Genomic DNA, 55096 nt, shown 5'->3' on the forward strand with positions numbered 1-55096 from the left:
GACCGACCCCAAGGTCATCATCATGGGCGAGGACGTCGGCAAGCTCGGCGGCGTCTTCCGGATCACCGACGGGCTCCAGAAGGACTTCGGCGACCAGCGGGTGATCGACACCCCGCTGGCCGAGTCCGGCATCATCGGCACCGCCGTCGGCCTGGCCATCCGTGGCTACCGGCCGGTCTGCGAGATCCAGTTCGACGGCTTCGTCTACCCCGCGTACGACCAGATCGTGTCGCAGGTGGCGAAGATGCACTACCGCTCGGGTGGCCGGCTCAGCATCCCCATGGTCATCCGGATCCCGTACGGCGGTGGCATCGGCGCGGTCGAGCACCACTCCGAGTCGCCGGAGGCGTACTTCGCCCACACCGCCGGCCTGAAGGTGGTGACCTGCGCCAACCCGCAGGACGCCTACGTGATGATCCAGCAGGCCATCGCCTCGGACGACCCGATCGTCTTCCTGGAGCCCAAGCGGCGGTACTGGGAGAAGGGCCAGGTCGACCTGGACGCGCCGCTGTCCGGCGCGTACCCCCTGCACTCGGCACGGGTGGTGCGGCCCGGCACCGACGTGACCCTGCTGGCGTACGGGCCGATGGTGCGGACCTGCCTGGAGGCCGCGACGGCCGCCGCCGAGGACGGCCGGGAGCTGGAGGTCATCGACCTGCGCTCGCTGTCCCCGCTGGACCTCGCCGCCGCGTACGAGTCGGTGAAGCGCACCGGCCGCGCGGTCGTGGTGCACGAGGCGCCGTCCAACATCGGCCTCGGCGCCGAGCTGGCCGCCCGGATCACCGAGGAGTGCTTCTACTCCCTGGAGTCGCCGGTGCTGCGGGTCACGGGCTTCGACACCCCCTACCCGGCCGCCCGGGTGGAGGAGGAGTACCTGCCCGACCTCGACCGGGTGCTCGACGCCGTCGACCGCACCTTCGGCTGGTGAGCGACATGTCCCGGATCAAGACGTTCAACCTGCCCGACCTGGGCGAGGGGCTGACCGAGGGCGAGATCCTGACCTGGCTGGTCAAGGTCGGCGACACCATCGAGCTGAACCAGCCGATCGTCGAGGTCGAGACGGCCAAGGCGGCGGTGGAGATCCCGGCGAAGTGGGCCGGGCAGGTGCAGGCGATCCACCACCCGGAGGGCACCACGGTCGAGGTCGGTACGCCGATCATCGCGATCGACACCGACCCGGGCGCGGGCCCGCTGGACACCACCGCGTCGACCACGGCCACGCCCATCGGCGACCTGCCGACCCCGTCGGCGGCCTCGCTGGCGGCCGTGGAGCTGGCCCCGGCCGAGGGCATGATCGAGCCGGGCCTGATCGGCGGTGCCGCCCCGGGCGGGCGGACGGCGGTGCTCGTCGGCTACGGCCCGCGTACCACCGCCGCGAAGCGCCGGCCCCGCAAGGGTGCCGTCCCGGCGCAGGCCGAGGCGCCGGTCGCGCCGGCACCGGTCGCACCGCAGCCGGTCACGCCGGAGCCGGTCACGCCGGAGCCGGTCACGCCGGAGCCGGTCCGTAACGGGAACGGCGGTCCGGTGCCGGGCGGGCTCGTGTTGGCCAAGCCGCCGGTACGCAAGCTCGCCAAGGACCTCGGCGTCGACCTGAGCACGCTGACCGGGTCGGGCCCGCTGGGCTCGATCACCCGGGAGGACGTACAGCAGGCGGTGAGCGGTTCCGTGGCGGCGGCCGAGCCGGTCGCGGTCACCCGGGCCGCGACGAGCGTCGCGAGCTTCGGCGCCGACCGTGAGCAGCGCATCCCGGTCAAGGGCGTCCGCAAGCTCACCGCCGAGAACATGTCCCGCTCGGCGTTCACCGCTCCGCACGTGACGGAGTTCCTGACCGTCGACGTGACCCGGGCGATGAAGGCGCTGGAGCGCCTGCGGGGCCGGCGGGAGTGGCGCGACGTCCGAGTCTCGCCGCTGCTGCTGGTGGCGAAGGCCGTGCTGCTGGCGGTCAAGCGGCACCCGATGGTCAACTCGACCTGGGCCGGCGACGAGATCGTGGTCAAGGAGTACGTCAACCTCGGCATCGCGGCGGCCACCGAGCGCGGCCTGATCGTGCCGAACGTGAAGGACGCCGGCCGGCTCTCGCTGCGGGAGTTGGCCGACGCGCTGAACGGCCTGGTGCAGACGGCGAAGTCCGGCCGCACCTCGCCCGCGGACATGTCCGGCGGCACCCTGACCATCACCAACGTCGGGGTGTTCGGGGTGGACACCGGCACGCCGATCCTGCCGCCGGGCGAGTCGGCGATCCTCGCCTTCGGCGCGGTGCGGGAGATGCCGTGGGTGCACAAGGGCAAGGTCAAGGCGCGGCAGGTCACCACGCTGGGTCTGAGTTTCGACCACCGGATCATCGACGGTGAGCTGGGCTCGAAGTTCCTGCGCGACATCGGCGACTTCCTCGCCGACCCCGAGGCGGCGCTGCTCGCCTGGACCTGACCGGTCCGAAACGCCAGCCACGGCCGGTGTGCCACGGGTTAACGCCCGGCACACCGGCCGTGTCCGTTGAGCGACGAAACCGTCGGCCACAAGCCCCCTTGACCTTTGATTGTTAGGCAGGTGTCCCATCTCACCTAATAATCGATGGAAGTTGGCCGAGTTCTGCGGTTGAATAGATGCATCAGGGGCCGACAACCGAATAGCCAGGAGGACCCACCAAATGAGCATGATCGAGCGAATCCGCAACCACCGCGACGCCAACCGCCGCGCCCGTGCCATCGAGCACGCGCTGCGCTCGGCCAACTCGCCGGCCGTTCGCGAGGAACTCCTCGTCATCGCCCAGCGTCACATGAGCTGACGCTCCACGACATTCCTCACCTCCTCCAGATCGATGGCCCATCCGGCTCACCGGATGGGCCATCGGCGTTGCGCCAGCACCTGACACCGGGATTCCGTGCTGCCGCAGCGCCCGGTACGGTGGGCTTCGGTCGCCGCCCGCCGGCCCGGCCGACGCCGAGCCGATAGAAGCTGCTCGACACCACCCGGCGACGGGGAGTGACGACCGGTGCTCCTTGGACGCCTCGTGCGGCCACCGGATACGGTGCGGGGAGCCGGCACGGCGGTACGCCGGTGACGCCGGCAGCCATGCCGAGGAGACCGATCGGCACCGGCGGCCGACATGTGATGGAGGAGGCGCACCCATGACGTCCGAGGGCCCGCACCGCCCCGGCCAGGAGCCGGACGAGGTGTCACCGGGCGCCGGCGGACCGGCGCCGTACGGCGACCGCCCGGCGCAGCCGGACAACGGCTACAACGCCACCGGCCCCGAAATGGGCTGGGCGCCCCCGCCACCCGCGCGGCCGAACCCGTCCGCCCCGGCCTGGGCGACCCAGTCCGAGCAGCAGCCGAACCCCGCCTGGGGTGCCGCCGCCGCACCGCAGTCCAGCGACCCGGCGCAGCCCGCGTGGGCCACCGGCGGTGCCGCGCCGGAGCAGGGGCAGCCCGCCGCATGGACTCCCCCGCAGCAGGGCTGGACGCCGCCCGAGCCGGCCGCGCCCGCCTGGGCCGCCGGTTCCGCGGAGCAGCCCGACTGGGCACCGGCCCAGCCGGCCGCCCGGGGCGCCGCGCAGGTGCCCCCGGCCACCGCCGCGTGGCCCGCCGCCCAGGACGACCCGTCCCGCTCCGGCGGATGGGCTGGGTCGGGGCAGACCAGCCCGCCCGCCGGTGAGTGGCACGCCGATCCGGCGCAGCCCGCCGGCCGATCCGGCGCAGCCGGCCCGCAGGACGACCCGTCCGGGTCCGGTGGCTGGGCCGTCGGCGCCGCCGCCGCGCGGGACGACCAGCCCGTCTGGACGCCAGCCGAGCAGGCCCCGCAGACCTGGGGCCAGCCCGCCGGGCAGGCCGAGCAGCCGTCCCCCGGCTGGGGGCAGGCCGAGTCGGCCGGCTCCCGTGGCGCGGCCCAGGTCCCGGCGGCGAACTGGCCCGCGCAGGAAGAGGCCCCGCAGCCCGCCGCCTGGGGTGCCGCCGAGGGCCGCCCGCAGCAGCCGGACTGGGTGCTCGCACCCCAGGACCAGCCGGCCGAGCGTCCGGAACCGACCGCCTGGCCCCAGGCCGAGCAGGCCGGCCCTGCGGCCGCCCGGGCCAGCGTCAGCGTGCCCGGCAGCGACGCGACGCCCGGCTGGGCCGCCGCCGGCCCGGACAACCCGGTGCAGGCCAACCCCGGCGTCGCGGAGGTTCAGCCGTGGGCGCCGGGCGAGGTGTGGGGCCGCGCCGAGGCGGAAGCCCAGTCGCGAGGCGGCTGGGACGCCGACCGGGCCGACGAGCCGCCGGCCTACCAGCCGGCGCCCGCGCCCGGCATCTCACCCGCCAACGCGGTGCCGCTACCGCCGCAGGAGCAGCGCGTGCCGGGCGCCAGCCTCGCCGCCGCCCCGCCGGCCGACTACGCGCCGTCGACGCAGTACCCCCCGATCCCCGAGCAGCCGGCGTATGCCGACCGGGACGCCCCGGAAGCGGCGGCACAGTACGAGGCCGAGCCGGCCGGCTGGGGCCGGGCCGAGGAGGCGTCGGCGAGCGCCGCCGCGGTGCCCGCTCCGCGTACCTCCCCGGAGTCGGGGGCGGGCCGCGCGGTCGTACCGGTCTCGGACGCCGAGTCGGCCGCCAGCGCGGCGAGCCGCGCGTCGGCGAGCGCCTCGGTGCCGCTGGCCAGCCGGGTGATGCCCCCGGCCGACCAGGCCATGCGGCCGACCAGCGCCGCCACGCCACAACCCCGGGTGTACGGCCGCCCGGCCCGACCCGAGTCGGACAACGAGCCGGAGCAGGCAGCCCCGGAGGCGTTCCAGGCCGACCCGGCTCCCGAGCGTCCGGGCATGCCTGACTGGCAGCAGGACGCCGGCCGCCAGGGCGCGCCCGACTGGCAGCAGGACGCTGGTCGCCCGGCCATGCCCGACTGGCAGCAGGCGCCTGAGCGCCCGGCCGCACCGGACTGGCAGCAGGCGCCGGAGCGCCAGGGCCCGCCGGACTGGCAGAACGGGCCGGATCGGCAGCAGGGCTTCCCCGGTTGGGGCGACGACTCGCCGTCCGAGCCGCAGTTCGACGACCGGGAACGGTCGTCGGCGCCCAACGGGTTCGGCGAGCCCCCCTCGGCCGCTGCCGCGCCGCCGGCGTTCCCACCCGGTGTGCCGTCCTTCGTCGACGCGCCGGGCAACAACCGGCCGGTGAACGGCGTTCGACCGCAGTCCGGCGGTGAGCGCCCAGCCGACCGCTTCGGGGCGCCGGCCGCCGGCACCGCCGCGGTGAACGGCGCGCCGGGCTTCGGTGCGCCGGCCATCGAGCAGGCGCCGGGTGGTCAGTTCCCGGCCTTCCCGCCGCCCCAGCAGCCAGGGCCGTCCTGGGGCCAGGAGGCCACCGAATCGGACCAGGGCCGGTTCGACTCGTTCAAGCCGGACGCGGAGGAGCCCAAGGCGGAGCCTCCGGTGCCGAAGGTGCGCAACGGTCGGGTCCTGGCCGCGGTGTTGATCGCCGCCGTGCTGATCCTGGCGGTGCCGCTCGGCCTGCTGATGCTGCTCGGCAAGTTCGGCGGTGGGGACGACTCGCCGGCCTTCGACCCGGCGGTCGGCACCTGCGTGAAGCAGGCCGGCCAGGGCGCCTCGGCGGTGGACTGCGGCGAGGCGGGCGCGTTCACGATCGTTTCCAAGGTGGACGCCAAGGACAAGTGCGCCGACCCCGCTCAGCCCCACGTGGTGCTGCCCGGCGAGGGCACCAACCGGGTGCTCTGCCTCAAGCCGGCCACCAAGTAGAACGCATCGACGGCGGAGCCACGGGCAACCGTGGCTCCGCCGTCGTCGTTCCCGCCCGCTTCACCAAACTCAAACTCGGGCACAATCCGCTTGTGGAACGCGAACTGGCGGCGGCGCTGGAGCTGATTCTGTCCGATCTCGAGACGCACGGCGGGGTGCAGCCTGACCTTCGTGACGAACCGTGGCGAGACGACCCCCATACCGCCAGCGCCTTTCTCTACGCTGCCGATGGTTCTGGCCAGGGAGTCTCGGTCGACCTTGGCCAACCGACCGTTACCCAGCTCGTCACGCTCGCCGCCCAGGTTCAGGAGTGGGCGATTGAGGCGCTGTGGTCTCTGGGCCGCGCCACCAATTGGCCACCCTGTCCCGAGCATCCGGTGAGTCACCCTCTGACGGCGGTGGTACGCACCGGCCGAGCGATCTGGGTCTGTCCAACCCTCGCCACCGAGATCAGCGAGGTCGGCGCGCTCGGCCGCTGACCCACCCGGTCTGGCCTTCGGGTGGTCAACAGATGCCTGCGCAGGCTCGTCGTCGCATTATGACGAGTCACGTAGGCCGCCACCTCGACGGCGACTTCGGCGGGCACTCGGCCCTGCGCCACCGCCTCTTCGCGCGCGTAGGGGCACGGATAGCAGAAACCGTGCGTACAGGTCGACCACCGGCACCGTCGGAAGGTCGTTCACGGCAGCCACGAACTGACTCGCGAGGTAGGTCGCCGCCGCCCAGGGGTCACCGACCGCGAACATGGCCCGAGCCTCAGGACAGGGGTACGGCTGTCCACACGCCTCGCAGTCCCACGACGGGCGCTGCGGCCAGTGCGCGTTCACCGGCGCCACCCCACGTTGGTCCGATTCGCCGGAGGGCGCAGCAGACACGGCGCTCGGACCGGCTGGGCGTCGGTCCGTGTCGGCTCGCTCGCCCAACCGCGGGAGCGGCGGACCAGATCGGACGTTATCGGCTCCATTGCGCGGGGCAGAGGCATACGCTCACCTTGACTGACCTGTTGACAGGTAGTCAACCCCTCCGGTGACAAGTTGCCTACCCGTGTCGCCGGAGGGTCCGCCCATGCGCGTGATGGCCCTTGCGGAGGTTGCCGACTACCTCGGCGTTTCCCGCCAGCGCGCCGCGATCCTGGTCGATCGACCAGACTTCCCGGCGCCGATGGAGACACTGACCGTCGGCCGCATCTGGGACGCCTCCGAGGTCCGCGCGTACGCAGCGAAGCGCCGGGAACGCAACGAGGGCGGCCGCGGCTAGGCCCTGTCGGATTCCTCGGCCGACCGGACCCGAAATCCAGATGGCGGTCGATGTCGGGACCCGTTTCCTTGATCGATGGCGGCTGAGCAACTAGACACGCCGAGCATCGCCTTGCTGAGCTGCCACCGATCGCCTGGCTGACAGCTCTGTCGCCCGGGTCACGGCGGGCGGGCCCGCGAGGCGTGGCAGGCTGACAGGCATGGGAACGACAGCGCGCGTACGGGCACCCGAACTACGGGGCCGGCAGTGGCTCAACACCGGCGGCAAGGACCTGACCTTGCAGGATCTGCGCGGCAAGATCGTCCTCGCCGATTTTTGGACCTTCTGCTGCATCAACTGCCTGCACGTGCTGGACGAGCTGCGGCCGCTGGAGGAGAAGTACGGCGACGTACTCGTCGTGATCGGCGTGCACTCGCCGAAGTTCGAGCACGAGAAGGACCCCGACGCGCTGGCCGCCGCCGTCGAGCGGTACGGCGTGCACCACCCCGTACTCGATGACCCCGAGCTGGACATGTGGCAGCAGTACGCGGCCCGGGCCTGGCCGACCCTGTCGGTGATCGACCCGGAGGGTTACGTGGTGGCCACCATGGCCGGCGAGGGCCACGCCGAAGGGCTGGGTCGGCTGATCGACGAGCTGATCGCCACCCACGAGGCGAAGGGCACGCTGCACCGGGGCACCGGTCCGTACGTCCCTCCGCCGGCCCCGGAGACCGCGCTGCGCTTCCCGGGCAAGGCGGTGCTGCTGCCGGACGGCAACCTGCTGGTCTCGGACTCGGCCCGGCACTCCCTGGTCGAGGTGGCTCCGGACGGCGAGACGCCGGTTCGCCGCATCGGCTCGGGCGAGCGGGGTCGGGCCGACGGGCCGGCCGAGGCGGCGACCTTCTCCGAGCCGCAGGGCCTCTGCCTGCTGCCCACGCACGTCGCCGAGGTGGCCGGCTACGACCTGGTGGTCGCCGACACCGTCAACCACCTGCTGCGCGGCGTACGGCTGGAGTCCGGCGAGGTGGTCACCGTGGCCGGCAGCGGCCGGCAGTGGCGTGCCTCGGTCGACGACCACGCGCACGACGCGCTCTCCGTGGACCTGTCGTCCCCGTGGGACCTGGCCTGGTACGACGACAAGCTGATCATCGCGATGGCGGGCATCCACCAGCTCTGGTGGTTCGACCCGATCAAGCGGACCGCCGGCATGTACGCGGGCACCACCGTGGAGGCGCTGCGCGACGGCCCGCTGGCCGAGGCGTGGATGGCGCAGCCGTCGGGGCTTTCCGTCTCCGCCGACGGCGCCCGGCTCTGGATCGCCGACAGCGAGACCAGTTCCGTCCGGTACGTCGAGAACGGGGTGCTGGGCACCGCCGTCGGGCAGGGGCTCTTCGACTTCGGGCACGTGGACGGGCCGGCCGAGTCGGCGCTGCTCCAGCACCCGCTGGGGGTGTGCGCGCTGCCGGACGGCTCGGTGCTGATCGCGGACACCTACAACGGCGCGGTGCGCCGCTTCGACCCCGCCACCGGCCAGGTGTCCACGGTCGCGGACGGGCTGGCCGAGCCGAGTGACCTGGTGCTCACCCCGGCCGGTGAGGTGCTGGTGGTGGAGTCCGCCGCGCACCGCCTGACCCGGCTGGCGCCCGGCGCGTTGTCGGCGGCCGGTGCGAGCACCGTGGACGGCCCCCGGCACCGCACCGAGCGCAAGCCGACCGACGTGGCGACGGGCGAGGTCATCCTGGACATCGTCTTCACGCCCGCGCCGGGGCAGAAGCTGGACGAGACGTTCGGGCCGTCGACCCGGCTGGTGGTGTCCGCCTCCCCACCGGAGCTGCTGGTGGAGGGCGCCGGCACCGGCACCGAGCTGTCCCGTCGGCTGGTGCTCAACAGCGAGGCGACCGGCGGGGTGCTCCAGGTGACCGCCCAGGCGGCGACCTGCGACGCGGACGTCGAGCACGCGGCCTGCCACCTGACCCGGCAGGACTGGGGCGTCCCGGTGCGGGTGGTCGACGGCGCGGCGTCCCGGCTTCCGCTGGTCCTGCGCGGCCTGGACGCCTAAGCGGCGAACGGGGCGAGCGGGACGTCGGCGTCGATCAGGGAGGCGCGGACCAGCTCGGTGGCGGAGACCGCCCCCGGTGTGTCCCCGTGTACGCAGATCGACTCCACCGGGCAGGGGATCACGGTGCCGTCCACCGCCACGACGGTCCGTTCGGTGGCCATCCGTACCGCCCGGGTGGCCACCTCCTCCGGATCGATGATCAGCGCGCCGGGTGCGCCGCGCGGCACCAGCGACCCGTTGGGCAGGTAGCCGCGGTCGGCGAAGGCCTCGGCGACCACGGGTAGGCCCGCGCCGACGGCGAGCTGGGCGAGCGTCGAGCCGGGTAGGCAGAGCACGGGCAGTTCGGGGTCGTGGCCGCCGACGGCGGCGACCACCGCCGCCGCCTGGGACTCGTCGGTGGCGGCCGCGTGGTAGAGCGCCCCGTGCGGCTTGAGGTAGCGGACCCGGGTGCCGAACAGCCGGCAGAAGGCGTCCAGCGCGCCCAACTGGTAGGTGATCTCGTCGCGCAGCTCGGTGAAGTCGTACGCGATGTGCCGCCGGCCGAAGCCGGCCAGGTCCCGGTAGCCGACCTGCGCGCCCACCGCGACGCCGCGCTTCGCCGCGCCCTCGCAGACCCGCCGCATGGTGGACGGGTCACCGCCGTGGAAGCCACAGGCCACGTTGGCGGAGGTCACCAGGCCCAGCAGCGCGTCGTCGTCACCGAGCCGCCAGATGCCGAATCCTTCGCCCAGGTCAGCGTTGAGGTCCATGAAACCTGACGGTAGTACCTGGCCGGGCCTGCGCGAGCGGGGTCACGTCGGTGACCACCCCGATGACCGGGTAACCGCCGGTGGTCGGATGGTCGGCGAGGAAGATCAGGGGTTGGCCGTCCGCCGGCACCTGTACCGCGCCGAGCACGATGCCCTCGCTGGGCAGTTCGCCGGCGACCGCGCGGGGCAGGGCCGCGCCGGCGAGCCGCGCTCCAACCCGGTTGCTGACCGGGCTGACGGTGTACGCGGTGCCGAACAGCAGGTCGAGCGCGCTCGGGGTGAACCAGTCGTCGCGGGGGCCGAGGCGCACGCTCAGGTGCAGTTCGGGCGCGGGTGCCGGGCCGATGGTCACGTCCACCGGCGCGGGTTCGGCCGGCGGCACGCCCAGCGGCAGCCGGTCGCCGTCGCGCAGCACGGGCGGGCCGAGCCCGGCGAGGGTGTCGGTGGCGCGGCTGCCGAGCACCGGCGGCACGTCGATCCCGCCGGCCACGGCGAGCCAGTTCCGTACGCCCCGACGGGCGGGGCCGACGCGCAGCACGGTCCCGGCCGGCACGGTGAGCGGGCGGCCGATGTCGCCCGGCCGGTCCCCGGCGCGGACCGCCACCTCGGCGCCGGTGATCGCCACGGTGGCGGCGTGGGTCAGCCGCAGTGTGCAGCCGGTCAGGGTGATTTCCAGGCCGGCGGCCTGTTCGGTGTTGCCGACCAGCCGGTTGGCGAGCCGCAGGGCGGTCGGGTCGAGAGCGCCGGAGCGGGGTACGCCGAGGTGCGCCCAGCCGGGTCGGCCCAGATCCTGCACGGTGGTGAGGGCGCCCGCGCGGAGCACCTCGATCTCGGCGGGCCGGGTCACGTCGTCGCCACCATGCGGACGCGGGTGCCGGGACCGAGCCGGGCGGGCGGGTCGCCGTCGACGTCGAAGAGGGGCAGGTCGGTCCGGCCGACCAGCAGCCAGCCGCCGGGGGACGCGCTGGGGTAGATGCCGGCGTACGGGCCGGCGAGGGCGACCGAGCCGGCCGGCACCCGGGGGCGGGGAGTGGGCAGCCGGGGCAGCGCCAGGTCGGCGGGGAGCCCGGTCAGGTAGGGAAAACCGGGGGCGAACCCGCAGAACGCCACCCGGAACCGGGTGCTGGTCAGGCGGCGCAGCACGGCCGACACGTCGACGCCCCAGTGGCCGGCGACGACCGGCAGGTCCGGCCCGTCGAACTCGACCGGAACGACGACCTCCGCGCCGTGGCCGCCGCCGATTGTCGTGTCGCCGCCTCCGGCGCCGGCCGCGACGCCGTCGTCCTCAGTGGCGCCGGCCGCGACGCCGTCGCGCTCAGTGGCGCCGGCCGCGACGCCGGCGCGCTCGGTGGCGGCAGCCGCGGCGGTGACCGCCGGTGCCCAGCGAGACAGCAGGTCGGCGGTGGCGCTGGGGTCGGGCAGGCCGTCGAGCAGGACGGTGCGGGCCGCCGGCACGATCTCGACCGCGTTCAGGTCACCCTGCTCGCGGCGGCGCCACAACTCGGCCCGCCACGCTTCGACCAGGGCCGCCTCGGGAATGTCGGCCGGGGCGGTGCAGTCGAGCAGCAGGGCGTGCGCACCGGCGGGTCGGATCCGCATCCGCTCATCCTCGCCGATGCCGTGCCGACCCGGTGTTCACGGTGACGGTGCTCGGTGTCACCGGCCTGACTACTTGAAAGTAACCTACGGTGCCGTAACCTGATGTCGTGACCACCTCCGCCCCGCTTCGCCTGAAGCCGGTCGACATCGGTAAGCCCCGGATGCGCGGCTGGCTGCACACGTACGCCTTCTTCGTCGCCGTGGTCGGCGGGATCGTGCTCTGCTCGATCGCCGCCACCCGACCGGGCTGGGCACCCCTGGTGAGCTGTGTCATCTACAGCCTGACGGTCTGCGGGCTGTTCGGCACGAGCGCCCTGTACCACCGTCGGGTGTGGTCGGAGCGCGGCTACCAGGTGATGCGCCGGCTGGACCACTGCATGATCTTCGTGTTCATCGCCGGCACGTACACCCCGCTCTGCGTCATGCTGCTCTCGACCCGGCAGGCCACCATCATGCTGGCCCTGGTCTGGGGTGGGGCCCTGGGCGGTGTGGCGCTGAAGCTGGTCTGGCCGCACGCGCCGCGCTGGGTCTCCGCGCCGCTCTACCTGGCGCTCGGCTGGGTCGCGGTCGCCATGCTGCCGGACATCCTGCACGGCGGCGGCGTCACGGCGTTGGTCCTGCTGATCGTCGGTGGTGCCATCTACAGCGTCGGCGCGGTGTTCTACGCGCTGCGCCGCCCCAACCCGTGGCCCACCGTCTTCGGCCACCACGAGTTCTTCCACGCGTGCACGCTGCTGGCGGCGCTGTGCCACCACATCGCGATCTACTTCGCACTGTTCGCCTGAGGCAGCCCCCCACACACGCGAGCCGGGGCCCCGCCACGCTGCGGGACCCCGGAGTGTGCGAGCGAGGGATCAGACGGGGCGACCCGGCCGACGCACCTCGCGGTACTCCCGCATGACCTGGTCGTCCTGGACCGGCACCACCCGGTCGGCCACCACGCGCTCCTCGCGGACCGGGGCGGCGACCACGGTGCGGCGGCGGTTGTTCCAGAAGTAGAGGGTGGCGAGCAGGCCGGCGACACCGGCGAGCATCAACACCCAACCGACCACGGCCAGGTTCAGCCAACCCAGGTCGGCCTCCACGGCGAATGCGAAGATCGCGCCCAGCGCGATCAGGAAGATGCTGCCACCAATGCCCATGTCTCGCTCCTCGGCTCTAACCTGGCGTACGGTCCGCCGCGGCCGTTGGTAGGGGTGCGGCATCCCTGGACTTACCCCGGCAGGAAGATCGCCAATCGGGCAAGCTGGTGGTATGACGGACAGCCACGCCGAGACGCGGACACTGGTGTTGCTCCGGCACGCGAAGGCCGAGCAGGGCAGCGAGGGTACGGACGACGCCGAGCGCCCGCTCAGCGCCCGCGGGGAGGCCGACGCGGCGGCGGCCGGCGCGTGGCTGGCCCACCACGATCTGCTGCCCGACGTGGTGATCTGCTCGACCGCCCGGCGCACCCGCCAGACCTGGCACGGGGTGGCGATGGGGATGGCCGGTTCGCCGCCGGAGGGAGGGCCGACCGGTCCCCGCCCGACCGTCCGTTACGAGCCCGGCGCGTACGACGCCCACCCCGAGGAACTGTTGGCGCTGGTCCGTACCGCCGACTCGGCAGCTCGGGTCGTGCTGCTGATCGCCCACAACCCGGGCGTCTCGCTGCTGTCCGCGTTTCTCGACCCGGAGACGGTGGACGAGGAGGGTTTACGGACCGCCGAGCTGGCGGTGCACCGCGGCGTGTCCGCCTGGACGGAGTGGGGCCGAGGCGGGGCGCCGGTCGCGCAGCGGCACACCGCACGCGGCTGAGCCACCCGTCGGGCGCGACGGGTGGCTCAGGCGTACGTGCTCAGGCGGGCGTGGGTCAGGACGGCGGCGCGGTCGGCGGCGGGGGGTCCGGCGGCGGTGGCATCATCGCCGTCGGATGGGACAGCCGGTTCTCCTCCACGATGAGGGTCCGGGCCCGCTTGCGCCGGTCCTGCCAGAACCAGAGGGTGGTCAGCAGCACGGCCAGCCCGGCCAGGATGAACACCCAGCCGACCGCGCGCAGGTCTATCCACCAGACGTTGGCCCTGATCGCGAAGGTCATGATCGCGCCGAGCGCGATGAGAAAGATGCCGCTTCCTACACCCATGTGCGCTGCACTCCCCCGTGCGGTGGCTCTGGGCGTTCCCTTTCGTGGTCACGGCGGGTTACCCGCCACGGCACCGGCTTATCCGACCGGGCTCAGCCAATGTCTCGGCCGCGAAGCCAGCGACGGCCGGCGGGGCGGTTGCCCCACCGGCCGTCGACGTCAGCGCCGGGTGGTGCGACCCGGAACCGCTCAGGCGTGCCGTGGCACGGTCAGAAGGCCTCCTCCGGGAGGTCCATGATGTCGAGGTCGGCGCCCTCGATGATCCGCCGGTCGGCGCCGATGCGCGGCAGCACCTCGCGGGCGAAGAACCGGGCGGCGGCCACCTTGCCGGTGTAGAACGCCTTGTCGGTGGCGGAGACCTCGCCGGCCAGCGCCTTGAGCGCGACGTCGGCCTGCTTCTGCAGCAGCCAGCCGACGACCAGGTCGCCGATGGCCAGCAGGAACCGCCGGCTGCTCAGGCCGACCTTGTAGAGCGCACGGGTGTCGCCGCCCTGCGCCTCGCCCAGCCAGCCGGTCAGCGTGCCGAGGATGTTCTGGATCTCAGCGAGCGCCTTGCCGAGCGCCTGCCGCTCCTCCTTGAGCTGGCCGTTGCCCGCCTCGGAGGAGATGAACTCCTGGATCTCGCCGGCGACCGCCATCAGCGCCTTGCCGTTGTCCCGGACGATCTTGCGGAAGATCAGGTCCAGGCTCTGGATGGCCGTGGTGCCCTCGTACAGGGTGTCGATCTTGGCGTCCCGGACGTACTGCTCCAGGGGGTAGTCCTGCAGGAAGCCGGAGCCGCCGAAGGTCTGCAGGGCCTCGTGGCCGAGCAGCTCGTACGCCCGCTCCGAACCGACGCCCTTGACCAGCGGCAGCAGCAGGTCGTTGACCCGCTTGGCCAGCTTGATGGCCTTCTCGTCGCCGGACGCCTCGGCGATGGCGACCTTGTCCTGCCAGGTGGCGGTGTAGAGGACCAGGGCGCGCAGACCCTCGGCGTACGACTTCTGCAGCAGCAGCGAGCGGCGGACGTCCGGGTGGTGGGTGATGGTGACCCGCGGGGCGGTCTTGTCCGCCTGCTGGACCAGGTCGGCGCCCTGCACCCGGTTCTTCGCGTACTCCAGGGCGTTGAGGTAGCCGGTCGAGAGGGTGGCGATCGCCTTGGTGCCGACCATCATCCGGGCGTACTCGATGATCATGAACATCTGCCGGATGCCGTCGTGCTTGTCGCCGAGCAGCCAGCCCTTGGCGGGTACGCCGTGCTCGCCGAAGGTCACCTCGCAGGTGTTGGAGACCTTCAGGCCCATCTTGTGCTCGACGTTGGTCGCGTAGACGCCGTTGCGCTCGCCCAGCTCACCGGTGGTCTCGTCGAAGTGGAACTTGGGCACCACGAAGAGGGACAGGCCCTTGGTGCCGGGGCCACCGACGCCCTCCACGCCCACCGGGCGGGCCAGCACGTAGTGGACGATGTTGTCGCTCAGGTCGTGCTCACCCGAGGTGATGAACCGCTTGACGCCCTCGATGTGCCAGGTGCCGTCCGGCTGCTGGATGGCGCGGGTGCGGCCGGCGCCCACGTCCGAACCGGCGTCCGGCTCGGTGAGCACCATCGTGGAGCCCCACTGCTTGTCGATGAAGAGCTTGGCCCAGGCCTTCTGCCGCTCGGTGCCCTCGACGTGCAGCACGTGCGCGAAGGACGGACCGGAGGCGTACATCCAGACCGGCGCGTTCGAGCCGAGCACCAGCTCGGCGAGGGCCCACCAGAGGGCCCGCGGGGCGTTGGTGCCACCCAGCGCGGGCGGCAGGTCCAGCCGCCAGAACTCGGAGTCCATGAACGCCTGGTAGGACTTCTTGAACGACTCCGGCAGCGGCGCGGTGTGCGTGGCCGGGTCGAAGACGGGCGGGTTGCGGTCGCTGTCCGTGTAGCTGGCGGCCAGGTCCTCGCGGGCGAGGCGGTCCACCTCGGCGAGGAAGCTCCGGGCGGTGTCGGTGTCGAGGTCCGAGTACGGCTCCTGGCCGAACGCCCGGTCCGCCCCGAAGACCTCGAACAGGTTGAACTCGAGGTCCCGAAGGTTGCTCTTGTAGTGGGTCATGCTCGCTGGCCCCGCTTCCGGACAGGTGTTACCGATCAGTAACCCCGACTGTATTACTCGCGGGTAGGCAGCGACAAGCCGATCACGTAAGTGACGGCGATTACACAGTTGCGCGCCGGACGCCCCGCTCAGCTCTCGGCGGCGCCGACCTCCCAGCTCGGCACGGCCGACGTCGCGCCCGTGCGGGCACCGACGTACTCCATCAGGACCAGGGCGATGTCGTCGTCCAGGTGCCCGTGCACCCACTCGACGAGGGCCGTCTCCAGCGACGCGAGCCCGTCGGCGACCGTGCCGTGCCCGAGCAGCCGCCACGCCCGGTCGGCGGTGGGGAAGAACTCACCGTCCCGCCGGGCCTCGCCGAGACCGTCGGTGAACAGGAGCAGGCGGTCGCCGGGCTCCAGGCGTTCCACGCGGGGGCGCACCACCGGCATGAACCCGAGGGGCGGCGCCGGCGCCGGCGGCTCCAGCGGGATCACCGCGCCCCGGCGCAGCAGCAGCGGCGACGGGTGCCCGCAGTTGACGATCGTGAGCGTCCCACCCCGCTCCTCGACCAGCGCGGCGGTCACGAAGTCCTCGTCGCCGACGTTGCGGGCCACCGCGCGGTCCAGGTCGGCGACGACGGCGCGCAGGTCGGCCCGCTCGTAGGCCACGTGCCGGTACGAGCCGAGGACGATGCTGGCCAGCCGAACCGCATCCAGGCCCTTGCCGCGCACGTCACCGATGATCATGCGGACGCCGTACGGGGTGTCGATCGCCTCGTACAGGTCGCCGCCGATCTCGGCCGTGGCGGTGGAGGAGATGTAGCGACCGGCCACCGAGAGCATGCCGACCTGCGGCCCGAGCGGGCGCAGCACCGCCTGCTGGGCCACCGAGGCCAGCTTGGTCAGCTCGGCGATCTGCTCCGCCTGCCGCTGGCGTATCGAGGCCACCGCCACGGCCAGCCCGCTCGCGACCGCGACGCCGACCACGTTGACCGAGGTCACCAGCATCATCCTCGGGTCGAACAGGGCGAAGCCCACCCCGATCAGGGTCGCCACGGCACCCACACCCAGCACCACCCGCCAGGCCGCCAGGGCGGCGGCCAGGACCGGGGCGGCCACCAGAAGCGCGACGTAGTGCGCCCGACGGCCGTCGGCCAACTCCAGCCCCGAGACGATCGCGAGCAGGGCGAGGGCCGCGCCGAGGCCGGCGCGGGATCCGGGGCTCAGCGGGCTACGGCCCGACTGGAGGAGTCGCGTGGGTACGAGGGACAGCATGCCTGATCCACGTGAACCGGTGAATGAACCTGGCCCCTCGTCCGAGGATGTTCTGTCCGGCCGGCCCAGGCTGGCGGCCGGATCGGCGGCCCCGGCTGCGCTCAGCCCAGCACCTCGTAGCGGACGGTCAGCGCGCCCACGTCGGTCGAGGCGATGGTCGCGAACGCGGCGCGGGACAGGTCCAGGCAGCGACCGTCGATGAACGGGCCACGGTCGTTGATGCGCACGACGACCGACTTGCCGCTGCTCGGGTTGGTCACCCGGACCTTGGTGTTGAACGGCAGCGTCTTGTGCGCCGCGGTCAACTCGTTCGGGTTGAACGACTCGCCGTTGGCGGTGAGCTGCCCGTCGGAGTAGAAGGAGGCGCCACACGAGCCGCTCTCCAGCGCCTTCGCCGCCGCTGTGGTCTTCTTCGCGGTCGGGCGCGGCTTCGGCGACTCGGTGCGGGCCTTAGCCCGGGAGGCGGCCTGCGGCGACCGGCTGGCGGACGGGCTGGCCGTCACGCTCGGCGAGGCGCTGGCGCTCGGTGACGCGGTCGGGGAACTGGGGGCGAGGCTGGCGGGGGCCGTGGTCGGGGTGAGGTCGAGAGTCGCCTGACCCGACTGCCCGGAGCCCGAGGTCAGCTGGACGGCGCCGACGGTGCCCCCGACGGCGAGAGCGACGCCGACCGCAGCGGTGGCCGCGATGCCCGCCGGGGAGGAGAAGATGCGGGTACGGGAGTGCCTGCCTGCCACCGGCCCGGTCCTTTCGTCGACTGAACAAACCGGTTCGGACCGTAACGAGAGAAGCACTTCCGAAGTCAACGTGATCATGGTGATCTGCCCGTATTTGGCATAGTACGTGTAGCCGATCATCCGAGCCGGGGTGGGTCGACCGGCCCGGGTGCGGACGCGCCGAGCGCCCGTGCCGCACGATGGACGGATGCCCGCTGAGCTGACCGAACGCCTGGCCGCCCTGTTCCGGTGGATCGACCCCGGCCCGGACGCCAGCCACCTGGTCAGCGACATCTCCGGTTGGTGGCGCGACCCCACCGTGCTGGCCGAACTGGGACCGGCCCTGGTGGCGCCGTACCGGGCCGCCCGGCCGACCGTGGTGCTCGCCCCGGCGGTCACCGGCCTGCTGCTCGGGCCACTGGCCGCCACCGCCCTCGGGGTCGGCTTCGTGGCCGCCCACAAGCCCGGCGACGGAAGGTTGCCGGCCGGCCCGCTCACCTGGGCGCAGAGCCCGCCGGACTACCGGGGCCGGCAGGTCGACCTGGCCGTCCGGGACCGGCACCTCGGCCCCGGCGACCGCGTTCTGGTCGTGGACGACTGGGTCCGCACGGGCGCGCAGCTGCACGCCCTCTACGACATCTGCGCCAAGCGCGGCGCGCAGGTGCTCGGCACCGCAGTGGTGGCCGTCGACTGCCCGCCCGAGACTGCCACCGCACTGCGGATCACCGGCCTGATCGCCGGCGCGGATCTGCCGGGTTGACCTGAAGTCCACTTCACCTTCGACGATCGACGCATGAGCGACGGAATTCTCGACGAGGCGTACGACCGGCTGCACCGCAACGGACCCGAATACGAGGGCTGGCTCTCCAACCACGGCCCGATGGCCGTCGAGGCGCTGGCCCGGCACGGGCACGAGCAACGGGTGCACCGCTGGCTGGACGACTACCTCACCCGGCTCGACGAGCTGCCCCGCGGGCTGCGCCCGATCGACGACTGGCGGGCGGCGCTGGGCGACGCGAAGCGGGCCGGTGACTGGCTGGCGTACTTCGACCGGCACCTGCGCGAGCAGCCGTGGCGGGACGTGCTCGGCACCTGGTGGCCCCGACTGCTGCCCGGCATCGCCGCCGGCGCCACGCACGGGGTGATCCGGGTCGGGCACGCCGTACGCGCCCTGCACCTGCACGACGCGAACCCGCAGCGGCTCACCGAGCTGGGTCAGGCCCTCGGCTACTGGGCGGCCCGCTGGCAGCCGGTGCCCGGCGCCGAGCGGCTGCTCGCCTCGGTCACGTCGAACCCACCCGAGGCCCACCCGGACGCCGCCGGGCCGGACGTGGCCGCCGCGCTGGCCGGGGTGCCCCGGATCGACGACCAGACCGGGGGCATCCGGGATCGACTGGGTCGGCTGGTGGGCGTACCCCGATGGGAACCTGCGCTCGCGGCGCTGCGCCCCGCGCGGACGCCGACCGAGGCGGAGCGCGGGCTCGTCACGCTCGTGCACCGTGCCGGCCTCGACTACCTGCGCTTCGGGCACGCGGAGCCGGTCATGCTGGTGCACGCGGTCACCGCGCCGACCGCCGTGCTGCGTACCCTGCCGGCTCTCGACCGGGCGCTGTGGGCGCCGAGCCTCGCCGCGGCCTGGGCCGCGACGGCGGCCGTGACCTCGGTGTACGCCCCGACCGACGGGATCGCCCCGCCGTCGGTGACCGTCGCGACCCCGGCGGAGGTCTTTGCTCGCGCGGCCCGACACGGCGACGCGCACGTGGTCAAGCTCGCCGACGCGGTCCTCGACGCCCACGCGGCCAGCGGTGACCAGCGGCTGCTCGACGCCGCGGGCTACGCCGGGCAGCTGATCTGAGCAGCGCCGGACGAATTGCGGCGGCGGTGCCGGCCGCGCTGGCCTAGCCTCGGCAGGATGTGGCCTCGGATCGGTGACCTGCGCACGCTCACCCTCGGCACCCCCGGCGAGCTGCGGGCGAGCCTGAACACCCTGGTGCTGGCCGGCGTGAAGACCGCGACGGCCGGCCGGCTCGCCGAGTACGCGGAAGAGGGCGAGGAGTTGGAGCAGGTCGGCGAACGGCTCGCGCTGGTCGACGACGACGACGCGCTGGCCGGCGTCGTGGAGATCACCGGCGTCGAGGTGGTGCGCTTCGGCGACGTGCCCTGGGAGTTCGCCCGCGCCGAGGGCGAGGGTGATCGCTCGATCGAGGAGTGGCGGGCCGGGCACTCGGCCTACTGGGCGCGGCTCGGCACCCCCGTCGACGACGACACTCCGATCGTCTGCCTGCGCCTGCGACTGGTCTCCGGCGGCGAGGGCGGCGTGGCCACCGGAGACCTGGGCACCTGAGCCCTCGCTATCCGCGCAGCTCGGGCAGCAGTCGCGTCGCCACGTCGCCCAGGACGGCCTCGTCGCCGGCGTACCAACTGCTCGCTCGCGGCCAGTGCGTCACCACGTCGGTGAAACCGAGTTCGGCGGCCCGACCGACCTGGTCGGCGAAGAACTGCGCGCTGCTGAGCGAGAACACCGGCGCGGCGTCCATCGACAGGTAGCGGTCCAGCGTCGCCGGGTCGCGGCCGGCCTCGTCCAGCGTCCGGTCCATCCGCGCCGACAGGGCCGACACGGTGCCCCACCAGCCCTCCACGTCATCGGCGTCGGTGCCGGTGGTCACCCAACCCTGACCGAACCGGGCCACCAGCCGCATCGATCGCGGGCCGTTCGCGGCGACGACGAACGGCACCCGCGGCTGCTGGACACAGCCGGGGTTGTTGCGGGCGTCCACCGCGGCGAACCAGTCACCACGCCAGGTGGTGCCGTCCTCCCGAAGGACCAGGTCCAGCAGTTCGGTGAACTCGGCGAACCGGTCGACGCGCTGGCGCGGCGGCAGCGTCTCACCGCCCAGCACCGCCGAGTCGAAGCCGATGCCGCCCGCGCCCAGGCCGAGCAGCAGCCGGCCGTCCGAGACGTCGTCCACCGTGGTGATCTGCCGGGCGAAGGCGGCCGGGTGCCGGAAGTTCGGCGACGCCACGAGCGTGCCCAGCCGGATCCGGGACGTCACCGTGGCGGCGGCGGTCAGCGTGGTCATCGAGTCGAACCACGGGCCGTCGACCAGGTCCCGCCAGCCCAGGTGGTCGTACGTCCAGGCGTGGTCGAAGCCCCACTCGTCGGCCTGCCGCCAGCGACGCTGCGCCTGGGCCCAACGCTGGTCCGGGAGGATCACGATGCCAATCCGCATGATCGCCAGCCTAGCCGCGTCCGATGCACCTGCTTTAGCATCCCGATGATGCGGAGGACCGGGACGATGGTGCGACCGGCGACCCGGTCAGATGTGCCGGCGCTGGTGGAGCTGCGCCGGGCCAACGCCGAGGCGCACCTCGCGCTGGACCCCGACGTCTACCGGCTGCCGGAGCGCGAGGCGGTCGTCCGTCACTTCACCACGGTGCTGGGCGACCGGGCCGGCGGGGACGCCATTCTCGTCGCGGAACACGACGGGCAGGTCGTCGGAATGGTCGAGGTGCTGCGCCTGGCCGAACCGCCCGCACACCAGATCCTGCGCCCGCAACCGTCGGCGCAGATCCACACGGTGGTGTCGAGCACCGCCCGGGGACTCGGGATCGGCTCGGCGCTGCTCGACGCGGCGGCCCGGTGGGCGACCGAGAACGGAATCACGAGCCTGTCGGCGGGCATCCACCACCGCAACGACGGCGCGGTGCGCTTCTACCGCCGCCACGGCTACGCACCCTCGGGCACCTTGCTCAACAGGCAACTCGAGGGCTAAGCCCCACCCGCCCGTGGCGGGGCGCCACGGACGCCGGGCTTTCGCTACGGTTCGGCCGTGGACCTACGGTCACGGCGGGCCGACACGGTACGAGCCTTCGGCACCCTGTCGCTGGTTGCCGGCTTCATGACGGCGCTGCTCACCCTGCCGTCCAGCACCGGCGGGCTCCAACCGCAGATCCTGGCCGCCTTTCTCATCCTGACCGGCATCGGTCTGCGGATCGAGGCGGCGATCATCGACCGCAGGCCATAACCCTCCCCCTGTGTGTCCCACGTCACAGTTGGTCGTGGTAGGGGCGTCCCGATCGGCTCCGACCTCGTTGCGAGCAGGCACCCGGTGGGCGCCGCCCGAGGAGAGGGAAGAAGCGACATGACGAAGGTGACCGCACAGCTGTCGGTGTCGGTGGACGGCTTCTACGCCGGCCCGCTGTTCGACGGCGACGGCGACTGGATCGACTCGGCCGAGAGCGCCGGCTTCTTTCGGATCACCCGCTGGGCGACCGACGCGATGGCGTGGCGCGAGCGGCAGGGCTTCGCCGGCGGCGAGCAGGACGCCAACTCCGACGTGATGGCCGAGACGTTCGACGCGGCCGGCGCGTACGTCATGGGCCGGCGGATGGCCGACGGCGGTGAGGTGCCCTGGGGCGAGGAGCCGCCGTTCCGCGCGCCGGTCTTCGTCGTCACGCACCGACCCCGCGAGACCCTGCTGCGCGGTGGCGGCACCAGCTTCACCTACGTCACCGACGGCGTGGCCAGCGCCGTCGAGCAGGCGCGCGCAGTGGCCGGTGGCCGGAACGTCGCCGTGGCCGGAGGCGGCAGCCTGGTCCGGCAGGTGCTCAAGGCCGGCCTGCTCGACGAGTTGGAACTGCACGTCGTACCGGTCGTGCTCGGCACCGGCCTGCGGCTGTTCGACGCGGACCTCGACCTCGGCGACAAGGAGGCCATCGAGCTGACGCCAACCCGGGTCATCCCCACCCCGCAGGTCACCCACATCCGGTACGAGGTGAGCGGTCGCGCCCCGCTCGTGCTCGACGACCGGGGCCGCGGCGGCGGCCCGACGGCGACCACGAACTGACCCGCGCATTCATCAACCTCACGAGGAGCTTTTCATGCCACAACTGTTGCGGGTGCAGTGCTTCAACGTTTCGCAGGACGGGTTCGGCACCGGCGAGGGGCAGAGCCTGGAACGGCCCTTCGGCCACGCCGACCCCACCCCGCTGTTCTCCTGGCGTTCCGCCACCGCCAGCTTCGTGTACCGCACGGAGCCGGGCGGCACGCGCGGCCTGGACGACTACCTGACCCGCGACGCCGAGTGCAACATCGGCGCGGAGATCATGGGCCGCAACAAGTTCGGCCCCCAGCGTGGCCCCTGGGAGAACCACGATTGGCAGGGCTGGTGGGGGGACAACCCGCCGTTCCACACGCCGGTCTTCGTGCTCACCCATCACGTACGGCCGTCGTTCACCCTGTCCGACACCACGTTCCACTTCCTCGACGCCAGCCCCGCCGAGGCCCTGGCCCAGGCCAAGGAGGCAGCGGACGGTCGGGACGTACGCCTCGGTGGCGGGGTGGCCGTCATCCGCGAGTTCCTCGAGGCCGACCTGGTCGACACGATGCACATCGCCGTCGCGCCCGTCGACCTCGACCGGGGCGAGCGGCTGTGGGGGAGCCCCGACGAACTTCTCGACCGCTTCCACCTGGAGTCGGTGCCCAGCCCCAGCGGAGTCACCCATCTCCTGTTCTGGAGACGGTGACCGCCACTACAGGCGGGAGCCGTCGGCGCACAGATCTTGGACAGTTTCCGTTAGCAGCTAACGGAAACTGTCCAAGATCTGCGACCTGCGATGGCAGCGGCCAGTCCGAAGTCTTCGGTCGGGCCGAGGCGGAGTCCGGGCGGCGGTCCGGCAAAGGGCCCTTGACACATGCCCTAAGCCAGGCGGGAGAGGACCAGCAGCCGGTTGCCGTCCGGGTCGGTGACCCTGGCGGACCGCTCACCCCAGGGCTGGTCGACCGGCTCCTCGGTGACCGTCGCGCCACCCGCGCGCAGAACGTGCACGGCCGCGTCGCAGTCGTCGGCGTACACGCACAACTCCCAGCGGCGCGAGAGGGTGGGGTCGCCTGCATGCGGGTCGGCGGCCAGGCCCAGCTCGCTGCTGCCCAGCCGCAGGGCTACGAACTCCGGCTCACCGTCCTCCGGGAACCGGTAGGTCAGCTCGAAGCCGACGACGTCCCGGTAGAACGCGATCAACCGCGGCAGGTCGGGCGTCGTCACGATGGGAAAAGCCTCGGTGAACACGCGACCACCTCCTGACCGGACCCTAACGGGTAGGAGCGAGGCAGCCCAGGGACGTGCGCGCGCGGCAACATCGAAGGCGCTGACCGGGACTCTCGTCCTGGTCAGCGCCTCGGTCGTGGAGCGGGTGACGGGAATCGAACCCGCACTGTCAGCTTGGGAAGCTGATGTTCTGCCATTGAACTACACCCGCGGGCGGCACCACTGTACCCGAGTCGTCGAACCGGTGCACCCAGCCACCCCCACGCGCCGGCGGGACGCCGTCACCTCGGAAAAAGTTTCGTGACGGCAAGATATGGGCGTTCTCAAATGTGTCGATGGGTTGTAACGTCTGCCACACGTTTCAGCCACGGCGTGACACACCCCCTGTCACGCCGCCAGAAAGAGGTGGGCCCATGGGACTCCGTCCCAACCTGCTGACCCGGCGTGCCGCCGGTGTCGCGTCGACGACCCTCGCGCTGCTGCTCAGCACCGCTGCGGTGGGCGTCGTTCCGGCTGCTTCGGCCTTCTCCGCGGCGCCGGGCGGCGCCTGCGCGGAGCCGGCCGACAGCCACGCCAACGCTCGGGTGAAGCCCGGCGCGGCGGCCACGCACGACCCGAACGAGCTGACCGCGAAGCAGGTCCGCGAACGCGACGCCGACCTCGCGGCGGCGTTGCGCGAGCGTGCCAACTTCCGGGCCGGCGCCGGCGCCACGACGCTGGCCACCGTCACCATCCCGGTGGTGGTGCACGTGATCCAGGAGAACAGCACCCGGGCCGGCGGCAACATCCCGGACTCGATGATCACTTCGCAGATCAGCGTGCTCAACCAGGCCTACGCGGGCGGAACCGGCGGCGCTGCCACCGCCTTCGCCTTCCGGCTCGACAAGATCAACCGGGTGACGAACCCGTCCTGGTACCCGATCGTCAACGGCTCGTCGGCGGAGCGGTCGATGAAGTCGTCGCTGCGGGTGGGCGGCAAGAACACGCTCAACATCTACCTCGGCGAGCTGAGCGGCGGCCTGCTCGGCTGGGCGACCTTCCCGCAGCAGAACCTCAGCACCATGGACGGCGTGGTCGTGCTGAACGAGTCCCTGCCGGGCGGCACCGCCACCAACTACAACCAGGGCGACACCGGCACCCACGAGATCGGTCACTGGCTGAACCTCTACCACACCTTCCAGGGTGGCTGCGGCGGCTCCGGTGACAGCGTCAGCGACACCCCGGCCGAGGCGTCGCCGGCGTACGAGTGCCCGACCGGGCGGAACACCTGCTCGGCGACCGGCCTGGACCCGATCACCAACTTCATGGACTACACCTACGACTCGTGCATGTACCAGTTCACCCCGGGGCAGGCGAGCCGCATGCTGACCGCGTGGAACGCGTACCGCGCGGCGTAGCTCTCCTCGCGTACACCTGGTGCCGGCTCCGTCACGACGGAGCCGGCACCGGCGTTTTTTTGCAGAGCAGGGCCGTGGTCAGGCGGCCGTGCACTGGACGTCACGGCTGCGGCGGGTCGGGCGTGTCTGCGGTACGGCGACAGGCGCGGCCGGTGCGGGCGGGGCTTGCGGGTCCAGCCAGACCCGCACGGCCGGGCGGCTCGGGGTGACACCCGGAACGCCGGCGGCGTGCTGCTCGCGACGGGTCAACATCGCCACGTCGACGGTGAACTCGAACAGCCGCCAGTCGACCTGCGGCTCGGCCCGGGCGCTCTGCGCCAGTCGGGCCACCTGGACCGGGTCCGTGACCGGCCAGGCGTGGCCCGCCACGTACGCCTCGTCGTCGCTCTCCTCCGGAGGGAACGAGTGCAGCGCGTAGCGGCCGTCCCGTTCGAGGTCGCGGCGCTTCGGCGAGTCGATGATGAAGCAGAAGAGACCCTCGTCGGTGATGACCGGGGAGACCGGATGGACCCGGGGCCCGCCGTCGGCGCGGACCGTGGCCAGGTAGCCGAAGCCCGGCCCGTACTGCTGCAGGAGAACGCGGATCCCGTCGGCGAGGCGGGGCTCGTCGGCGGCGAATTCGGACCAGGAAGCCATGCCGACATTCTATCGAACAAATGTACGAGCAGCGACCTCGACGCGCTGGTCACCGGCACCGAATCCGGCCGGTCCGGCCAACGCGGCTATGGTGGTCCGATGCTGCTCTCCGACCGTGACCTGGTCTCCGAGATCAAGGCCGGCACGCTGGGCCTGGAACCGTTCGAGCCCACCCTGGTCCAACCGTCCAGCATCGACGTACGACTCGACCGGCTGTTCCGGGTGTTCAACAACCATCTCTACACCCACATCGACCCGGCCATGCAGCAGGACGACCTGACATCGGTGGTCGAGGTGCCCGACGGCGAGCCGTTCGTGCTGCACCCGGGGGAGTTCGTGCTCGCCTCGACGCTGGAGGTGATCTCGCTCGGCGACCAGCTCGCCGGCCGGCTGGAGGGAAAGAGCTCACTGGGCCGCCTCGGCCTGCTCACCCACTCCACCGCCGGGTTCATCGACCCGGGCTTCTCCGGTCACGTCACGCTGGAGCTGTCCAACGTGGCGAACCTCCCGATCACCCTCTGGCCGGGCATGAAGATCGGCCAGCTCTGCATCTTCCGGCTCTCCTCGCCGGCCGAGCACCCGTACGGCTCGGTGGTCTACGGCTCGCGCTACCAGGGGCAGCGGGGGCCGACGCCGAGCCGCTCCTGGCAGAACTGGCGTGCCTGGCCGACGCGATAGATAGCGGACGACGAGGGCCCGCCGCGACGAGATCGCGACGGGCCCTGCTGCGTCCCGCGTTGGTCAGCCGGGACGGCCGTAGCTGTGGATCGGCCCGTCGTCGACCTTCTTCATCTTGATCGGCTGACCGGCCTGGGAGGCGTGCACCACCCAGCCGTTGCCGACGTACATGCCGACGTGGTGGATGTCGCTGTAGTAGAAGACCAGGTCGCCGGGGCGCAGATCGCCCCTGCTGACATTCTTGGTCACCCGGCTCTGCGCGGCGGCGTTGTGCGGCAGCGACACACCGGCCTTCGCCCACGCGGCGAGCATCAACCCGGAACAGTCGTACGAGTTCGGACCCTCGGCACCCCACACGTACGGCTTGCCGATCTGGGCACAGGCGAACTTGACCGCCGTGCCCGCGCCGCCGCCGGGGTAGCTGGCCGGGCAGGGCGCCGGACGCAGCGGACCGCCGCCACCATTGCCGTACACCTTGAGGCGCAGCTTCTGCAGCCGGTCGATCTCGTCGTTGATCTGCTTCTTCTTCGCCGCCAGCTGCGCTTCGGTCCGGGTCAGCTGGGCCACCATCTCGTCCAGCGGCGCCTTCTGCCGGGCCAGCTCGTCGCGGAGGTCGGCGACCTGACGGACGTCCTCCTGCTGGTTGTGGGCGAACCGGTCGAGCATCTCGAGCTGCCCGACCACCTCGCCGGGCGACCGGCTGCCGAGCATCGTGTTCACGGTCGACAGGTTCTCGCCCATGTACGCGCGCACGGCCAGCGCGCTGACCTTGTTCATCGCGGCGTCGACCTGGCGCTCCAGGGGCGCGATGCGGGCGGCGAGCGCGTCGGCCTGCCTGCGCTTCACGGCCAGGTCCGCGCGGGTGGCGTTGTGCCGTTCGATGACCGGTTCGAGCTTGTTCCAGTCGGCGTCGATCTGGCGCTCGATCTCGGCGACGGACGGATCCGCGTGAGCCGCCGTGGCGCTGCCCGTCAGGACGACGGCTACGCCGACCAGGGCGGCGAGGGCGGTGGTGAAGCGGGACCAGCGTGGACGCGGCACTGTCGACGTCGGGTCGGCCGAGGCCGACCGTTCGGACGACGGCCGCGGGGCATGGAGGGCCACCGGGGTTCCGTACTCCTTCTTCCTGACCGCCTACCGGGTTAGCTGACGGGTTCGGGCGGGAAGTTGGCGCCCTACCGCATTGGCTGCGGATTCACCCCGGGGGAACCTGGGTCCCCGGCTCGCTCGCAAGCGACTCGGCGGTGTCGGTCCGTTACCGCCCGGGATGGGCAGACCTGCTACCGGGCCGACAAATGACCAGAGTAGAGACGGCCGTTACCGATCCGCAACCCGTGCGGCCGTGACACTCCGTACCGATTGGAGGAGGTCACCGAGCGTGCGTGAAGCTTTCTTTCGATGCAGTTTGATATATGGAAAGGTATTGACGCGGACTCCCGACCGGCGCGAAGGTGACCACACCGTTACCAGTCAAATCTAGGGGGTTCGATGGAACGTCCAACCCTGTCCGCCGGCCGGCGCGCATCGCTCGCGGTCGCCGTGGTCATCGCCACGGCCGCCGTACCGCTGAGCGCCGGCCCCGCCTCCGCCGCACCGGCCGCCGACCGTCAGCAGCAGTACGCCGCCGCGTCGACCGAGTACGGCGTGCCGACCGCCGTGCTGCTCGGGGTCTCCTACCTGGAGTCCCGCTGGGACAGCAACGCCGGCACCCCGAGCACCAGCGGCGGCTACGGACCGATGCACCTGACCGATGCCCGCCACGTGGCCGCCCTACCCGCGCGCGGCCACCACGACGCCGGCACCGAGGATCCGCGCGGCGACGACTCCCGTGCCGTCCTGGCACCCGCGCCGGCCACGGATCCCGCGCCGCCCACGGCCGCGATGCAGACCGTCGACGCCGCCGCCGCGCTGACCGGCGCCGCCCCCGAGGCGCTGCGCAGCGACGCGACGACCAACATCCGGGGCGGGGCGGCGCTGCTGGCCGCGTACCAACGGGAGGTGGGCGCCCCGGTCGGCGCCGGCACCGACCCCGCCACCTGGTACGGCGCGGTGGCCCGCTACGCCGGCGCGGACAGCGCCGACGCCGCGGCGGCCTTCGCCGACGAGGTCTTCACCACCATCGGCGACGGCGAGACCCGCGTGACCGACGACGGCCAGCGGGTCACGTTGCCGGCCCGCGCGGTCCAACCCCAGCGTTCCTGGCTGGACCGGCTGGGCCTGCGACGACTCGCCCGCCCGGACGGCCTGGAGTGCCCGCGGACCGTCTCCTGTGAGTGGATCCCGGCACCCTACGAGGCGTTCGGCGACGGCGACTACGGCAACCACGATCTCTCCGACCGGCCCGCCCGGCAGAAGATCGAGTACATCGTCATCCACGACACCGAGGCGAGTTGGGCGACCACGCTGAAACTCGTCCAGGACCCGACCTACGTGAGCTGGCACTACTCGCTGCGCTCGGTGGACGGGCACATCGCCCAGCACGTCAAGACCAAGGACGTCGCCTGGCACGCCGGCAACTGGTACGTCAACGCGAAGTCGATCGGGCTGGAACACGAGGGCTTCGCCGCGCAGGGCACCTGGTACACCGAGGCGATGTACCGGACCTCGGCGAAGCTCGTCCGGCACCTCGCGCTGCGGTACGGCATCCCGCTGGACCGCCAGCACATCATCGGCCACGACAACGTGCCCGGCACCGTCGCGTCGACCGTGCGCGGGATGCACTGGGACCCGGGGCCCTACTGGGACTGGACGCACTACTTCGACCTGCTGCACGCACCGCGACTGGACACCGGCACCCCCGCCACCGGGCTGGTCCGGATCGACCCCGACTACGCGACCAACCAACCGGCGTTCACCGGGTGCGTCACCCCTGGAACACCCTGCGCGCCGCGCGGCTCCTCGTCGGTGGTGCTGCACACCGCGCCGTCCGCGGACGCGCCGCTGGTCAACGACATCGCGCTCCGCCCGGACGGCACCCCGAACACGATGGACGTGTCGGACCACGGGGCGCGGGCCTCCGCCGGCCAGACGTACGCGCTGGCCGGCCGGCAGGGCGACTGGACGGCCATCTGGTACCTCGGGCAACGGGCCTGGTTCCACAACCCGGCGTCCGCGCCGACCGCCACCTGGACCGTCGGCGTGGTGGCCGTTCCGAAGCCGGGCCGGGCGACCATCCCCGTGTACGGGCGGGCCTACCCGGAGCAGGCGGCCTACCCGGCCGGCGTGCCCTACCAGGCGATCTCACCGCTGCAGTACACGCTGGCCGCCGGTCAGCGCTACACCGTCGGCGCGGTGCTGGCCGGCGAGTACTACCGGGCCAGCACGTTCGACGGCTCCTCGCCCGGCGACTGGACGGTGATCCGGGGCAAGAACCGGTACGCGCAGATCCAGTTCGGCCACCGCATCATGTACGTCGACCTCGCCGACGTGCAGCTCCTGCCGTCCCCGGTGGGCGCTCCCCGCTGACGAACGACATACGACGAGGGCCCCCGGTCATCCGACCGAGGGCCCTCGTGGCGTCCGCTGGATCAGCCGGGTCGGCGGAACCCGGCGATCGGCATGGTGGTGATGCTGGAAACCTGCACCGGTTTGCCGGCACGAGGCGCGTGCACCATCTGGTTGTTACCCAGATAGAGCCCGACATGGCTCAGGCCGGAGAAGAAGAAGACCAGGTCACCGGGACGGGCGTCGGCGCGCGACACGGCCTTGCCCTCGTTCCACTGGTCACCCGTGTGGTGGGTGAGGGAGATCCCGGCCGACTTGTACGCGTACTGGGTCAGGCCCGAGCAGTCGAACGAGTTCGGGCCGGTGGCGCCCCAGACGTACGGGTCGCCGACCTGCTGGCAGGCGGTCTTGATCGCCTTCTGGGCGGCCACGGCGAGCACACCGTTGATGGTCGGGCAGCCGACGGTCTTGACCGTGGTCTTGGGCATCGACGCCTCGAGCTTCTTGATCTCGGCGTCGATCTGCTTCTTCTTGGCCGCCAGCTCGTTCTGCTGCTTGGTCTGGGTGGCGATCAGCGCGTCGAGCTTCTGCTTCTCGCTGTCGTACTTGGCCCGCACGGCCAGCACGCCCTCGACCTGCTTGCGCTCCTGCGCGGCCAGCCGGTCCAGGAGGGTGAGCTGCTCGGTGAGGGTGTCCGGCTTGGCGCTGATCAGCAGCGCGCCGATCTCCTGCGACGGGCCCGACATGTAGTAGCGGGACGCGAGGTCACCGACCCGGTTGAGCGCCAACTCGCTCTGCAGGGCCAGCGGCTCGATCTTCTTCTGCAGGTCGGTCGACTTCTTCCGGTTGACCTTGAGCTGCGCCCGTACCTTGTTGTACTGCTCGATCGTGGGCTCCAACTGCTCCCACTTCTTGTCGATCTGCGCCTCGATCTCGTCGACCGTGGGCTCGGCCTGCGCCGGCACGGCGAGCATTCCGGCACCGACCGCAGCGGCGGCGACCAGCACAAGCAGACGATGGGCGACCCGGCGTAGACCGCCCGGCCGAGCGGACAGTCCCGGGGCGTGACGATGAGGGGGCATGGTTGCCACCGGCACCGACTCCTTTGCAACCGACCGCCGGGCGCCTCGCGTGAGGGAAGGGCCGAGGCAGACGACCCACAGCGGTCGGTGCCCCACATTAGGGAAGCGTTGGACCGGAATCAAGGCGAGCCGAGTCACCATCACTGTCACGCAACCGCTTGCACACCAAGGGTGTTGGTCAATTAACCAACGATTGCGGTCAATACATCGTCGAGCGTGACCACCCCGAGCGGACGCCGACCGTCGCTGACCAGCACCATGTGCCGCCGTTCGCGGCGCATGGCCAGCAGCAGATCGGCCAGCGTGCGTTCCGGCGGCACCACCGCCAGCGGCCGGTAGACCTCCGCCGGCACCGGCGCCCGACGACCCTGCCCGGCGTACCCGAGCACGTCCTTGACGTGCACGAAGCCCAGTACGCGCCGGGTGGACCGCTGCACCACCGGGAACCGGGACCGGCCGGTCCGGGTCGCCAGCACCTCCAGCGACGCCGGGGAGACGTCCTCGGCCACCGTGACCACTGTCGACCACGGCTGCAACGCGTCCGCCGCCGTCCGGGTGTGCAGGGCCAGGGCACCGGTGATGCGGGCGTGCTCCTCGGCGTCGAGCAGCCCCTCCGTACGCGCCTGCGACACCAGCCCGGCCAACTCCTCGGCGGTGAACACCGTCTTCACGGCCTCGGTCGCCTCGATCCGCCAGAACGCCAGCACCCGGCGGGCCGCCCACTTCATCGCCAGCAGCAACGGCTTGGTGGCCACGCAGAAGGCCAGCATGGCCGGGCCCAGCCAGAGGGCGGAGACCTCCGGACCGGCCAGCGTGATGTTCTTCGGCACCATCTCGCCGACCACCGTGTGCAGGAAGACGACGACGCCGAGCGCGAGCACGAACGCCACCGGGTGCACCGCGCGCTCGGGCAGGCCGACCGCGTGGAACGGCGACTCCAGCAGATGAGCCAGCGCCGGCTCGGCGATCGCGCCGAGGCCCAGCGAGCAGACCGTGATGCCGAGCTGCGCACCGGCGATCATCAGCGGGATCTGGTTCATCGCCGACAGCGCCCAGCGGGCCCGCTTCGAGCCGACCGCCAACGGTTCGATCACCGTCCGCCGGGACGCGATCAGCGCGAACTCGCTGCCCACGAAGAACCCGTTGCCGAGCAGCAGCAGCACGGTCACCAGCAGCTCAGTCATCAGTGTCCGGCTCCGCCGGGCGCAGCACCCGGACCTGCTCGATCCGGTGCCGCTCCACCTCCACCACGGTGAACTCCCAGCCGTCCGCGTCGACGGTCTCGCCGGCCAGCGGGATGTGCCCCAGTCGCGCCATCAGGAAGCCGGCCAGCGTCTCGTACGGCCCCTCGGGCAGCCGGAAGCCCGTCTGCTCGGCCAGCTCGTCGGAGCGCAGCACCCCGTCGACCAGCACCGTGCGCTCCCCGCCCGGCACGGTCAGCTCGACCGGCCCGGTGTCGTCCACACTGGCCGGGTCGAACTCGTCGGCGATCTCCCCGACCAACTCCTCGACCAGGTCCTCGATCGTCACCACGCCGTCCGTGCCGCCGTACTCGTCGACCACGATGGCCAGGTCAGCCCCGGCCGCCTTCAACGCCGCCAGCACGCCGTCCAGGTCCAGGCTCTCCGGCACGTACACCGGCTCCCGGGCCACCGACCCGACCATGGTCGACGCCCGCGCGGCCAACGGCACGCCCAGCGCGTCCGGCACGCCGGCCACACCGGTGACCAGGTCCAGGGTCTCCTCGTACACCGGAAAGCGGGTCCGTCCGGTCCGCCGCGACTCTTCGAGCAGCTCGGCCACGGTGGCGGTGGCGCGCAGCGCGACCACGTCGACCCGCGGGGTCATCGCCTCGGCCGCCCGTTTGTCGCCGAACCGGATGGTGCGGCGCAGCAGCATCGCCGTGTCCGTGGGCAGCGCGCCCGCGCGGGCCGAGATGGCGGCCAGCAGGCCCAGCTCTTCCGGTGAGCGGGCGCTGGCCAGCTCCTCCTGCGGCTCCACGCCGAGCGCCCGGACCAGCCGGTTCGCCGAGCCGTTCAGGCCCCGGATCACCCAGCCGAACGTCCGGGAGAAGGTGTGCATCGGCCCGGCGGTGGCCAGCGCGGCGGGCATCGGTTGGGCCAGCGCGGCGTTCTTGGGCACCAGCTCGCCGAAGAGCATGGAGATGAGCGTGGCCAGGGCCAGCGCCAGGAACGGGGTGAAACGCTCGGTGCTCTCCCCGGCCACCGGGCGCAGCAGCGGGGTGAAGATCCGGGCCAGGGCAGGCTCGGCCAGGTAGCCGGTGAGCAGCGCGGTGATGGTGATGCCGAGCTGCGCTCCGGAGAGCTGGAAGGACAGCTCACGCAGCGCGGTGCGGACCTTCAGCGCGGCCTGATCGCCGGCCGCGGCCCGGCGGTCGATCTCCGCCCGATCGACCGTGACCAGGGCGAATTCGGCCGCGACGAAGAACGCGTTGCCGGCGGTCAGCGCAACGAAGCCGACCAGTGGCAGCAGCGTGGTCCAGAGCAGGCCGTCGATGTCGCCTCACCTCGGCCGCGATTGTGCCACGCCGGGTGCGCGACGGCCGGGCCCCGGTCGGGCGCGGCGGCGGCACCCCGTGGGCGCCGCCGCCGTCCGATGATTTTCGCGGTACGCCTCAGCCGGCGACCGGCGCGGACTCCTTGTCGCCCCGCGGCTGCTCCGGCTTCACCGAGCGCAGCAGGACGCTCGCCACGTCGATCACCTCGACCTGTTCGCCGGCACCCTTGCCGTTGACCCCGTCGTTGAGCATCGTCGAGCAGAACGGGCAGCCGACGGCTACGGTCTTCGCCCCGGTGGCCATGGCCTCCTCGACCCGGTCCACGTTGATCCGCTTGCCGATCTTCTCTTCCATCCACATCCGGGCGCCGCCGGCGCCGCAGCAGAAGGAGCGCTCGCTGTTGCGCGGCATCTCGGTGATCTCACCCTCGATGGAGTCCCCGAGCACCTCGCGAGGGGCCGCGAAGATCCGGTTGTGCCGGCCCAGGTAGCAGGGGTCGTGGTAGGTCACGCCGCCGTCGACGGGCTGCACCGGCGTCAGCTTGCCGGTGGACACCAGGTGGGCCAGCAGCTGGGTGTGGTGGACCACCTCGAACTCGCCGCCGAGCTGGCCGTACTCGTTGCCCAGGGTGTTGAAGCAGTGCGGGCAGGTCGCCACGATCTTGCGCTTGGCCTTCTCCCGGCCCTCGAACGCCTCGTTCAGCGTCTCCACGTTCTGCTGGGCGAGCATCTGGAAGACGAACTCGTTGCCGATCCGTCGCGCCGGGTCGCCGGAGCAGGTCTCGCCCTCGCCGAGGATCGCGAACTTCACGCCTGCCTCGTTGAGCAGGGTGGCCACGGCACGGGTGGTCTTCTTGGCCCGGTCCTCGAACGCGCCGGCGCAGCCGACCCAGAACAGGTACTCGAAGTCGTCCACCTCGCCGACCCGGGGCACCTCGAAGTCCAGGCCCTTGGTCCAGTCTTCGCGGGTGTTCTGCGGGGCGCCCCACGGGTTGCCCTTGTTCTCCAGGTTGCGCAGCATCACGCCGGCCTCGGAGGGGAAGCTCGACTCGATCAGCACCTGGTAACGCCGCATGTCGACGATGTGGTCGACGTGCTCGATGTCCACCGGGCACTGCTCGACGCAGGCGCCGCAGGTGGTGCAGGACCAGAGCACGTCCGGGTCGATGATCCCGCCCTCCTCGGCGGTGCCGATCAACGGCTTGTCAGCCTCGGCCAGGGCCAGCACGTCCAGGTGCGCGAGCTGCGCCTGGGTGGCCTTCTCCTCGCCGGTCAGGTCCTTGCCGCCACCGGCCAGCAGGTAGGGCGCCTTGGCGTACGCGTGGTCGCGCAGGCTCAGCACGAGCAGCTTGGGCGACAGCGGCTTGCCGGTGTTCCAGGCCGGGCACTGCGACTGGCAGCGGCCGCACTCGGTGCAGGTGCTGAAGTCCAGCAGGCCCTTCCAGGTGAACTGCTCGACCTGGGCGACGCCGAACTGGTCCTTCTCCGGGTCGGCCTCCTCGAAGTCGAGCGGCTTGCCCTCGCTCATCATCGGGCGCAGCGCGCCGAGGCCGGAGCCGGCCGGCTTGGCCGGCTCACGCTTGAAGAAGATGTTGGGGAACGCCAGGAACCGGTGCCAGGCGACGCCCATGGTGACGTTCAGCGAGATGACGATCAGCCAGGTCATCGAGATAATGATCTTGATGAGCGCGGCGACGCTGGCGCCGTCCTGCCAGTCGGGCAGCACCGCGCCGACGGCGTGGCTGACCGGGGTGGCCCAGACCGGGTACTCGAAGTGGTCGGTGGCGACCTTGAAGCCCCGGATCACGAACCCGAAGATCAGGACCAGCAGCACGATCCACTCGACGAAGTAGCCCTGCCACATGGTCGAGCCGGTGAACCGGGAGCGACCGCCCGGGCGGGTGGGCCGGTTGCGCAGCCGGATCGCCATCAGCACCAGGATGCCGACCAGGCCCAGCACGCCGATGACCTCGGTGGCCAGGCCGAAGATCGTCCAGTGCCCGATGATCGGCAGCCCGCCGGTCGGGGTGACCACCTCGAAGTACGCCTCGAGCACCAGCAGTGACAGCACGACGAAGCCGACCATCACGAACCAGTGCGCGGCACCCACCACGCCCCACTTGAGCATGCGGGTGTGGCCGGCGGTCTCCACCAGCATCTTCTTCGTGCGGGCGCCCTTGTCGGTGAACCGCTCCGGAGCGGGTTGCCCCAGCCGGATGACGGCCGTCATCTTCATGACCGCGCGCACCGCCAGCCACACCGCCACGGCGGTGATGCCGGCCGCGAGGATCGTGGTGACGATCTGGACGCTGCCCATCGAGTTGGCCTCCCCGGTCTGCTGCCTGTCGAGCGGTTCAGCAACCGGGACCGGGGCAGGACGAAGCCAGCGTCGCGCCGCTGCCACACCTGCGACCGGACCGGTCGATGACCTCGCTCCGCTCGGTCATGCAGTGCAGCCTACGCGCAAGGTTACCCAGCAGTAACGTGAGTCATCTCGCAGTAGGCCACGCTGCCTGCGGACACCATAGGATGCCCCGCCCGGTCCCGCCGGGCAGGGGCGTGGCGGGTGACCTGGATCCTTCGGCGCGGCGGCGCCCAGGCCAGGCCCAGCGTCAGCGGGCGCGGCTCAGCGCCAGCGCGAGAGCAGCACCAGCGACGCGACCATCGCGCCGAAGCCGACCGCGAGGTTCCAGTACTGCCACGAGGCGACCGGGTACTCCTGCTCGGAGAGGTAGTAGACGACCAGCCAGCCGATGCCCGCGACGATCAGGGCGACCGCGGTGATCGGCAGCCACACCGGGCTAGGCTTGCGCGACGCCGCCGTCGTCGTCGGACGGACGTCCGTCGGCGGGGTGTACACCTTCTTCTTGCGGACCTGAGACTTGGGCACGGCGCTCTCCAGAGGGGGTGACGACCTCGTCCGGCCTGACAACCGGACGCGGAGGCGACGGTTCATGGCCAATAATGTTCGACAGCTAGCGTAGTCCCGAACGGCCGCCTGGACCACGAATGGGGTCAGGCAGGTACATGGAGTGACCGAAAAGGGCGGGACTGTTCGCATCACCGGCCCGGCCGGCACGAACCGGTCCCCGACACGCGGAAGGAACGCTCGGTGGAGTACACATCCGGCGCCGCCTCCTGGCAAAAGGCCCTCCGACGGGCCGTCGCCGGGCTGCTGCCCCGGCGGCCACGCCAACGGCGACCAGGCTGGTCGATCGGGGTGCCCCTGATCGCCGCCGCAGCGGGGCTGCTCTTCACCACCACCGCGACCACGGCGGGCGGCACCGCTCTACGCGAGGACCGGCGGCCCCAGCTCAACCAGCTCATCGAGGAGCGCGAGCAGCAGGTCGAGGCGAGCGAACGCCGCGCTGCCACCCTGCGCGACGAGGTCCAGCAACGCACCGACACACTTGCCGGCTCGGACGCCCCGATCAAGGCCCAGCAGGCCCGGGCCCAGGGCAGCCTCAAGGCGGCCGGGTTCACCGCCGTCACCGGCACGGCCGTGACTGTCGAGCTGAACGACGCGCCCCAACACGACGACGAGGCCCACACCGACGCCACCAACGACGACCTGGTCGTGCACCAGGGCGACGTACAGGCCGTGGTCAACGCACTCTGGGCGGGTGGAGCGGAGGCCATGTCAATCATGAACGTCCGCGTGCTCGCAACCAGCGCGGTACGCTGCGTCGGTAACACCCTGCTGCTCCATGGGCGGGTGTACTCCCCACCGTTCAAGATCGTAGCAATCGGCGATCCCGCTGCCCTCCAGCAGGCCCTCGCCAGCTCTGAGGGAGTCCGGTTGTTCAAGGACGCAGTCGACGACTATCAACTCGGCTACAAGGAGTCCGTCTCCACGGTGACCATCAAGGCCTTCGAGGACTCGACCGCGCTGCGCTCGGCGACGGTGCCCAGGTGAGCAGCCCGGACGAACGCCGCGACGGGCGACACCGGGACCAGGCCGACGACCCGACCGCCTTCCTGCCCAAGGTCGACCGACCCGAGCCGACTCCGGAGCGGCCCGAGCCGACGCCGGGCCGGGCTCGGACCGGCAACTGGCCCGAGCCCGTGCTACCCGGCCGGCCACGGGCACCGCGTCCGGCGGAAGCTCCCGAGCCGCCGAGCGCCGCCGGCCCGCGCGCCGAGCACCCTGCCCCGCCCAGCGCCGGCCGACCGGACCCGCAGCGCGCTCCACACCACCCGAGCCCGGCGGCACCGCCGCCCTGGCCGGGTGCCGCAGCGCCCGGCTCGTCTCCACGCGGCGGGTCCGGCCAGCCCCCCGCCGCCGCTCCCGGCCGACCGACCGCGTCCCCCGCGCAGGGGCCGGTCCGGCCGGCCGCCCCGGGCAACGACCACGCGCGCGGCCCAGCCCCCGGCACCGCGCCGACCCGCCCGGCGACCGCCGGCGGCCCGTCCGGCGCCTCGACTCCTCCGAGCGGCGCGACCCAGTCCGGCGGCGATGCGCCGACCGCGTTCATCCCGAAGGTTGGCGCGGGTCCCGCACGCCCGACCAGCGCGGCGGGTGCCCCGGTCTCTCCAGCCGGGCCGGGCCGCCCCGCCGACCCGAACGCCACAGCCCTCATCCCCGCCGTACCGTCCGGTCCGGCAACCCGGCCTCCGGCCATGGACGCCACGGCGCTGATGGGCGCCGTCCCCCGTACGTCGACGCCGGATGAGCCGGCCAGCGCGGACGACAGCGCCGGCGAGCCTCCCCGACCCCGTCGGGGCGAGCAGGTGGTCCAACTCCGGCCGCACCAGACCGGCGAGGGCTACAAGAGCGTCTACTCGGAGCTCACCCGCCCGTCGTTGGGCTCCCGGCTGCGGACCGGCATCCGGGTCACCGGCGAGGTGCTGATCACCTTCGGCCTGGTCGTGCTGCTCTTCGCCGGCTACGAGGTGTGGGGCAAGTCGGCCATCGTCGACGCCCACCAGAACGACCTCAACAGCCAACTCGCCCAGGAATGGGGCGGCGCGACCGACGACCCCACGGTCGCCCCGTCGGCCACCCCGAGCGTCAAGCCGTCCCCGCCGGTGCACGGCAAGCCGATCGCGGGCCTCTACATCCCCAAGCTCGACAAGAACTGGGTGGTGGTCGAGGGCGTCACGCAGCAAGACATCCGATACGCCCCGGGTCACTACCCGACCAGCGCACTGCCTGGTCAGGTCGGCAACTTCTCCGTGGCGGGTCACCGCAACCGGGCCACCTTCTGGCGGTTGGACGAGCTGGACGAGGGCGACGCGATCGTGGTCGAGGGCAAGACCGACTGGTACATCTACCGGGTGGCGCGGACCCGCATCGTGAAGCCCACGCAGGTCGAGGTGGTGGCCCCGGTGCCCGGCGAACCGAACAAGAAGCCGACCAAGCGGATGCTCACGCTGACCACCTGCAATCCCAAGTTCGACAACTACCAGCGCCTGATCATCCACGCCGAGCTGGACCGGACACAGCCCAAGTCGGCGGGCCGCCCGACGGAGCTGGGAGGCTGACCCGATGTACGCCTTCATCTGGCGTAAGCTCCCGTTCGGCCTGGCCGGCAAGCTGGTCGGTTCGGTGCTGCTCGCGGCCGCCACGGTGGCCCTGCTCTGGTACGTGGCCTTCCCGTGGGCCGAGCCGCTGCTGCCCTTCGACGACGTGCAGGTCACCCAGGACTCCGGCGTTCCGGGGGAGCCGGGCGGCGGAGACGCGGTGACCGGGGAGACTCCGGCCGGTGACGAGCACGAGCTGCCGTACGACACCGACCAGAACAATCCCGCGCCGTCCACTCCGAGCAGGTGACCATGCGCGTCCTGGTGATCGACAACTACGACTCGTTCGTCTTCAACCTGGTGCAGTACCTGGGCCAGCTCGGCGTGGACTGCGACGTCCGCCGCAACGATGAGATCGACGTCGCCGAGGTCGGCCGGGTGGGCGCAGCCGGCATCCTGCTCTCACCAGGGCCGGGCAGCCCCGACCGGGCCGGCATCTGCCTGGACGTCATCCGGGAGTACGCGGGCGAGCTGCCGATCTTCGGCGTCTGCCTCGGCCACCAGGCCATCGGCGAGGCGTTCGGGGCGACCGTGACCCGGGCCCCCGAGTTGCTGCACGGCAAGACCTCCGAGGTGCGGCACCACTCGGTCGGCGTGCTCGCCGGCCTACCCGACCCCTTCACCGCCACCCGCTACCACTCGCTCGCCGTGCTCCCCGAGACGCTGCCCGACGAGCTGGAGGTCACCGGCTGGACCGGCTCCGGTGTGGTGATGGCGATGCGGCACCGGACGCTGCCCATCGAGGGCGTGCAGTTCCACCCGGAGTCGGTTCTCACCGAGGGCGGTCACCTGATGCTCGCCAACTGGCTGGCCGGTTGCGGTCACCCGGAGGCGCTGGAGCGCGCCCCCGCGCTGGCCGCCGAGGTCGACGCCCGGCGACTCGCCGCCTTCGCCACCGCGTAGACCGGCACCGGCCGGTCAGCTTCTCAGGGCGTCCCGCACGGCGGGGCTCACCGACGACCGGACCGCGGGCGGCCGGCCCCGGAACGCGTCCCAGGCCGCCTTGCCGCTGGCGAAGTAGTCGCGAACGGCCTTGCGGACGAGCAGGCCGGGCCCGCAACCATCGCATCGAGCGGTGACCCCGTCGACATTGAGGCCGAGGTGCCGACAGAGCGTGACCGCCCGGGACAGGTGATAGGACTGCGTCACGACCAGAGCCCGCTGGACGCCGTACACGTCTCTCGCGCGGACGCAGCTGTCGTACGTGTCCAGGCCGAACGGGTCCGCCACCACCCGCAGGGGATCCACGCCGAGCTTCTCGGTCAGATACGCGGTCATCACCGTCGGCTCGTCGCCGGACGTGCCACCCCCGTCGCCGGAGACCAGCACCACCCGGGCCCGCCCGGTACGCACCAGCTCGGCGGCGGTCTCCAGACGGCCGACGAGTCGTTCGCCCGGCTGCCGCCCGTCCGCCGTCACCGCGGTACCCAGGACGATCACGACGTCGGCGGCGGGAGCGTCCGCTTCGCCGTAGGTGTGCCCGCGCGCTCCGAACGTCGTCCACAGCCACGGGACGCTGCTCAGGACGAGCAGGACCACGCCCAGGGCAACCCCGCGCAGCAGATGCCGACGCCACCGGCCCGTCCTCGGACGATCGACGGCGGAGCCCGGCCGGAGGCTCCGCACCCAGGCGCGGACGGCTACTCCTCGGGAAGTCGGACCGGCGGCGGGAAGATGGGCTGGCCGGAGCCACCACCGATGCCCGGCGTGGTCGGCGTGCCGCTCGGCGTCGGCGTCGGCGTCACCGGCGGGCTGGGCGTCTCCTCCACGACCTCCGGCTGGCTCACCTTGATGGTCACCCTGGTGCCGCTCGGCTTCTTCTCCTTGCCGTTCGGGCTCTGGTCGGTGACCTTGCCGGCCTGGGCCGCCGGCACATCGGGGCCATCCTGGACGTTCACCACGAAGCCGGCGTTGCGCAGGGTGCGGGTGGCCTCGTCCTCGCTCAGCCCGACGACGTCCGGCACCTCACGGACGTTGCCCTTCGACACCTCGAGGGTCACCTTCGTGCCCTCGGGGACCTTCTGACCCTCCGGCGGGTTGACCTTGACGACGATGCCCTCGCTCTCCGGGCTGTCGACCGGCTTGACCGTGTAGTCGAGCTTCGCCTCCTCGAGGCGGGCGACGGCGCTCTCCTCCTTGCTGCCCTTGAGGCCGGTCGGGACGGCCACCTCGGGCTTGCCGCCGCAGAGCTGAATGGTGACCGTGCTGGCCTCCTTCAGTCGAGCGTTCGGCTGCGGGTTCTGGCCGACCACCGTGCCCTCGGCGCAGGTGCTGTTCAGAACCGGCTCGCCGACCACCGGATTGAGGCCGGCTCTGGTGATGTCGGTGAACGCGGCATCCCGTGTCTTTCCGGCGAGGGTGGGCACCGACTTCAGGTCCTTGTCCTGCTGCTGACTCCACAGCAGGGCGGCGACCAGGGCGATCACCGCCAGCACGCCGACCGCGCTGAACAGGGCGATCAGCCAGGAGGACGCCTTGCGCTGGCGCGGATCGCCGACCCGGGCCGGGATCTGCCGGGTCTGCGGCCCGGTGGCGGCGGGCGGGTAGCCGCCACCGCCGCCGGCCGGGGCCATCGCCACCGTCTCGGCCTCGCGCAGCACCGGAGTGGCCAGCACCGGCCGGCCGGCGGCGGCGCGCAGCAGGTCGGCCCGCATCTCGCCGGCGCTCTGGTAGCGGTTGAGCGGGTTCTTGGACAGCGCCTTGAGCACGATCGCGTCGACCGCCGGGGTGACGTCCGGGTTGATGTCGCTCGGCGTCGGCGGAGTCTCCCGCACGTGCTGGTACGCGACGCTTACCGGGCTGTCCCCGACGAACGGCGGGTGCCCGCAGACCAGCTCGAACAGGACGCAGCCGGCCGCGTACACGTCGGAGCGGGCGTCCACGGCCTCACCGCGCGCCTGCTCCGGTGACAGGTACTGGGCCGTGCCGATCACCGCGCTGGTCTGCGTCATGGTGGTCGCGCCGCTGGCCAGCGCCCGGGCGATGCCGAAGTCCATCACCTTGACCTGGCCGGTCTGGGTGAGCATGACGTTGCCCGGCTTGATGTCCCGGTGAATGATGCCGTGCCGGTGGCTGAACTCCAGCGCCGCGCACATGTCGGCGCAGATCTCCAGCGCACGGCGGGGCTGCAACCGGCCCTCGGCCCCGAGGACCTCCTTCAACGTCCGCCCGTTGACGAACTCCATGACGATGAAGGGCAGCGTCTCGCCGGTCGGCGCGGTCTCCTCGCCGGTGTCGTAGACCGCCACGATCGCCGGGTGGTTGAGCGATGCGGCGTTCTGCGCCTCCCGGCGGAACCGCATCTGGAACGTCGCGTCCCGGGCGAGGTCGGTGCGGAGCATCTTGATCGCGACGTCCCGACCGAGCCGGAGGTCGCGACCGCGGTGCACCTCGGCCATGCCGCCGTAGCCGAGCAGCTCGCCGACCTGGTACCTGCCACCGAGCAGGCGGGCCTGCGCTGTCATCGCGTCTGTCGTCCTTCGCTCGTCGTCGTCCCGCCGTCACCCGGCCGGAGTCGTACCTCACGACGGTACGACGTCCGGGTCGCATCGTCGCGTCCGTCGAGCCGCAGCGCGCCGGACGTCACGGTCTGTGAAGCCGACGCCCCGGACGCACCGGTCTGCGACTGCTTCCGCAGGTTGTAGGAAATCACGCCGGAGCAGAGCAGGACCAGTAAGGCCAGCAGGATGGCGAGGAGCACCATCCCGGGCCGGGACCGACGCGGCTCGGGCGCCGGCAGCCCCGGGACGGCCTGCCGGGCGTACGCCGGTGGCTGTTCCTGCCGGGTCTCTGCCGGCGGCACCGCCGCGGCGCCGCGCGGGTAGCCGGCCGGGGCGACCGGCGGACGCGCGTGCGGTACGGCCGGTGCGACAGCTGTGGGGCGGGGCTGCTGGGCCGGCGCGACAGTCGTCGGGCGCTGCCCGACGGGAGGCTGCCGGTGCGGGGCGTTCGGCGGGCGGAGCTGCTGCGACTGCGGCACCTGGGCCCGGCCGGGCGCGGCGGGTGAGGACGGCGCACCGGAGACCGGGCCGGTGTGACCGCCGGCCCGGGCCTGCTGGGACAGCGCGGCCTTGAGCTGGCGGGCGACTCCGGCGAGCGCGGCGGCGCTCGGCCAGCGGGCGGCCGGATCCTTGGCCAGCGCCCGTTCCACCACCGCCCGGACCTGCGGCGGGATGTCGGACGGCAGCGGCCGGGGCGTTTCCCGGACGTGCCGCATGGCGATGTCGAGCGGGTTGTCGCCCTCGAACGGTCGCCGCCCGGCGAGGCACTGGTAGGCGACCACGCCGAGCGCGTACACGTCGGACGCCGGGGTGGCCACCTGACCGGTGGCCTGCTCCGGGGAGATGTACGAGGCGGTGCCGAGCACCGAGCCGGCGGCGGTGAGCTGGCCGACGATGTCGGAGCGAGCGATGCCGAAGTCGGTGAGCACCAGCGTGCCGTTCGGACGGACCAGCAGGTTGCCCGGCTTCACGTCGCGGTGCACGATGCCCTTTTCGTGGGCGGCGTGCAGCGCGTCGGCGGCCTGCGCGACGAGTGCCATCGTCCGGGCCGGGGTGAGCCGACCGACCCGGCTCAGCGTGGACGACAGGGCGTCGCCCTCGACGTACTCCATGACCAGGAAGGCGATCTGCTGGTCGCTGCCGAAGTCGTAGACGTCCACCACGCCGGGATGGTTGATGGTCGCCATGGTCCGCGCCTCGCCCCGGAACCGCTCGGCGAAGTCGGGGTCGTCGAGCAGCGCGGGGAGCAGGCTCTTGACCGCGACCGTCCGGCCGAGCACCTGGTCGGTGCCGCGCCAGACGTCACCCATGCCGCCGCTGGCGATCCGCTCGTCGAGGCGGTAGCGGTTGCCGAGCTGGACGCCGGGGCTGAGCATGTCAGCGGCCCCCGGGGTCGGCGATGGCGGCCCGCATGATCTGGCCGCCGATCCGGGCCGCTTCGGCGCTGCCGCCGCTGCCGGCCTGCTCCAGCACGACACACACCGCGGAGACCGGGTTGCCGTTCTTGTCCAGGGCGAAGCCGATGAACCAGCCGTGGTCGGGCCGGTCCGGGGCGGACTGCGCGGTGCCGGTCTTGCCGCCGACCGTGTAGCCGCTGATCGCCGCCTTCTGGCCGGTGCCCTTCTGGACCACGCTGACCATCATGTCGCGCAGGTCGCTGGCGACCTGACCGCTGACCGGCTGACGCAGCTCCCGCGGCTTCGCGGTGTAGTAGCTGGTGGTCCGGTCCGGGGCGAGGAGTTGCCGGACCAGGTACGGCCGCATCTGGCTGCCACCGTTGGCGACCGAACCGGCGATCATCGCGCCCTGCAGCGGCGTCATCCGGACGTTGTTCTGACCGATCGAGGACTGGGCCAACGCGGCCGGGTCGGTGCTGCCGTCCGGGTTCAGCATGTCGCCGGTCCGGCTGGCCGCCGTCCGCAGACCGCCCTCGCCGAGCTGCCCGACCGTGAGGTCCTCCTGCTCGAAGCCGAACTGCCGGGCCTTCTCCTTGACCTTGTCGGCGCCGAGCCGTACGCCGAGCTGCGCGAAGCCGGTGTTGCACGACTCGGTGACCGCCTCCAGCAGGGTGACCTGCGGCTCGGGGCAGATCGACGGGGCGGCGTTGCGGATCGGGCTGCCCGAGGTGGGTGGGGTGTAGCTGGAGCCGGCCGGGATCGGGGTCGTCTTGGTGACGCCGTTCTCCAGCGCCGCCGCGGCGACCACGATCTTGAAGGTGGAGCCCGGGGGCAGCGTCTCGGAGAGGGCCCGGTTCTTGAGCGGGCCGTCCGGGTTCTGCTCCAGCTTGTTGATCTCCGCCGCGGCCTCGGTCGTGTTGTGGCTGACCAGCGGGTTCGGGTCGAAGCTGGGCATGGACACCAGGGCCTGCACCGCACCGGTCCGCGGGTCGATGGCGATCGCCGCGCCGCGCTTCGCATCCACCTGGTTGTTGCGCATCTGGTCGTACGCCACGTCCTGCGTTCGCTTCGAGAGCGTGAGGAGCACGTTGCCGCCACCGGTCTCGTCGCCGGTGAACATGTCCTTGAACCGGTCGCCGATCAACTGGTCGCTGGTGCCGGCCAGGAAGTCGTTCTCCACCTGCTCGATGCCGGTGTCGGCCAGGTTGACCGGCTTGTAGCCGAGCACGTGCGCGTACTTGGCCCCGCCCGGGTAGGTGCGCTGGAACTTCAGCTTGCCGGTGGTCTCCTTGCTGGTGGCCACCGCCGTGCCGCCGGCCTCGATGTTGCCGCGCTTGCGCTTGTAGTCGGCGACCTGGACCCGGCCGTTGTAGTCACTGGTGCGGTACTCGTCGGCCTTGTACGCCTGGATCCAGTTGAGGTTCGCGAAGAGCAGACCGAACAGGACCATGACGACGATGCCGACACGGCGCAGGGGTGCGTTCACGGCTTGATCACCTCCGTGGGAGCACCATGCAACTGCTCGGGCGGGCCGCCCGAGGGCCGGCTCGCCTTGCCGGCACTGCCCGTCACCGGTCGCCGGGCCCCGTCGGAGACCCGCAGCAGGACCGCGATGAGCAGCCAGTTCGCCATCAGCGACGAACCACCGGCGGACAGGAACGGGGTGGTCTGGCCGGTCAGCGGAATGAGCTTGCTGATGCCGCCGACGATCACGAAGACCTGCAGGCCCAGGGTGAAGGCGAGGCCACCGGCGAGCAGCTTGCCGAACGAGTCACGGACCGCGAGCGCGGCGCGCAGGCCCCGCTCCACGATCAGCAGGTAGACCACCAGCAGCGCGGAGAGGCCGAAGAGGCCGATCTCCTCGCCGATGCCGGCGAAGATGAAGTCGTTCTGCACCTCGGGCAGGATGTCCGGCTGGCCGCCGCCCGGCCCGGCGCCGAAGAGGCCGCCCGTACCGAGGGCCAGCAGACCCTGGACGAGCTGGTAGCCCTTGTTGGTCGGGTCGGCGAACGGGTCCAGCCAGATCTCGGCGCGCAGGTAGAAGTTGGCGAACGGCCCGCCGACAGTCGACCCGAGGACGTACGCGAGGTAGGCGCCGCCGAAGAAGAGGAGCAGACCGATCAGCAGCCAACTGACCCGTTCGGTGGCGATGTAGAGCGTCACCACGAACATGCCGAAGTAGAGCAGCGAGGTGCCCAGGTCCTTCTCGAAGACCAACACCAGGAGGCTGATCAGCCAGACCACGACCACCGGGCCGAGGTCCCGACCACGCGGGAAGTCGATGCCGAGGAACCGCCGGCTGGCCAGCGACAGCACCTCACGCTTGCGCACCAGGTAGTAGGCGAAGAAGACCAGCAGCGCCAGCTTGGCGAACTCACCCGGCTGAAGCGAGAAGCCGCCGACCCGGATCCACAGCTTGGCGCCGTTGATCTCGGAGATGCTGCGCGGCAGCACCGCCGGAAGCATCACCAGCACGATGCCGGCAAGCCCCAGGGTGTACGCGTACCGGGAGACCGAACGGTGGTCGCGCATGATGGCGAGCAGGCCCGCGGCGAGGATCACCGAGGCGAGCGTCCACGCGAGCTGCCGGCCGCCGATGCCGGCGAAGGTGGCCAGATCCTCCCGGTCGACCGGGGCGGCCTCGCCCAGGTCGATCCGGCGCAGGAAGCCCACCCCGAGGCCGTTGAGCAGGGCCACCGCCGGCAGCAGGGCCGGGTCGGCGAACGGGGCGAGGAACCGGATGACCAGGTGCAGGCCGAGGAAGACCGCGCCGAGGGCGGCGGCGGGCATCCAGAAGTCCGGGGTGACCGTGTCCAGAAGGTTCGCCTCGACGGTCGCCATGTACGCGGCCACCAGCACCATGGCCAGCAGCAGCAGGGACAGCTCGGCGTTGCGTCGGGACCGGGCCAGGCGTACGCCGGACTCCCCGCCCGTGGTGGCGGGCGAGGGTGCCGGTGTGGCCGCTACGGTCACGGGTGGAGTCCTTGGGATCTCAGCCGACGCTCACTCGGGAGACCGGCAGCCGGCCGGGTCGAGCGCCGGCGGGGCCGAGTCGGAGGGCGTGGCGTCGGGTGTGGTGGTCGGATCGGTCCCGGCGGCGGTGGCCGCGCTGGTCGGGCTCGCGCTGACGACCCCGTTCACCGCCGCGCCGGGGCTTGGGCTGGTGTTCGGCGTCGGGGACGTCGCGGGCGGGGTCGGGGACGGGGTGGGCGTCGGGGTGCCGGTCGCCGCGCCCGGGTCGGGCGGGCAGATCGGCTTGAGGTTGGGGTTGGTCGGGGTGTCGCTGGTCAGCTCGGCGAGCTGGCGCTCGGCGTCCGGCTCGTTCTTGGCCCGGATGCCCACCTTGACCGTGTCCTGAGCGACGACCGTGAGGTCGTCCAACCGGGTACCGCTGGTGCGGTGCACGGTGGACAGGTCCATCCCGGCGATCTGCCCCTGGATGCCACGGAAGACGGCGACCTGCCCCTCCTCGGTGGCGCCCACGTAGTACTGCCGCTGGGTGTACGTCCAGCCGGCGAAGGCCGCACCACCGACGATCACCAGCAGGGCCAGCGCCATCGCGGCGGTCCGTACCGGCCGGCGCTTCGGCCGCTCCGGCTCGTCGTCCGACGCGTTGGGCTCCTCGGGCGCCGCGGGGCGCGGCGCGGAGAGCGCCGAGGCCCGGGCGGCCGGGGTCGAGTCGTCGGCGGAGGTGGCCATGCCCCGGTCCCGGGCGGCGGCGCCGCCGACGATCGGGGTGGCCTCGACGATGTCGTGGTCGGTGGCGTCGGCGATGATCACCGTGATGTTGTCCGGACCGCCGCCGCGCAGCGCGAGCTGCACCAGCCGCTCGACGCACTGCTGCGGGTCGGTGTACTCCCGCAGGGTCTCGCCGATGGTCTCGGCGCTCACCACGCCGGAGAGGCCGTCGCTGCAGATGAGGTACCGGTCGCCGGGCAGCACCTGGCGCACCGAGTACTCCGGGTCGATGTCCCGGCCGTCGAGAGCTCGGGTCAGCAGCGACCGCTGCGGGTGACTGCTCGCCTCCTCGGCGCTGATCCGGCCCTCGTCGACGAGCATCTGGACGTACGTGTCGTCCTTGGTGATCTGCGAGAACTCACCATTGCGCAGCAGATAGGCCCGCGAGTCGCCGATGTGGACCATCCCCAGCTTGCTGCCGGAGAAGAGGGTCGCCGTCAGCGTGGTGCCCATCCCCTCCAACTGCGGGTTGGCGTCCACCGTGTCGCGGAGCTGTTGGTTGGCGGTGCCCACGGCCGAACGCAACGCGTCGACGAGAGCGTCCCCTGGGACGTCCTCGTCGAGCGGCGCCATGGCACCGATGACGATGTTGCTGGCGACGTCACCGGCGGCCATGCCGCCCATGCCGTCGGCAACGGCGAGTAGCCGCGGCCCGGCGTAGACGGAGTCTTGATTGCCGTCACGGATCAGACCGCGGTCGCTGTGGGCCGCATAGCGCAGGGTCAGAGTCATGGCCGTAATTCGAGGGAAGTGCGGCCGATCCGGATCGGCACGCCGAGGGGTACGGGGGTTGGTCCGGTGACCTTAGCGCGATCTAGGTACGTGCCGTTAGTCGAGCCGAGGTCCTCGACGAACCACTGGCCCTCGCGCGGCACGAGTCTCGCGTGCCGCGCGGAGGCGTAGTCGTCGGTGATGACCAGGGTGGAGTCCTCGGCCCGACCGATGGTGATCTGCGCTTCACCGAGGGTGATGCGGGTGCCGGCCAGCTGACCTGCGGTGACCACCAACTGGTGGGCCGCCCTGCCCCGCTTCACCTTCGCCGGTTTGGCCGCCTGCCCCGTCGAGGCGCCAACCGCGCGTGGTGCCGCCACCAGGCGACCGGACCGTGCCCCCGCGAAGAGATCCCGACGGATCACGCCGACCACCGTGAACACGAAGATCCACAGCAGGATCAGGAACCCGAACCGGGCAACGGTGATGACCAGTGCCGGCAAGGCGGCTCAGCCGTCCACGCGGAAGGTCAGCGTCGTGGTGCCGAGCTGGACCATGTCACCCGGGTTGAGGGCGACGGCGGAGACCCGCTGCCCGTTGACCATGGTGCCGTTGGTGGAGCCCAGATCGGTCAGCACAACCTGGCCGCCATCGAAATCCAGCCGGGCGTGTCGCCGGGAGATGCCGACGTCGGGCAGGCGCAGGTTCGCCTGGTCGCCGCGACCGATCACCGTCGACCCCATCTGGAGCGGGTAGGTGCGTCCGTCACCGGAGACCAGCCGCACGTTGCGGCCGCCACCGTGCCCGGGCGGCGGGCCGTAGCCGCCACCCTGGTCGTACGCGGGGTAGGCGGGCGGGCCGGCGTCGTAGCCGGGCGCCGACACGGGGGCGACCTCGCCGCCGGTGTAGACCTCGGCGGTGACCCGGAACATTCCCGTGTCCAGGCCCTCTCCACGCTCGATCTCGACGATCACGTCGCCGTAGACCGTCCAGGCCTGCTCGCCGATGAACTCCGCCTGCGACTGGGCCAGCTCCTGGGCCAGCGCGGCGGCGTACGGCGCCAGACGACTGTGGTCGAACGGCGAGAGATCGATCACGTAGCGGTTGGGCACCAACGTGCGCCCACCGGCCAGGATCGCCTTGTGCGCCTCGGCCTCCCGCTGCATGGCGTTGAGGATCTCCACGGGGTGGACCACCCCTTTGAAGACCTTGGCGAAGGCCCCCTCGACCAGGCCTTCCAGACGCTTCTCGAAGCGTTGCAGCACGCTCACCGGCTCCTCCTCGGGTCCCGAGGACATGATGGTATCCGGCCGGCGCGCGCGCAGCTCACACGCCGCTCGGCCGGCTGCTCCCGGCCCGTTCGGAAGGACCGGGACTGCCGTGCTAATCTTTCGTCCGCCACGAACGGTAACCGCTCGTGGCGAGCGTCTGGGACAGCGTAGTATTCCCGGGGCCTGTTGGAGACAGCGGGTCCGGGGCGGTTACAGTGTCTCGGGTCGTGCCACGGGGATGTGGCGGAATGGCAGACGCGCACGGTTCAGGTCCGTGTGCCCGAAAGGGCGTGGGGGTTCAACTCCCCCCATCCCCACCACAAGACGAGGGCTCCGCGGAATGCGGGGCCCTTCCGTCATATCGGGGCGTGCCGGGCGTCACGCTATGCTCCGATGGTTTCTGCCTCCGATGGACCAGGAGTGGCGTGTGAGTGTCGCGTTGGTGACCGGGTCGGGCGGTCTGATCGGCTCCGAGGCGGTCCGGCACTTCGCCGGCCTCGGTCTGGACGTCGTCGGCATCGACAACGACATGCGTCGGTACTTCTTCGGTGCGGACGGCTCCACCTCGTGGAGCCTGGAACGGCTCGGCCGTGACCTGGGTAACTCCTACACCCACTTCGCGGTGGACATCCGGGACCGCGACGGTCTGGAGCAGGTGTTCAAGAAGTACGGCTCGAACATCGCCGTGGTGATCCACAGCGCGGCGCAGCCGAGCCACGACTGGGCGGCCAAGGAGCCGTACACGGACTTCGACGTGAACGCCGGCGGCACGCTCAACATCCTGGAGAACACCCGCCGCCACGCGATCGACGCGCCGTTCATCCACTGCTCGACCAACAAGGTCTACGGCGACCGGCCCAACAGCCTGCCGCTGATCGAGCTGGAGACCCGGTACGAGCTGCCCGAGGACCACCGCTGGTACCAGGGCATCACCGAGGAGATGTCGATCGACCACTCGCTGCACTCGGTCTTCGGCGCCTCCAAGGTCGCCGCGGACGTGATGGTGCAGGAGTACGGCCGCTACTTCGACATGAAGACCGCCTGCTTCCGGGGCGGCACCCTGACCGGCCCGGCCCACTCGGCCGCCGAGCTGCACGGGTTCCTGGCCTACCTGATGCGCTGCGTGATGGAGGGCCGGACGTACAACCTGTTCGGCTACAAGGGCAAGATGGTCCGCGACGCGATCCACTCCCACGACGTGCTGACCGCGTTCGAGGCGTTCTTCCGGTCGCCCCGCTCCGCGGAGGTCTACAACCTCGGCGGCGGCCGGCACTCGAACACCTCGCACATCGAGGCGTTCGCGATCGCCCAGGAGATCACCGGCCGAGAGGCGCAGATCAACTACGTCGAGCAGGCCCGCACCGGCGACCACCAGTGGTACGTGAGCAGCATGGCCCGGTTCGAGGAGCAGTACCCGGAGTGGAAGATCACGTACGACGTGCCGATGATCCTGCGGGAGATCTACGAGGCCAACGTGGACAAGTGGGTGCCACAGTCATGACGGCCAAGACCAAGCGCAACGTGCTCGGCGTCCTCGTCGACGCCACCGACTACGCCACGGCGACCGACGCCGTGGTGACCGCGGCGCACGAGCGGCGGCCACTCGCGCTTACCGCGTTGGCCGTGCACGGCGTGATGACCGGTGTGCTGGATCCCGCGCACAATGCCCGGCTCAACTCCTTCGACGTGGTCACCCCGGACGGACAGCCGGTGCGCTGGGCGCTCAACCTGCTGCACCACGCCGGGCTCACCGACCGCGTCTACGGGCCGACGCTGACCCTGCACGTGCTCTCCCGCTTCGCCGACGAGGGGCTGCCGGTCTACCTGTACGGCTCGACCGAGGAGACGTTGGCCAAGCTGATCCCGGCGCTGGAGCGGATGTTCCCCGCGCTGAAGATCGCCGGTGTGGAGCCGTCGAAGTTCCGCGCGGTCCAGCCGGGCGAGGACGCCGAGATCGCCGACCGGATCCGGTCCAGCGGCGCCCGGCTCGTCCTGGTCGGGCTCGGCTGCCCGCGCCAGGAGGTCTTCACGTACGCCATGCGCCCGCTGCTCGACATGCCGCTGATGGCGGTCGGCGCGGCCTTCGACTACCACGCCGGGCTGCTGCGCCAGCCCCCGCCGTGGATGCAGCGCGCCGGCCTGGAGTGGTTCTGGCGGCTCGGTCTGGAGCCGAAACGGCTCTGGCGCCGCTACGTGATCCTCAACCCCGCCTACCTGACCCGGCTCGCCGGTCAGAAGACCGGTCTGTGGAAGGCCCGCCCGCCGGCCCCGGCCACCGAGCGGCCGGCCACCTTCGCGGTCTGACCCCCGATCGGGTACGACACGAGGCCCCACCGGGATCGTCCGGATGGGGCCTCGTCCCTGGGGAACAGGTCAGACGGTCAGGGTCCAGCTGTTGATGTAGCCGGTGTCGGCCGAGTAGGTGTCGCGCACCTGAAGTCGCCAGGTGCCGTCGGCGGCCTCACCGGACACGTTGGCCGTGTACGTGGTGTTCACGTTGTCGGCGCTGTCCGAGGTGCTGCTGTTCTTCAGCCGGTACGCGCTGCCGTCCGGGGCGAGCAGGTCGATGACCAGATCACCGCGGTACGTGTGCACGATGTCCACCGCCACCGTGGAGGCCGACGAGGCGTTGCGCCCACAGCCGGCGATCGTGATCGAGCTGGTCACCGCCGCGCCGGCGTCCGGGATCGACACGTCGGTGCCGTTGGTGCCGGTGCAGCCGGTGGGCGGCGGCGGGGTGGTGCCGCCGCTACCCACGTAGAGCAACAGGTTCGGGGAGCCCGAGCCGGCGTTGGTCACCACATTGGGGGTCGCGTTGGCCACCAGTTGGTTGCGTACCTGCGCCGGGGTCCAGCCCGGGTTGGCGCTGGCTACCAGCGCCGCCGCGCCGACCACGTGGGGTGTGGCCATCGAGGTGCCGCTGATCGTGTTGGTCGCGGTGTTGCTCGTGTACCAGGCCGAGGTGATCGACGATCCCGGCGCGAAGATGTCCAGGCAGGTGCCGATGTTGGAGAACGACGACCGGGCGTCCGAGCTGGTCGTCGAGCCGACCGTGATCGCCTCCGCGGTACGCCCCGGCGAGGTGTTGCAGGCGTTCGCGCCGTTGTCGTTTCCGGCGGCGAGGCCGTACGTGACACCGGACGCGATCGAGTTGCGGACGGCGGTGTCCAGCGAGCTGTTCGCGCCGCCGCCGAGGCTCATGTTCGCCACCGCCGGCTTGATCGCGTTCTGGGTGACCCAGTCGACACCGGCGATCACACCGGCGTTGGTGCCACTGCCGGAGCAGTTCAGCACCCGTACGCCGACCAGTTGGACGCCCTTGGCCACCCCGTACGAGGATCCGCCGACGGTGCCGGCGACGTGCGTGCCGTGCCCGTTGCAGTCGTCGGCCGACCCGCCGTCCACGGCGTCGTAGCCGGAGGTGGCCCGGCCGCCGAAGTCGTTGTGGGTGAAGCGGATGCCGGTGTCGATGATGTAGGCGTGCACGTTGCTCGCCGTGTTCGGGTAGGTGTAGGAGCTGTCCAGCGGCAGGTTGCGCTGGTCGATGCGGTCCAGGCCCCAGGAGGGCGGGTTGGCCTGCGTTCCGGAGATCGACACCGTGTGGTTCTGCTCGACGTACGCGACGGCCGGGTCGGCGGCGATCCGTGCCGCCGCGCCCGCGCTGACGGTGACCTCGAAGCCACGCAGCGCCGTGCCGTAGGTGCGGGCGACCCTTCCGCCGTGCCGGCCGGTCAGCCGCTGCGCGGTGTCACCGACCCGGCTGGAGGTCACGGCGGTGTCCTTGAGGACGACGATGTAGCTGTCCGGCACGGCGGTGGCTCCACCGGCCTCCCGGACGACGCCGACGGGCTCGGCGGCCAGGGCCGGGGTGCCGACGGCCAGTACGGTCGCGGCGGTCACCCCGACCAGTACGGACCTGCGTGGAAGACCCATCTCCCTACCTCCCTCCGACCGGCGGCGAAACGCGACCACCGGTACCACATCGATCGACACTTGCCGATCGAGCCGAGAGTAGATCGATGAGGCCGGGCAGATAAACATGTCGAAACGTCCATCACGTCGATGGGATGTCCCCTACGGGCCCGGCTTCCGGGGCCAACGGGGGTCCGGCCCGGATTCGCCGCGCTCCCGGACGGGGAAGAGTCTCCGACATGGAGAGTCAGCTGACCATCGTGTTGCCGGTCGCCGCCGTCTGGCTGGCCGCCGGGGTCCTGGCCGACCGACTGCCCCGGCTGCGCGACGCGCGTGCGCTGCGTCGGCGTACCGGATGGTTGCTGGCGCTCGCGCTGGCGGGCGTGGCGCTGGTCGCGGCCGTGTCCATCGGCGGGCTGCTCAGCGCCGGCACCGCGCCGGTCGACCGGGCCGCCGTCGGGCTCACCCTCGCCACCGGCCCGGCGCTCGTGGTGGCCGTCTGCTCCGTACGACGGATCCGCCGCCTGCGGGCCGGGGCCGGCGCGTTCGACACCGCACCCGGGACACCCGCCCCGCACGGGCTGCGCGCCGCCGCGGCGCACCCGCTCATCGGGTTGCCGTTGCAGGTGACCGCCCTGGCGACGGTGCCGGCGGTGATCGCGGCGGCCGGCGCGGACCTCGGCGCCGAGCCCGGGGTCACCGGGCCGGCGATCACCGTCGGCGCACTCGCGGTGGCCGCGATCGGCGTCCGGCACGCGCTGCGGCACAGCCGGCTCACCGAGCGGGCTCAGCCCGCCGCGCCCCGGTCAGCGCGAGCGGCCGGACCCCTGCACGTATAGCAGCTCGAGGATCGCCCGGGTCGCCTCGAACCAGCGGTCCAGCCAGCCCGGCGGCGGGATGCTGCCCTTCGGCGGCAATTCCAGCAGCAGGCCGCGCAGCAGCGGGTGGTCGGCCAGCGAACCGGCCGGCTCCATCGGCCAGCCGGTCGGCGGGAACGACGGCTCGACCAGCGGGTTCGGGTCCAGCGACGGCAGCGAGAGCGGCGCGTCGGCCACCTCCTGGGCCGTCGCCTCCCGCCCGTCCAGCTCCTGGTCGGTCGAGACCACCTCGGTCAGTACGGTGTCCCGACGCGCCCCGCGGTACTTGCCACCGAACCGCTCCGGCTTGCCCGGACCGTTGGTGAGGTTCTCTGAACCGATCGTCGTCATCCGTCTCGCCTGCCTCGCTCGGGTGCGGGTCGGTGCGGCGGGTCGTCGACCAGCGCCGTACCGACCGGTTCAACGAGGCGGACCCGCTGTGGCGACGGGAATCCCGGCGGAACCTCACCGGGCCCGGCCGTTCGCTGCGGGTCGGCGGCGCTCCGGGACACGGAGGGTCCCCGCCCGGTCGGGACCGGACGGGGACCTCGACTGCTCACTCGGTCAGACCGAGCCCAACACACCATCCCTGGTGCCGGCGACAAAGGCGTGCCAGTCGCCGGGAGCGAAGACCAGGGCCGGGCCGGCCTTGTCCTTCGAGTCCCGCACTCCGACCGCCCCGGTCACGTACGCCACCTCCACACAGTTGTCGCAGTTCGGCCCGCTCTTCGAGCTCTTGAACCACGTCGCCTGCGTCAGGTCCACGGGGAACCCCTTGGTCGCCATCTCGGCTCCTCTGCCAGTTTTGCGATGTGTGCGATGGACTCCTCTGGACGAATGGCCGCAGCGCGGATGTGATCGAAGAT

General features: G+C 71.9%; 55 protein-coding genes, 2 tRNA genes and 1 riboswitch (2 of these 58 only partly in view). Of the genes, 27 read left to right on the forward strand and 30 right to left on the reverse strand.

Annotated features, from left to right (window positions below; genetic code table 11):
* The 7 genes from ACFYPR_RS14860 to ACFYPR_RS14890 all read left to right on the forward strand — a co-directional run.
* A protein-coding gene (locus ACFYPR_RS14860) for an alpha-ketoacid dehydrogenase subunit beta (protein WP_354863001.1) crosses the window boundary here: on the forward strand, positions 1 to 928 show its 3' portion. Its footprint begins 62 nt before the window's first position; only the last 928 of its 990 coding nucleotides appear in the window; its start codon lies off the left edge, out of view; the stop codon is at positions 926 to 928.
* 5 nt (positions 929 to 933) lie between these two features.
* Positions 934 to 2427 (forward strand): dihydrolipoamide acetyltransferase family protein, encoded by a 1494-nt coding sequence (locus ACFYPR_RS14865; RefSeq protein WP_387260646.1) that lies wholly within the window; start codon positions 934 to 936, stop codon positions 2425 to 2427.
* A gap of 220 nt (positions 2428 to 2647) precedes the next feature.
* A complete protein-coding gene (locus tag ACFYPR_RS14870; protein ID WP_007454215.1) occupies positions 2648 to 2785 on the forward strand; it encodes a hypothetical protein in 138 nt (45 codons plus the stop codon).
* A 343-nt stretch (positions 2786 to 3128) separates the two neighbouring features.
* Positions 3129 to 5723, forward strand: coding sequence for a hypothetical protein (locus ACFYPR_RS14875; protein WP_387260391.1), 2595 nt, complete (start codon positions 3129 to 3131; stop codon positions 5721 to 5723).
* A 92-nt stretch (positions 5724 to 5815) separates the two neighbouring features.
* Complete coding sequence (locus tag ACFYPR_RS14880; RefSeq protein WP_355063232.1) at positions 5816 to 6202, forward strand: hypothetical protein; 387 nt, start codon at positions 5816 to 5818, stop codon at positions 6200 to 6202.
* Between the two features lie 586 nt (positions 6203 to 6788).
* Positions 6789 to 6980 (forward strand): helix-turn-helix transcriptional regulator, encoded by a 192-nt coding sequence (locus ACFYPR_RS14885; RefSeq protein WP_387260393.1) that lies wholly within the window; start codon positions 6789 to 6791, stop codon positions 6978 to 6980.
* A 199-nt stretch (positions 6981 to 7179) separates the two neighbouring features.
* A complete protein-coding gene (locus ACFYPR_RS14890; RefSeq protein WP_387260396.1) occupies positions 7180 to 9018 on the forward strand; it encodes an NHL domain-containing thioredoxin family protein in 1839 nt (612 codons plus the stop codon).
* Here the strand turns inward: ACFYPR_RS14890 and ACFYPR_RS14895 are convergent.
* From ACFYPR_RS14895 to ACFYPR_RS14905, 3 genes are read right to left on the reverse strand one after another with little or no spacing between them, the layout of a single operon-like run.
* Positions 9015 to 9767 (reverse strand): LamB/YcsF family protein, encoded by a 753-nt coding sequence (locus ACFYPR_RS14895; RefSeq protein ID WP_387260398.1) that lies wholly within the window; start codon positions 9765 to 9767, stop codon positions 9015 to 9017. The genes ACFYPR_RS14890 and ACFYPR_RS14895 overlap by 4 nt on opposite strands.
* Entirely contained in the window at positions 9751 to 10614 is an 864-nt protein-coding gene (locus ACFYPR_RS14900) for a biotin-dependent carboxyltransferase family protein (RefSeq protein ID WP_387180938.1), read from the reverse strand. Before ACFYPR_RS14900 ends, ACFYPR_RS14895 begins: the two co-directional genes overlap by 17 nt.
* The gene (locus ACFYPR_RS14905) at positions 10611 to 11366 is read right to left on the reverse strand and encodes an allophanate hydrolase subunit 1 (RefSeq protein WP_387260400.1); all 756 of its coding nucleotides are present in this window, start codon (positions 11364 to 11366) and stop codon (positions 10611 to 10613) included. The genes ACFYPR_RS14900 and ACFYPR_RS14905 overlap by 4 nt, the downstream gene beginning before the upstream one ends.
* A 107-nt stretch (positions 11367 to 11473) precedes the next feature.
* Between ACFYPR_RS14905 and ACFYPR_RS14910 the strand changes: the two genes are divergently transcribed.
* Positions 11474 to 12151 (forward strand): hemolysin III family protein, encoded by a 678-nt coding sequence (locus ACFYPR_RS14910; protein ID WP_355063239.1) that lies wholly within the window; start codon positions 11474 to 11476, stop codon positions 12149 to 12151.
* A 69-nt stretch (positions 12152 to 12220) separates the two neighbouring features.
* Here ACFYPR_RS14910 and ACFYPR_RS14915 read toward each other — a convergent pair whose 3' ends face one another.
* A complete protein-coding gene (locus tag ACFYPR_RS14915) occupies positions 12221 to 12508 on the reverse strand; it encodes a DUF6458 family protein (protein WP_354854992.1) in 288 nt (95 codons plus the stop codon).
* Between the two features lie 112 nt (positions 12509 to 12620).
* Between ACFYPR_RS14915 and ACFYPR_RS14920 the strand changes: the two genes are divergently transcribed.
* Positions 12621 to 13160, forward strand: coding sequence for a histidine phosphatase family protein (locus ACFYPR_RS14920; protein ID WP_355063240.1), 540 nt, complete (start codon positions 12621 to 12623; stop codon positions 13158 to 13160).
* Positions 13161 to 13215: 55 nt separating this feature from the next.
* Here ACFYPR_RS14920 and ACFYPR_RS14925 read toward each other — a convergent pair whose 3' ends face one another.
* The 4 genes from ACFYPR_RS14925 to ACFYPR_RS14940 all read right to left on the reverse strand — a co-directional run bounded on the left by ACFYPR_RS14925 (position 13216) and on the right by ACFYPR_RS14940 (position 17541).
* Entirely contained in the window at positions 13216 to 13485 is a 270-nt protein-coding gene (locus tag ACFYPR_RS14925; RefSeq protein ID WP_007454197.1) for a DUF6458 family protein, read from the reverse strand.
* Between the two features lie 209 nt (positions 13486 to 13694).
* On the reverse strand, positions 13695 to 15551 hold the full coding sequence (locus ACFYPR_RS14930; protein WP_354854990.1) for an acyl-CoA dehydrogenase: 1857 nt from the start codon (positions 15549 to 15551) through the stop codon (positions 13695 to 13697).
* A gap of 128 nt (positions 15552 to 15679) precedes the next feature.
* Positions 15680 to 16807, reverse strand: coding sequence for a PP2C family protein-serine/threonine phosphatase (locus ACFYPR_RS14935; RefSeq protein WP_354854989.1), 1128 nt, complete (start codon positions 16805 to 16807; stop codon positions 15680 to 15682).
* 101 nt (positions 16808 to 16908) lie between these two features.
* Entirely contained in the window at positions 16909 to 17541 is a 633-nt protein-coding gene (locus ACFYPR_RS14940) for a septal ring lytic transglycosylase RlpA family protein (protein WP_387260403.1), read from the reverse strand.
* Between the two features lie 187 nt (positions 17542 to 17728).
* On the opposite strand from ACFYPR_RS14940, the gene ACFYPR_RS14945 reads away from it, so the two are divergent.
* From ACFYPR_RS14945 to ACFYPR_RS14955, 3 genes are read left to right on the forward strand one after another with little or no spacing between them, the layout of a single operon-like run.
* A complete protein-coding gene (locus tag ACFYPR_RS14945; RefSeq protein ID WP_387260404.1) occupies positions 17729 to 18280 on the forward strand; it encodes a phosphoribosyltransferase family protein in 552 nt (183 codons plus the stop codon).
* Between the two features lie 33 nt (positions 18281 to 18313).
* Positions 18314 to 19375 carry a hypothetical protein gene (locus tag ACFYPR_RS14950; protein WP_354854985.1) on the forward strand — a complete coding sequence of 354 codons (1062 nt, stop codon included), beginning with the start codon at positions 18314 to 18316 and terminating at the stop codon, positions 19373 to 19375.
* A gap of 57 nt (positions 19376 to 19432) precedes the next feature.
* A complete protein-coding gene (locus ACFYPR_RS14955; RefSeq protein WP_354854983.1) occupies positions 19433 to 19864 on the forward strand; it encodes an ASCH domain-containing protein in 432 nt (143 codons plus the stop codon).
* A 7-nt stretch (positions 19865 to 19871) separates the two neighbouring features.
* Here the strand turns inward: ACFYPR_RS14955 and ACFYPR_RS14960 are convergent, their stop codons facing one another.
* Complete coding sequence (locus tag ACFYPR_RS14960) at positions 19872 to 20750, reverse strand: LLM class flavin-dependent oxidoreductase (protein ID WP_387260407.1); 879 nt, start codon at positions 20748 to 20750, stop codon at positions 19872 to 19874.
* A 48-nt stretch (positions 20751 to 20798) separates the two neighbouring features.
* Between ACFYPR_RS14960 and ACFYPR_RS14965 the strand changes: the two genes are divergently transcribed.
* From ACFYPR_RS14965 to ACFYPR_RS14980, 4 genes are all read left to right on the forward strand, one after another.
* Complete coding sequence (locus tag ACFYPR_RS14965; protein WP_387260410.1) at positions 20799 to 21293, forward strand: GNAT family N-acetyltransferase; 495 nt, start codon at positions 20799 to 20801, stop codon at positions 21291 to 21293.
* A 57-nt stretch (positions 21294 to 21350) separates the two neighbouring features.
* Entirely contained in the window at positions 21351 to 21545 is a 195-nt protein-coding gene (locus ACFYPR_RS14970) for a hypothetical protein (RefSeq protein ID WP_355063254.1), read from the forward strand.
* Positions 21546 to 21662: 117 nt separating this feature from the next.
* Positions 21663 to 22367, forward strand: coding sequence for a dihydrofolate reductase family protein (locus ACFYPR_RS14975; RefSeq protein ID WP_387180920.1), 705 nt, complete (start codon positions 21663 to 21665; stop codon positions 22365 to 22367).
* A 34-nt stretch (positions 22368 to 22401) separates the two neighbouring features.
* Positions 22402 to 23046 (forward strand): dihydrofolate reductase family protein, encoded by a 645-nt coding sequence (locus ACFYPR_RS14980; protein ID WP_387180918.1) that lies wholly within the window; start codon positions 22402 to 22404, stop codon positions 23044 to 23046.
* Positions 23047 to 23219: 173 nt separating this feature from the next.
* Here ACFYPR_RS14980 and ACFYPR_RS14985 read toward each other — a convergent pair whose 3' ends face one another.
* Both ACFYPR_RS14985 and ACFYPR_RS14990 read right to left on the reverse strand, forming a co-directional pair.
* Positions 23220 to 23588 (reverse strand): VOC family protein, encoded by a 369-nt coding sequence (locus ACFYPR_RS14985; protein ID WP_354854973.1) that lies wholly within the window; start codon positions 23586 to 23588, stop codon positions 23220 to 23222.
* 116 nt (positions 23589 to 23704) lie between these two features.
* A tRNA-Gly gene (locus ACFYPR_RS14990) sits at positions 23705 to 23778 on the reverse strand.
* Positions 23779 to 23980: 202 nt separating this feature from the next.
* On the opposite strand from ACFYPR_RS14990, the gene ACFYPR_RS14995 reads away from it, so the two are divergent.
* Entirely contained in the window at positions 23981 to 24964 is a 984-nt protein-coding gene (locus tag ACFYPR_RS14995) for a zinc metalloprotease (protein WP_354854971.1), read from the forward strand.
* Between the two features lie 78 nt (positions 24965 to 25042).
* On the opposite strand, the gene ACFYPR_RS15000 is transcribed toward ACFYPR_RS14995, so the two are convergent.
* A complete protein-coding gene (locus tag ACFYPR_RS15000; RefSeq protein ID WP_355063260.1) occupies positions 25043 to 25600 on the reverse strand; it encodes a pyridoxamine 5'-phosphate oxidase family protein in 558 nt (185 codons plus the stop codon).
* A gap of 99 nt (positions 25601 to 25699) precedes the next feature.
* Between ACFYPR_RS15000 and dcd the strand changes: the two genes are divergently transcribed.
* Entirely contained in the window at positions 25700 to 26278 is a 579-nt protein-coding gene (gene dcd / locus ACFYPR_RS15005) for a dCTP deaminase (protein WP_266247661.1), read from the forward strand.
* 63 nt (positions 26279 to 26341) lie between these two features.
* On the opposite strand, the gene ACFYPR_RS15010 is transcribed toward dcd, so the two are convergent.
* A complete protein-coding gene (locus ACFYPR_RS15010) occupies positions 26342 to 27382 on the reverse strand; it encodes an NlpC/P60 family protein (protein ID WP_354854967.1) in 1041 nt (346 codons plus the stop codon).
* 13 nt (positions 27383 to 27395) lie between these two features.
* A riboswitch (cyclic di-AMP (ydaO/yuaA leader) is annotated at positions 27396 to 27532 on the reverse strand.
* A 234-nt stretch (positions 27533 to 27766) separates the two neighbouring features.
* Here ACFYPR_RS15010 and ACFYPR_RS15015 point away from each other — a divergent pair.
* Positions 27767 to 29743, forward strand: coding sequence for an N-acetylmuramoyl-L-alanine amidase (locus ACFYPR_RS15015; protein ID WP_387260414.1), 1977 nt, complete (start codon positions 27767 to 27769; stop codon positions 29741 to 29743).
* Positions 29744 to 29805: 62 nt separating this feature from the next.
* Here the strand turns inward: ACFYPR_RS15015 and ACFYPR_RS15020 are convergent, their stop codons facing one another.
* The 5 genes from ACFYPR_RS15020 to ACFYPR_RS15040 form a co-directional block, all read right to left on the reverse strand.
* On the reverse strand, positions 29806 to 30819 hold the full coding sequence (locus tag ACFYPR_RS15020; protein ID WP_354854964.1) for an NlpC/P60 family protein: 1014 nt from the start codon (positions 30817 to 30819) through the stop codon (positions 29806 to 29808).
* A 167-nt stretch (positions 30820 to 30986) separates the two neighbouring features.
* Positions 30987 to 31988, reverse strand: a complete 1002-nt coding sequence (locus ACFYPR_RS15025; protein ID WP_355063264.1) for a hemolysin family protein — start codon at positions 31986 to 31988, stop codon at positions 30987 to 30989.
* Positions 31981 to 33294, reverse strand: a complete 1314-nt coding sequence (locus ACFYPR_RS15030) for a hemolysin family protein (protein WP_355063521.1) — start codon at positions 33292 to 33294, stop codon at positions 31981 to 31983. Before ACFYPR_RS15030 ends, ACFYPR_RS15025 begins: the two co-directional genes overlap by 8 nt.
* 145 nt (positions 33295 to 33439) lie before the next feature.
* Positions 33440 to 35638, reverse strand: a complete 2199-nt coding sequence (locus ACFYPR_RS15035) for a (Fe-S)-binding protein (protein ID WP_387260416.1) — start codon at positions 35636 to 35638, stop codon at positions 33440 to 33442.
* A gap of 309 nt (positions 35639 to 35947) precedes the next feature.
* On the reverse strand, positions 35948 to 36211 hold the full coding sequence (locus ACFYPR_RS15040; protein ID WP_007454145.1) for a cell division protein CrgA: 264 nt from the start codon (positions 36209 to 36211) through the stop codon (positions 35948 to 35950).
* A 222-nt stretch (positions 36212 to 36433) separates the two neighbouring features.
* Between ACFYPR_RS15040 and ACFYPR_RS15045 the strand changes: the two genes are divergently transcribed.
* The 4 genes from ACFYPR_RS15045 to ACFYPR_RS15060 are packed head-to-tail and all read left to right on the forward strand — an operon-like array spanning position 36434 to position 39747.
* Complete coding sequence (locus tag ACFYPR_RS15045; RefSeq protein WP_354854958.1) at positions 36434 to 37237, forward strand: DUF881 domain-containing protein; 804 nt, start codon at positions 36434 to 36436, stop codon at positions 37235 to 37237.
* Complete coding sequence (locus ACFYPR_RS15050) at positions 37234 to 38805, forward strand: class E sortase (RefSeq protein WP_363936510.1); 1572 nt, start codon at positions 37234 to 37236, stop codon at positions 38803 to 38805. The genes ACFYPR_RS15045 and ACFYPR_RS15050 overlap by 4 nt, the downstream gene beginning before the upstream one ends.
* Positions 38806 to 38809: 4 nt before the next feature.
* The gene (locus ACFYPR_RS15055; RefSeq protein ID WP_354854954.1) at positions 38810 to 39094 is read left to right on the forward strand and encodes a hypothetical protein; all 285 of its coding nucleotides are present in this window, start codon (positions 38810 to 38812) and stop codon (positions 39092 to 39094) included.
* Between the two features lie 2 nt (positions 39095 to 39096).
* A complete protein-coding gene (locus ACFYPR_RS15060) occupies positions 39097 to 39747 on the forward strand; it encodes an aminodeoxychorismate/anthranilate synthase component II (protein ID WP_355134001.1) in 651 nt (216 codons plus the stop codon).
* A 15-nt stretch (positions 39748 to 39762) separates the two neighbouring features.
* On the opposite strand, the gene ACFYPR_RS15065 is transcribed toward ACFYPR_RS15060, so the two are convergent.
* The 8 genes from ACFYPR_RS15065 to ACFYPR_RS15100 form a co-directional block, all read right to left on the reverse strand.
* Positions 39763 to 40383: a vancomycin high temperature exclusion protein gene (locus tag ACFYPR_RS15065; RefSeq protein ID WP_387260418.1), complete on the reverse strand. Its 621-nt coding sequence runs from the start codon at positions 40381 to 40383 to the stop codon at positions 39763 to 39765.
* 101 nt (positions 40384 to 40484) lie between these two features.
* Entirely contained in the window at positions 40485 to 42308 is a 1824-nt protein-coding gene (gene pknB, locus ACFYPR_RS15070) for a Stk1 family PASTA domain-containing Ser/Thr kinase (protein WP_387260421.1), read from the reverse strand.
* Complete coding sequence (locus ACFYPR_RS15075; protein WP_387260424.1) at positions 42305 to 43720, reverse strand: protein kinase; 1416 nt, start codon at positions 43718 to 43720, stop codon at positions 42305 to 42307. The genes pknB and ACFYPR_RS15075 overlap by 4 nt, the downstream gene beginning before the upstream one ends.
* 1 nt (position 43721) lies before the next feature.
* Positions 43722 to 45227 (reverse strand): peptidoglycan D,D-transpeptidase FtsI family protein, encoded by a 1506-nt coding sequence (locus tag ACFYPR_RS15080; protein WP_387260427.1) that lies wholly within the window; start codon positions 45225 to 45227, stop codon positions 43722 to 43724.
* Complete coding sequence (locus ACFYPR_RS15085; protein WP_363936515.1) at positions 45224 to 46714, reverse strand: FtsW/RodA/SpoVE family cell cycle protein; 1491 nt, start codon at positions 46712 to 46714, stop codon at positions 45224 to 45226. The genes ACFYPR_RS15080 and ACFYPR_RS15085 overlap by 4 nt, the downstream gene beginning before the upstream one ends.
* A 30-nt stretch (positions 46715 to 46744) precedes the next feature.
* On the reverse strand, positions 46745 to 48211 hold the full coding sequence (locus ACFYPR_RS15090; protein WP_387260429.1) for a protein phosphatase 2C domain-containing protein: 1467 nt from the start codon (positions 48209 to 48211) through the stop codon (positions 46745 to 46747).
* Positions 48208 to 48693, reverse strand: coding sequence for an FHA domain-containing protein (locus ACFYPR_RS15095; protein ID WP_007454124.1), 486 nt, complete (start codon positions 48691 to 48693; stop codon positions 48208 to 48210). Before ACFYPR_RS15095 ends, ACFYPR_RS15090 begins: the two co-directional genes overlap by 4 nt.
* Positions 48694 to 48699: 6 nt before the next feature.
* Positions 48700 to 49488: a DUF3662 and FHA domain-containing protein gene (locus ACFYPR_RS15100; protein ID WP_007454122.1), complete on the reverse strand. Its 789-nt coding sequence runs from the start codon at positions 49486 to 49488 to the stop codon at positions 48700 to 48702.
* 207 nt (positions 49489 to 49695) lie between these two features.
* Between ACFYPR_RS15100 and ACFYPR_RS15105 the strand changes: the two genes are divergently transcribed.
* The 3 genes from ACFYPR_RS15105 to ACFYPR_RS15115 all read left to right on the forward strand — a co-directional run bounded on the left by ACFYPR_RS15105 (position 49696) and on the right by ACFYPR_RS15115 (position 51765).
* Positions 49696 to 49781: transfer RNA gene (locus tag ACFYPR_RS15105), tRNA-Leu, on the forward strand.
* Positions 49782 to 49846: 65 nt separating this feature from the next.
* Complete coding sequence (locus ACFYPR_RS15110) at positions 49847 to 50962, forward strand: NAD-dependent epimerase/dehydratase family protein (protein ID WP_354854938.1); 1116 nt, start codon at positions 49847 to 49849, stop codon at positions 50960 to 50962.
* Positions 50959 to 51765 (forward strand): WecB/TagA/CpsF family glycosyltransferase, encoded by an 807-nt coding sequence (locus ACFYPR_RS15115; RefSeq protein WP_354854937.1) that lies wholly within the window; start codon positions 50959 to 50961, stop codon positions 51763 to 51765. Before ACFYPR_RS15110 ends, ACFYPR_RS15115 begins: the two co-directional genes overlap by 4 nt.
* Before the next feature lie 69 nt (positions 51766 to 51834).
* On the opposite strand, the gene ACFYPR_RS15120 is transcribed toward ACFYPR_RS15115, so the two are convergent.
* The gene (locus tag ACFYPR_RS15120) at positions 51835 to 53394 is read right to left on the reverse strand and encodes a S8 family serine peptidase (RefSeq protein ID WP_355063278.1); all 1560 of its coding nucleotides are present in this window, start codon (positions 53392 to 53394) and stop codon (positions 51835 to 51837) included.
* 218 nt (positions 53395 to 53612) lie between these two features.
* On the opposite strand from ACFYPR_RS15120, the gene ACFYPR_RS15125 reads away from it, so the two are divergent.
* A complete protein-coding gene (locus tag ACFYPR_RS15125; RefSeq protein WP_354854933.1) occupies positions 53613 to 54212 on the forward strand; it encodes a hypothetical protein in 600 nt (199 codons plus the stop codon).
* On the opposite strand, the gene ACFYPR_RS15130 is transcribed toward ACFYPR_RS15125, so the two are convergent.
* The 3 genes from ACFYPR_RS15130 to ACFYPR_RS15140 form a co-directional block, all read right to left on the reverse strand.
* The gene (locus ACFYPR_RS15130) at positions 54180 to 54581 is read right to left on the reverse strand and encodes a hypothetical protein (RefSeq protein ID WP_354854931.1); all 402 of its coding nucleotides are present in this window, start codon (positions 54579 to 54581) and stop codon (positions 54180 to 54182) included. The genes ACFYPR_RS15125 and ACFYPR_RS15130 overlap by 33 nt on opposite strands.
* A 213-nt stretch (positions 54582 to 54794) precedes the next feature.
* A complete protein-coding gene (locus tag ACFYPR_RS15135) occupies positions 54795 to 55016 on the reverse strand; it encodes a DUF397 domain-containing protein (RefSeq protein ID WP_007454112.1) in 222 nt (73 codons plus the stop codon).
* Positions 54986 to 55096 carry the 3' end of a helix-turn-helix transcriptional regulator gene (locus ACFYPR_RS15140; protein WP_354854929.1) on the reverse strand. 765 nt of this gene lie beyond the right edge of the window, so 111 of the gene's 876 nt are visible here — the last part of the coding sequence; its start codon lies off the right edge, out of view; its stop codon occupies positions 54986 to 54988. The genes ACFYPR_RS15135 and ACFYPR_RS15140 overlap by 31 nt, the downstream gene beginning before the upstream one ends.

This window comes from Micromonospora sp. NPDC005254 (genome assembly GCF_042872525.1).
In the GTDB taxonomy this organism is placed as follows: Bacteria; Actinomycetota; Actinomycetes; order Mycobacteriales; family Micromonosporaceae; genus Micromonospora.

What these genes read in the sequence shown, in the direction of transcription:
- ACFYPR_RS14865 (WP_387260646.1), top strand. Translation starts at nt 934, where the DNA reads ATGTCCCGGATCAAGACGTTCAACCTGCCCGACCTGGGCGAGGGGCTG.
- ACFYPR_RS14870 (WP_007454215.1), top strand. Translation starts at nt 2,648, where the DNA reads ATGAGCATGATCGAGCGAATCCGCAACCACCGCGACGCCAACCGCCGC.
- ACFYPR_RS14875 (WP_387260391.1), top strand. Translation starts at nt 3,129, where the DNA reads ATGACGTCCGAGGGCCCGCACCGCCCCGGCCAGGAGCCGGACGAGGTG.
- ACFYPR_RS14885 (WP_387260393.1), top strand. Translation starts at nt 6,789, where the DNA reads ATGCGCGTGATGGCCCTTGCGGAGGTTGCCGACTACCTCGGCGTTTCC.
- ACFYPR_RS14890 (WP_387260396.1), top strand. Translation starts at nt 7,180, where the DNA reads ATGGGAACGACAGCGCGCGTACGGGCACCCGAACTACGGGGCCGGCAG.
- ACFYPR_RS14895 (WP_387260398.1), bottom strand. Translation starts at nt 9,767, where the DNA reads ATGGACCTCAACGCTGACCTGGGCGAAGGATTCGGCATCTGGCGGCTC.
- ACFYPR_RS14905 (WP_387260400.1), bottom strand. Translation starts at nt 11,366, where the DNA reads ATGCGGATCCGACCCGCCGGTGCGCACGCCCTGCTGCTCGACTGCACC.
- ACFYPR_RS14915 (WP_354854992.1), bottom strand. Translation starts at nt 12,508, where the DNA reads ATGGGCATTGGTGGCAGCATCTTCCTGATCGCGCTGGGCGCGATCTTC.
- ACFYPR_RS14920 (WP_355063240.1), top strand. Translation starts at nt 12,621, where the DNA reads ATGACGGACAGCCACGCCGAGACGCGGACACTGGTGTTGCTCCGGCAC.
- ACFYPR_RS14925 (WP_007454197.1), bottom strand. Translation starts at nt 13,485, where the DNA reads ATGGGTGTAGGAAGCGGCATCTTTCTCATCGCGCTCGGCGCGATCATG.
- ACFYPR_RS14930 (WP_354854990.1), bottom strand. Translation starts at nt 15,551, where the DNA reads ATGACCCACTACAAGAGCAACCTTCGGGACCTCGAGTTCAACCTGTTC.
- ACFYPR_RS14935 (WP_354854989.1), bottom strand. Translation starts at nt 16,807, where the DNA reads ATGCTGTCCCTCGTACCCACGCGACTCCTCCAGTCGGGCCGTAGCCCG.
- ACFYPR_RS14945 (WP_387260404.1), top strand. Translation starts at nt 17,729, where the DNA reads ATGCCCGCTGAGCTGACCGAACGCCTGGCCGCCCTGTTCCGGTGGATC.
- ACFYPR_RS14950 (WP_354854985.1), top strand. Translation starts at nt 18,314, where the DNA reads ATGAGCGACGGAATTCTCGACGAGGCGTACGACCGGCTGCACCGCAAC.
- ACFYPR_RS14955 (WP_354854983.1), top strand. Translation starts at nt 19,433, where the DNA reads ATGTGGCCTCGGATCGGTGACCTGCGCACGCTCACCCTCGGCACCCCC.
- ACFYPR_RS14960 (WP_387260407.1), bottom strand. Translation starts at nt 20,750, where the DNA reads ATGCGGATTGGCATCGTGATCCTCCCGGACCAGCGTTGGGCCCAGGCG.
- ACFYPR_RS14965 (WP_387260410.1), top strand. Translation starts at nt 20,799, where the DNA reads ATGCGGAGGACCGGGACGATGGTGCGACCGGCGACCCGGTCAGATGTG.
- ACFYPR_RS14975 (WP_387180920.1), top strand. Translation starts at nt 21,663, where the DNA reads ATGACGAAGGTGACCGCACAGCTGTCGGTGTCGGTGGACGGCTTCTAC.
- ACFYPR_RS14980 (WP_387180918.1), top strand. Translation starts at nt 22,402, where the DNA reads ATGCCACAACTGTTGCGGGTGCAGTGCTTCAACGTTTCGCAGGACGGG.
- ACFYPR_RS14995 (WP_354854971.1), top strand. Translation starts at nt 23,981, where the DNA reads ATGGGACTCCGTCCCAACCTGCTGACCCGGCGTGCCGCCGGTGTCGCG.
- ACFYPR_RS15000 (WP_355063260.1), bottom strand. Translation starts at nt 25,600, where the DNA reads ATGGCTTCCTGGTCCGAATTCGCCGCCGACGAGCCCCGCCTCGCCGAC.
- dcd (WP_266247661.1), top strand. Translation starts at nt 25,700, where the DNA reads ATGCTGCTCTCCGACCGTGACCTGGTCTCCGAGATCAAGGCCGGCACG.
- ACFYPR_RS15015 (WP_387260414.1), top strand. Translation starts at nt 27,767, where the DNA reads ATGGAACGTCCAACCCTGTCCGCCGGCCGGCGCGCATCGCTCGCGGTC.
- ACFYPR_RS15025 (WP_355063264.1), bottom strand. Translation starts at nt 31,988, where the DNA reads ATGACTGAGCTGCTGGTGACCGTGCTGCTGCTGCTCGGCAACGGGTTC.
- ACFYPR_RS15035 (WP_387260416.1), bottom strand. Translation starts at nt 35,638, where the DNA reads ATGGGCAGCGTCCAGATCGTCACCACGATCCTCGCGGCCGGCATCACC.
- ACFYPR_RS15055 (WP_354854954.1), top strand. Translation starts at nt 38,810, where the DNA reads ATGTACGCCTTCATCTGGCGTAAGCTCCCGTTCGGCCTGGCCGGCAAG.
- ACFYPR_RS15060 (WP_355134001.1), top strand. Translation starts at nt 39,097, where the DNA reads ATGCGCGTCCTGGTGATCGACAACTACGACTCGTTCGTCTTCAACCTG.
- pknB (WP_387260421.1), bottom strand. Translation starts at nt 42,308, where the DNA reads ATGACAGCGCAGGCCCGCCTGCTCGGTGGCAGGTACCAGGTCGGCGAG.
- ACFYPR_RS15075 (WP_387260424.1), bottom strand. Translation starts at nt 43,720, where the DNA reads ATGCTCAGCCCCGGCGTCCAGCTCGGCAACCGCTACCGCCTCGACGAG.
- ACFYPR_RS15090 (WP_387260429.1), bottom strand. Translation starts at nt 48,211, where the DNA reads ATGACTCTGACCCTGCGCTATGCGGCCCACAGCGACCGCGGTCTGATC.
- ACFYPR_RS15100 (WP_007454122.1), bottom strand. Translation starts at nt 49,488, where the DNA reads ATGTCCTCGGGACCCGAGGAGGAGCCGGTGAGCGTGCTGCAACGCTTC.
- ACFYPR_RS15110 (WP_354854938.1), top strand. Translation starts at nt 49,847, where the DNA reads ATGCTCCGATGGTTTCTGCCTCCGATGGACCAGGAGTGGCGTGTGAGT.
- ACFYPR_RS15115 (WP_354854937.1), top strand. Translation starts at nt 50,959, where the DNA reads ATGACGGCCAAGACCAAGCGCAACGTGCTCGGCGTCCTCGTCGACGCC.
- ACFYPR_RS15120 (WP_355063278.1), bottom strand. Translation starts at nt 53,394, where the DNA reads ATGGGTCTTCCACGCAGGTCCGTACTGGTCGGGGTGACCGCCGCGACC.
- ACFYPR_RS15125 (WP_354854933.1), top strand. Translation starts at nt 53,613, where the DNA reads ATGGAGAGTCAGCTGACCATCGTGTTGCCGGTCGCCGCCGTCTGGCTG.
- ACFYPR_RS15130 (WP_354854931.1), bottom strand. Translation starts at nt 54,581, where the DNA reads ATGACGACGATCGGTTCAGAGAACCTCACCAACGGTCCGGGCAAGCCG.
- ACFYPR_RS15135 (WP_007454112.1), bottom strand. Translation starts at nt 55,016, where the DNA reads ATGGCGACCAAGGGGTTCCCCGTGGACCTGACGCAGGCGACGTGGTTC.